Annotated in this window: 54 protein-coding genes, 1 tRNA gene and 1 pseudogene (1 of these 56 running past the window's edge); 20 read left to right on the top strand and 36 right to left on the bottom strand. The window is 69.6% G+C overall.

Translation table 11 applies throughout. The features are described 5' to 3' along the window. Both M1105_RS19205 and M1105_RS19200 read left to right on the top strand, forming a co-directional pair. Window positions 1-138 carry the final stretch of a hypothetical protein gene (locus M1105_RS19205; RefSeq protein ID WP_249581995.1) on the top strand. Its footprint begins 330 nt before the window's first position, so only the last 138 of its 468 coding nucleotides appear in the window; its start codon lies off the left edge, out of view; it ends in the stop codon at window positions 136-138. Further along, the gene (locus M1105_RS19200; RefSeq protein WP_249581994.1) at window positions 122-355 is read left to right on the top strand and encodes a hypothetical protein; all 234 of its coding nucleotides are present in this window, start codon (window positions 122-124) and stop codon (window positions 353-355) included. Before M1105_RS19205 ends, M1105_RS19200 begins: the two co-directional genes overlap by 17 nt. A 324-nt stretch (window positions 356-679) precedes the next feature. Here the strand turns inward: M1105_RS19200 and M1105_RS19195 are convergent, their stop codons facing one another. From M1105_RS19195 to M1105_RS19175, 5 genes are all read right to left on the bottom strand, one after another. Continuing rightward, on the bottom strand, window positions 680-2,737 hold the full coding sequence (locus M1105_RS19195; RefSeq protein ID WP_249581993.1) for an AAA family ATPase: 2,058 nt from the start codon (window positions 2,735-2,737) through the stop codon (window positions 680-682). A gap of 111 nt (window positions 2,738-2,848) precedes the next feature. Beyond that, a complete protein-coding gene (locus M1105_RS19190) occupies window positions 2,849-3,151 on the bottom strand; it encodes a hypothetical protein (RefSeq protein WP_249581992.1) in 303 nt (100 codons plus the stop codon). A 496-nt stretch (window positions 3,152-3,647) separates the two neighbouring features. Further along, window positions 3,648-3,851: a helix-turn-helix transcriptional regulator gene (locus M1105_RS19185; RefSeq protein ID WP_249581991.1), complete on the bottom strand. Its 204-nt coding sequence runs from the start codon at window positions 3,849-3,851 to the stop codon at window positions 3,648-3,650. Window positions 3,852-3,964: 113 nt separating this feature from the next. Beyond that, window positions 3,965-4,579 (bottom strand): hypothetical protein, encoded by a 615-nt coding sequence (locus tag M1105_RS19180; protein WP_249581990.1) that lies wholly within the window; start codon window positions 4,577-4,579, stop codon window positions 3,965-3,967. Further along, entirely contained in the window at window positions 4,576-5,727 is a 1,152-nt protein-coding gene (locus M1105_RS19175; RefSeq protein ID WP_249582015.1) for a tyrosine-type recombinase/integrase, read from the bottom strand. The genes M1105_RS19180 and M1105_RS19175 overlap by 4 nt, the downstream gene beginning before the upstream one ends. 303 nt (window positions 5,728-6,030) lie before the next feature. Here M1105_RS19175 and M1105_RS19170 point away from each other — a divergent pair, with 303 nt between their 5' ends. After that, complete coding sequence (locus tag M1105_RS19170) at window positions 6,031-6,990, top strand: radical SAM protein (RefSeq protein ID WP_249581989.1); 960 nt, start codon at window positions 6,031-6,033, stop codon at window positions 6,988-6,990. Between the two features lie 269 nt (window positions 6,991-7,259). On the opposite strand, the gene aroB is transcribed toward M1105_RS19170, so the two are convergent. Both aroB and M1105_RS19160 read right to left on the bottom strand, forming a co-directional pair. Then, window positions 7,260-8,375, bottom strand: coding sequence for a 3-dehydroquinate synthase (gene aroB / locus M1105_RS19165; protein ID WP_249581988.1), 1,116 nt, complete (start codon window positions 8,373-8,375; stop codon window positions 7,260-7,262). A 7-nt stretch (window positions 8,376-8,382) separates the two neighbouring features. Continuing rightward, window positions 8,383-8,988 (bottom strand): shikimate kinase, encoded by a 606-nt coding sequence (locus tag M1105_RS19160; RefSeq protein ID WP_249581987.1) that lies wholly within the window; start codon window positions 8,986-8,988, stop codon window positions 8,383-8,385. 213 nt (window positions 8,989-9,201) lie between these two features. Between M1105_RS19160 and M1105_RS19155 the strand changes: the two genes are divergently transcribed. Together M1105_RS19155 and M1105_RS19150 are read left to right on the top strand one after the other, a co-directional pair. Continuing rightward, window positions 9,202-9,342 carry a hypothetical protein gene (locus M1105_RS19155; protein WP_249581986.1) on the top strand — a complete coding sequence of 47 codons (141 nt, stop codon included), beginning with the start codon at window positions 9,202-9,204 and terminating at the stop codon, window positions 9,340-9,342. Continuing rightward, window positions 9,339-10,298, top strand: coding sequence for a site-specific tyrosine recombinase XerD (locus M1105_RS19150; protein ID WP_249581985.1), 960 nt, complete (start codon window positions 9,339-9,341; stop codon window positions 10,296-10,298). The genes M1105_RS19155 and M1105_RS19150 overlap by 4 nt, the downstream gene beginning before the upstream one ends. A gap of 7 nt (window positions 10,299-10,305) precedes the next feature. On the opposite strand, the gene M1105_RS20870 is transcribed toward M1105_RS19150, so the two are convergent. Further along, window positions 10,306-11,955, bottom strand: coding sequence for an NTP transferase domain-containing protein (locus M1105_RS20870; protein ID WP_319936808.1), 1,650 nt, complete (start codon window positions 11,953-11,955; stop codon window positions 10,306-10,308). Beyond that, window positions 11,952-12,983, bottom strand: a complete 1,032-nt coding sequence (locus M1105_RS19135; RefSeq protein WP_406600646.1) for an XdhC family protein — start codon at window positions 12,981-12,983, stop codon at window positions 11,952-11,954. The genes M1105_RS20870 and M1105_RS19135 overlap by 4 nt, the downstream gene beginning before the upstream one ends. Window positions 12,984-13,169: 186 nt before the next feature. Here M1105_RS19135 and M1105_RS19130 point away from each other — a divergent pair, with 186 nt between their 5' ends. Then, window positions 13,170-13,850, top strand: a complete 681-nt coding sequence (locus M1105_RS19130) for a cupin domain-containing protein (RefSeq protein WP_249581983.1) — start codon at window positions 13,170-13,172, stop codon at window positions 13,848-13,850. Window positions 13,851-13,876: 26 nt separating this feature from the next. On the opposite strand, the gene M1105_RS19125 is transcribed toward M1105_RS19130, so the two are convergent. The 4 genes from M1105_RS19125 to mgtE form a co-directional block, all read right to left on the bottom strand. After that, window positions 13,877-14,206 (bottom strand): hypothetical protein, encoded by a 330-nt coding sequence (locus tag M1105_RS19125; RefSeq protein WP_249581982.1) that lies wholly within the window; start codon window positions 14,204-14,206, stop codon window positions 13,877-13,879. Between the two features lie 191 nt (window positions 14,207-14,397). Then, window positions 14,398-15,639: a vWA domain-containing protein gene (locus M1105_RS19120; protein ID WP_249581981.1), complete on the bottom strand. Its 1,242-nt coding sequence runs from the start codon at window positions 15,637-15,639 to the stop codon at window positions 14,398-14,400. Window positions 15,640-15,729: 90 nt separating this feature from the next. Then, a complete protein-coding gene (locus M1105_RS19115) occupies window positions 15,730-16,644 on the bottom strand; it encodes an AAA family ATPase (RefSeq protein WP_249581980.1) in 915 nt (304 codons plus the stop codon). Between the two features lie 70 nt (window positions 16,645-16,714). Next, window positions 16,715-18,109, bottom strand: coding sequence for a magnesium transporter (mgtE, locus tag M1105_RS19110; RefSeq protein WP_249581979.1), 1,395 nt, complete (start codon window positions 18,107-18,109; stop codon window positions 16,715-16,717). Window positions 18,110-18,313: 204 nt separating this feature from the next. On the opposite strand from mgtE, the gene M1105_RS19105 reads away from it, so the two are divergent. Together M1105_RS19105 and M1105_RS19100 are read left to right on the top strand one after the other, a co-directional pair. Continuing rightward, window positions 18,314-19,735: a tetratricopeptide repeat protein gene (locus tag M1105_RS19105; RefSeq protein ID WP_249581978.1), complete on the top strand. Its 1,422-nt coding sequence runs from the start codon at window positions 18,314-18,316 to the stop codon at window positions 19,733-19,735. After that, window positions 19,732-20,124, top strand: a complete 393-nt coding sequence (locus M1105_RS19100; protein ID WP_249581977.1) for a hypothetical protein — start codon at window positions 19,732-19,734, stop codon at window positions 20,122-20,124. The genes M1105_RS19105 and M1105_RS19100 overlap by 4 nt, the downstream gene beginning before the upstream one ends. A 21-nt stretch (window positions 20,125-20,145) precedes the next feature. Here the strand turns inward: M1105_RS19100 and M1105_RS19095 are convergent, their stop codons facing one another. The 4 genes from M1105_RS19095 to lipB form a co-directional block, all read right to left on the bottom strand. Continuing rightward, complete coding sequence (locus M1105_RS19095) at window positions 20,146-20,715, bottom strand: DUF2244 domain-containing protein (protein ID WP_249581976.1); 570 nt, start codon at window positions 20,713-20,715, stop codon at window positions 20,146-20,148. A 7-nt stretch (window positions 20,716-20,722) separates the two neighbouring features. Then, on the bottom strand, window positions 20,723-22,360 hold the full coding sequence (gene ctaD, locus M1105_RS19090; RefSeq protein ID WP_249581975.1) for a cytochrome c oxidase subunit I: 1,638 nt from the start codon (window positions 22,358-22,360) through the stop codon (window positions 20,723-20,725). Between the two features lie 258 nt (window positions 22,361-22,618). Further along, complete coding sequence (locus M1105_RS19085; protein WP_249581974.1) at window positions 22,619-22,993, bottom strand: c-type cytochrome; 375 nt, start codon at window positions 22,991-22,993, stop codon at window positions 22,619-22,621. Between the two features lie 136 nt (window positions 22,994-23,129). Next, window positions 23,130-23,798 (bottom strand): lipoyl(octanoyl) transferase LipB, encoded by a 669-nt coding sequence (gene lipB, locus M1105_RS19080; RefSeq protein WP_249581973.1) that lies wholly within the window; start codon window positions 23,796-23,798, stop codon window positions 23,130-23,132. A 437-nt stretch (window positions 23,799-24,235) separates the two neighbouring features. Here lipB and M1105_RS19075 point away from each other — a divergent pair. Continuing rightward, window positions 24,236-24,320, top strand: a tRNA-Leu gene (locus tag M1105_RS19075). Between the two features lie 390 nt (window positions 24,321-24,710). Here M1105_RS19075 and M1105_RS19070 read toward each other — a convergent pair. The 5 genes from M1105_RS19070 to M1105_RS19050 all read right to left on the bottom strand — a co-directional run bounded on the left by M1105_RS19070 (window position 24,711) and on the right by M1105_RS19050 (window position 28,555). Next, window positions 24,711-24,977: a hypothetical protein gene (locus tag M1105_RS19070; RefSeq protein WP_249581972.1), complete on the bottom strand. Its 267-nt coding sequence runs from the start codon at window positions 24,975-24,977 to the stop codon at window positions 24,711-24,713. A gap of 102 nt (window positions 24,978-25,079) precedes the next feature. Beyond that, a complete protein-coding gene (locus M1105_RS19065; RefSeq protein WP_249581971.1) occupies window positions 25,080-25,712 on the bottom strand; it encodes an NAD(P)H-dependent flavin oxidoreductase in 633 nt (210 codons plus the stop codon). 271 nt (window positions 25,713-25,983) lie between these two features. Then, window positions 25,984-27,045, bottom strand: coding sequence for a tetratricopeptide repeat protein (locus M1105_RS19060; RefSeq protein WP_249581970.1), 1,062 nt, complete (start codon window positions 27,043-27,045; stop codon window positions 25,984-25,986). 6 nt (window positions 27,046-27,051) lie between these two features. Next, a complete protein-coding gene (locus M1105_RS19055) occupies window positions 27,052-27,738 on the bottom strand; it encodes an adenylate/guanylate cyclase domain-containing protein (protein ID WP_249581969.1) in 687 nt (228 codons plus the stop codon). Window positions 27,739-28,075: 337 nt separating this feature from the next. Then, the gene (locus tag M1105_RS19050; RefSeq protein WP_249581968.1) at window positions 28,076-28,555 is read right to left on the bottom strand and encodes a hypothetical protein; all 480 of its coding nucleotides are present in this window, start codon (window positions 28,553-28,555) and stop codon (window positions 28,076-28,078) included. A 180-nt stretch (window positions 28,556-28,735) separates the two neighbouring features. Between M1105_RS19050 and M1105_RS19045 the strand changes: the two are divergent. Continuing rightward, window positions 28,736-29,829, top strand: a pseudogene (locus tag M1105_RS19045) (IS3 family transposase). 260 nt (window positions 29,830-30,089) lie between these two features. On the opposite strand, the gene M1105_RS21020 reads toward M1105_RS19045, so the two are convergent. The 3 genes from M1105_RS21020 to M1105_RS20865 all read right to left on the bottom strand — a co-directional run bounded on the left by M1105_RS21020 (window position 30,090) and on the right by M1105_RS20865 (window position 33,986). Beyond that, window positions 30,090-30,413 (bottom strand): PhzF family phenazine biosynthesis protein, encoded by a 324-nt coding sequence (locus M1105_RS21020; RefSeq protein WP_406600645.1) that lies wholly within the window; start codon window positions 30,411-30,413, stop codon window positions 30,090-30,092. 27 nt (window positions 30,414-30,440) lie between these two features. Further along, window positions 30,441-31,064: a glutathione S-transferase family protein gene (locus M1105_RS19040; RefSeq protein WP_249581967.1), complete on the bottom strand. Its 624-nt coding sequence runs from the start codon at window positions 31,062-31,064 to the stop codon at window positions 30,441-30,443. A 435-nt stretch (window positions 31,065-31,499) separates the two neighbouring features. Next, complete coding sequence (locus tag M1105_RS20865) at window positions 31,500-33,986, bottom strand: methyl-accepting chemotaxis protein (RefSeq protein ID WP_249581966.1); 2,487 nt, start codon at window positions 33,984-33,986, stop codon at window positions 31,500-31,502. Between the two features lie 412 nt (window positions 33,987-34,398). Between M1105_RS20865 and M1105_RS19030 the strand changes: the two genes are divergently transcribed. Beyond that, complete coding sequence (locus tag M1105_RS19030) at window positions 34,399-35,727, top strand: P-loop NTPase family protein (protein ID WP_249581965.1); 1,329 nt, start codon at window positions 34,399-34,401, stop codon at window positions 35,725-35,727. Between the two features lie 74 nt (window positions 35,728-35,801). On the opposite strand, the gene M1105_RS19025 is transcribed toward M1105_RS19030, so the two are convergent. Beyond that, complete coding sequence (locus M1105_RS19025) at window positions 35,802-36,890, bottom strand: zinc ABC transporter substrate-binding protein (protein ID WP_249581964.1); 1,089 nt, start codon at window positions 36,888-36,890, stop codon at window positions 35,802-35,804. Between the two features lie 185 nt (window positions 36,891-37,075). On the opposite strand from M1105_RS19025, the gene M1105_RS19020 reads away from it, so the two are divergent. The 7 genes from M1105_RS19020 (at window position 37,076) to M1105_RS18990 (ending at window position 43,884) form a co-directional block, all read left to right on the top strand. Continuing rightward, window positions 37,076-37,591, top strand: a complete 516-nt coding sequence (locus M1105_RS19020) for a Fur family transcriptional regulator (RefSeq protein WP_249581963.1) — start codon at window positions 37,076-37,078, stop codon at window positions 37,589-37,591. Continuing rightward, window positions 37,588-38,433, top strand: coding sequence for an ATP-binding cassette domain-containing protein (locus tag M1105_RS19015; RefSeq protein WP_249581962.1), 846 nt, complete (start codon window positions 37,588-37,590; stop codon window positions 38,431-38,433). Before M1105_RS19020 ends, M1105_RS19015 begins: the two co-directional genes overlap by 4 nt. A gap of 2 nt (window positions 38,434-38,435) precedes the next feature. Beyond that, window positions 38,436-39,254, top strand: a complete 819-nt coding sequence (locus M1105_RS19010) for a metal ABC transporter permease (RefSeq protein ID WP_249582013.1) — start codon at window positions 38,436-38,438, stop codon at window positions 39,252-39,254. A 112-nt stretch (window positions 39,255-39,366) separates the two neighbouring features. After that, window positions 39,367-39,840 (top strand): Hsp20/alpha crystallin family protein, encoded by a 474-nt coding sequence (locus M1105_RS19005; protein WP_249581961.1) that lies wholly within the window; start codon window positions 39,367-39,369, stop codon window positions 39,838-39,840. A gap of 127 nt (window positions 39,841-39,967) precedes the next feature. Then, a complete protein-coding gene (locus M1105_RS19000) occupies window positions 39,968-40,414 on the top strand; it encodes a baeRF12 domain-containing protein (protein WP_249581960.1) in 447 nt (148 codons plus the stop codon). A 55-nt stretch (window positions 40,415-40,469) separates the two neighbouring features. Further along, window positions 40,470-42,965 carry a Lon protease family protein gene (locus M1105_RS18995; protein ID WP_249581959.1) on the top strand — a complete coding sequence of 832 codons (2,496 nt, stop codon included), beginning with the start codon at window positions 40,470-40,472 and terminating at the stop codon, window positions 42,963-42,965. Beyond that, on the top strand, window positions 42,949-43,884 hold the full coding sequence (locus M1105_RS18990; protein ID WP_249581958.1) for a hypothetical protein: 936 nt from the start codon (window positions 42,949-42,951) through the stop codon (window positions 43,882-43,884). Before M1105_RS18995 ends, M1105_RS18990 begins: the two co-directional genes overlap by 17 nt. Before the next feature lie 36 nt (window positions 43,885-43,920). Here M1105_RS18990 and ftsH read toward each other — a convergent pair whose 3' ends face one another. Next, complete coding sequence (gene ftsH, locus M1105_RS18985) at window positions 43,921-45,798, bottom strand: ATP-dependent zinc metalloprotease FtsH (RefSeq protein WP_249581957.1); 1,878 nt, start codon at window positions 45,796-45,798, stop codon at window positions 43,921-43,923. 187 nt (window positions 45,799-45,985) lie between these two features. On the opposite strand from ftsH, the gene M1105_RS18980 reads away from it, so the two are divergent. Beyond that, window positions 45,986-47,281 carry an aspartate aminotransferase family protein gene (locus M1105_RS18980; RefSeq protein WP_249581956.1) on the top strand — a complete coding sequence of 432 codons (1,296 nt, stop codon included), beginning with the start codon at window positions 45,986-45,988 and terminating at the stop codon, window positions 47,279-47,281. A gap of 144 nt (window positions 47,282-47,425) precedes the next feature. Beyond that, window positions 47,426-48,388 carry a hypothetical protein gene (locus tag M1105_RS18975; RefSeq protein ID WP_249581955.1) on the top strand — a complete coding sequence of 321 codons (963 nt, stop codon included), beginning with the start codon at window positions 47,426-47,428 and terminating at the stop codon, window positions 48,386-48,388. 48 nt (window positions 48,389-48,436) lie between these two features. On the opposite strand, the gene M1105_RS18970 is transcribed toward M1105_RS18975, so the two are convergent. The 9 genes from M1105_RS18970 to M1105_RS18930 all read right to left on the bottom strand — a co-directional run. After that, a complete protein-coding gene (locus M1105_RS18970) occupies window positions 48,437-49,693 on the bottom strand; it encodes a D-amino acid dehydrogenase (RefSeq protein ID WP_249581954.1) in 1,257 nt (418 codons plus the stop codon). 81 nt (window positions 49,694-49,774) lie between these two features. Continuing rightward, entirely contained in the window at window positions 49,775-50,113 is a 339-nt protein-coding gene (locus M1105_RS18965) for a RidA family protein (RefSeq protein WP_249581953.1), read from the bottom strand. A 111-nt stretch (window positions 50,114-50,224) separates the two neighbouring features. Further along, window positions 50,225-50,329: a DUF2474 domain-containing protein gene (locus tag M1105_RS18960; protein ID WP_249581952.1), complete on the bottom strand. Its 105-nt coding sequence runs from the start codon at window positions 50,327-50,329 to the stop codon at window positions 50,225-50,227. Further along, complete coding sequence (cydB, locus tag M1105_RS18955) at window positions 50,329-51,333, bottom strand: cytochrome d ubiquinol oxidase subunit II (protein ID WP_249581951.1); 1,005 nt, start codon at window positions 51,331-51,333, stop codon at window positions 50,329-50,331. Before cydB ends, M1105_RS18960 begins: the two co-directional genes overlap by 1 nt. 10 nt (window positions 51,334-51,343) lie before the next feature. Then, window positions 51,344-52,759: a cytochrome ubiquinol oxidase subunit I gene (locus tag M1105_RS18950; RefSeq protein WP_249581950.1), complete on the bottom strand. Its 1,416-nt coding sequence runs from the start codon at window positions 52,757-52,759 to the stop codon at window positions 51,344-51,346. A 130-nt stretch (window positions 52,760-52,889) separates the two neighbouring features. After that, complete coding sequence (locus tag M1105_RS18945) at window positions 52,890-53,486, bottom strand: rhodanese-like domain-containing protein (RefSeq protein ID WP_249581949.1); 597 nt, start codon at window positions 53,484-53,486, stop codon at window positions 52,890-52,892. Window positions 53,487-53,517: 31 nt separating this feature from the next. Further along, the gene (locus M1105_RS18940; RefSeq protein ID WP_249581948.1) at window positions 53,518-53,712 is read right to left on the bottom strand and encodes a YgaP family membrane protein; all 195 of its coding nucleotides are present in this window, start codon (window positions 53,710-53,712) and stop codon (window positions 53,518-53,520) included. 76 nt (window positions 53,713-53,788) lie between these two features. Beyond that, window positions 53,789-54,454: a Crp/Fnr family transcriptional regulator gene (locus M1105_RS18935; RefSeq protein WP_249581947.1), complete on the bottom strand. Its 666-nt coding sequence runs from the start codon at window positions 54,452-54,454 to the stop codon at window positions 53,789-53,791. Continuing rightward, window positions 54,451-55,475: SulP family inorganic anion transporter (locus M1105_RS18930; RefSeq protein WP_249581946.1), on the bottom strand; the 1,025-nt coding region annotated here is incomplete at its 5' end. The genes M1105_RS18930 and M1105_RS18935, both read right to left, overlap by 4 nt.

The following is a 55,475-nucleotide window of genomic DNA, read 5'->3' as shown; positions in this document are numbered from 1 at the left end:
GTCTCCGGCGGCGAGGTGTCGCCCGAGGAGGCGCAGGCAATCGCTGGCGTTATCGAAGCGGCGCGGCGGGTGATCGAGACGCAGGACCTCGCCCGGCGGATAGAGGCTCTTGAGCTCGGTAATGGCCTCCAGGCTTGACCAGCGCGTCCGACGCCTCGAGATGAGGCGGCGAGAGCCCGATCATGGCAAATACTGGAATGAACTCATCCCGCGCCTGACAATGGATGAACTCTTGGCACTCAATGCGCACTTTCGGGAGTCGGGCCCTGGATTGCTTCCGCCGAACCTGCTCGCGATGGTGATCGCCGCGGTCGAGCGCGAGAACCTCTTCCCGGGCGAGCAGCACTCCAAATAGACGGCGGTCCACTGTCGGCATTGCCCCGTCGTCTAATCTCTCCAAAGGCAGACTCATCGAGCGCGTGCTGCGTTTCTGCCGCACCAGCGCCCACGCCCTCGGACAGGGACACCGCGAGAATGCCCGCCTCGAAGGGACCGAGGACCAAGGCCGAAGGCCGCAGGTCAGAGGTCCCGTGACGTGAGACAGCCACCACCGCCGCGCGGTGCGCGGGGGATGGGGGTTCTCCAAGGGGGAAGGGGGACCGGGATTCCTCTCTATAGGGTCCCGGTCCCAAGTCCCGCGGGACCGGCCGGGATATATCCCGCCAGATCCCGGTCCCGCTCAGAACAGGACGGAGATCCGCGTGTCCTCGCGTCGGACCCGGCCTGCGCGGACGAGCTCCTCGATGACGCGACGGATCACCTTTCGCTGGTCCCCGGGCGTCCTGGCCTGAGATACCCCTCGATCCACCGCGAACTTGAGGAACTCGTCGATCTCAACCGCCCCGGCGCCGCGCGTTGTCGGCGAGCCGGCCTCCCCTTCAGCGCCCTTCCCCTGGTCGTTCACGAACTGCTCGAGGGCCTCGAGCACGGCCTGCTGCACTCGCGAGGGTTTCGCCCCTTTCGGGTCGTCGACCTTCGCGAGCTCATCGGCATCGAGCGGCGCGACGACGCATGTCGTGACGGCCTCGCCATCCCGGTCCAGGCCGAGCGGGACAGTTTGGAGGCGGAAGCAGAATGTCGCCCCATCCGCGCCGTTCCGCTGCTTGCTGGCGGTCGCGATGATGATGTCGTCGTCCCGCGCAACCTCGATCTCCGCATCGACGGCGGCCTTGAGCGAGGAGTGCCCGCGCGCGCCGCGCGAGGTATCCTTGCCAGTGTGGTGCACGAGGACGATAAGCCCGCCGATCGCCGCCTCGATGCGGCTCGCGCCGGCCAGCGCGCGCCCCATGCCATCCGGTGCGTTCTCGTCCTGCCCGCCCATGGCGCGGGCAAGGGTGTCGATCCATACTTGGGCGACCGGTTCATCGATCACTTTCTCGATGTCCCGGATCTCCGCGATCAGGGCGGCGACAGAGGCGGGATCACAGAGGTCAACACCCCCTTGCAGAACGACGAGAGGCGCGTCGCCGACACGAGCGCGGAGGGGCACGAGGCGATTCTGCATGCCGGCCGTCCCCTCGAAGGCGACATAGACGACGGCACCGCCTTTCACGCGTAGACCGTGCCACGGCACGCGGGCGGCAATGTGGGCGGCCATGTCGAGTGCAAGCCATGTCTTGCCCGCGCCCGGCGGGCCGTAGAGGGTCGCAATCCCGCGCCTTGGCAGCCAGCCCTTCACGGCGTCGAGGTTCTCGAGCACGGGCGCCGCATCCCGCAACCAAAGCCGGGGTCGCGGCGAGGCACCGCACGCCTCCGCCGTCTTCTCCCCTTTCGCTCTCGGTGCCTTCCTGAGCCGTTCTGCCAGGGCAAACGGTCCCTCGGCGATCAGGAGGTCGTTCGCGTCCTTGTGGGGCGATGGATTCAGCACCCGCCCCTGGCATGAGATCGCCGCGGCACTGGCGGCAACGACGCTATCGCTGTCGGCGATGAACACCGCCCCGGGGAATGCGTCCGCCGCCTGGCGCCACCGCTGGCCGCACATCGCGACAACGCGCAGGCTCGGGGCCCCTCCGTGCTCCTTGAGGGCGCACCAAACCGCGAGCGCGTCTTCCGGGCCCTCCGTGACGAGGTCGATCTTCGGGTCCGGGTCGCTCAGCTCGAAAAAGCCGGAACCGATCGGGCCAAGTGACTTCTTGCCGAGGCTCCGATCGCGGTCGGAGCCGTCCGCCAGGAGCGGCACGCGTTGAACCGCGACGGTTTCGCCGGCACGATCCGTCACGCGGAACACGCAGCAGGGCTTCCCGTCGAGAGCGGACGGATGGAATGCGACCCGGTCCGGGGGCACCCGCGTGTTGATCGCGCGGGCTTCCAGGTACGTCTGCGCGATCGTGCCGGGAATTTGCACGCAGCGTTCCCACAAGGCACGCGCACGTGCTTCCCGTTCACCCGTGCCACCCTGCGCGTCGCTCGCGGCACCAGTTGCCTCCGCGGCACTGTGTGGGCTTGGGCCAGTTCCGCGTCCGAGCGCCACCGGCTTTCCAGCTACGCCAAGGTGCTTCGCGAGGTCGTCGTGGGCGACCGGAAGGTAGCCTCCCTTGCCTTCCTCGTGATCGTACCACTGCCCGCGCTTCGCACCCGTCAGCGCGACGGATTTCGATCCGCGCGTGCCGAACCGCAAGTCTTCGGGCGTCGAGTGCTCGCGGTTGGGCTCACCGAACATCTCGACGGCGGCTGCGTAGATTTCCGCATGCCCCGCGGCCTGCCAGTAGTGCTGAGACTCCAAGTTGGGGAACCACATCAGCTGCCCTCGCCACGTCTCACAGCCACGGTCCGCAGGGGTGCCCCCTGGCCGCTCCACCCGAAGCACCGCGGGTCCGGGCCGAGGGGGCACTTTTGCCCACAGGCACGATCAGAAGAGTTCATCGCGCTCGCCGTCGCCGGACGCGGAGCTCGGCGTCGTGGACGGCCCACCGGGATCGCGATCGAAGCTTGCGAGGTCGGGCCATTCGTCGCGCGGCATGACCTCGAAGCTCAGGTCGACGGACGTGCCGCGACCGATCTTGACCAGCTGGACCCCGGTGATCCGAACCCGCACGGCCTTTCCCGCTGGGATGTCGCCGGCCGTGTTGGCGACGCCGGCGATGAAGGTCGTCACCGCGCGCGAGCTCGCGCGGAGCCGCCGCACCTTCGGCTCGGGGAACGCGTCGCTCATGAGGTCGAGGCTCACGCCGGGTGCATGATCGGGAGACGGAGCGGGCGTTTTCGCCCAGCCATCTCGGGTCGTGAGTGGAACCCAGTTCGCCCCCTGCTCATCGACACAGAGCCAACCTTGGACGGCATTAGCGATGTCGAGATCGAGGATTATCCCGGTCGGATCCAGTGATCTCTTGGTCCCGTCCGACATCGGGAGCGTAAATTGGCCGGTGTTGCCTTCGATTCGGAGATAAGGTGCTCCGCTGGGCTTCGTTGGAAAATGCATCTCAGTGCTCCTCGAGTTCGTACATGAGGTTGCGGGAGACCGTCCCGCGTCCGGCTGCGCCTTCGTCGATCCAGTGTTCTTAGGGGATGTCAGGGCGGGGACATGCCGCATACGGGGTCGCGACCGGATTGGTCACCGTCGGGCCTGCGGACTGGCACCGAAGGATCGGGCGCCATGGTCTCGGCTGATGCCGGCGCACGCTCGGCCGACGTCTCAGGGTCGTGGGTGCTCATCGGGATGCCTCCCGTCCGGCTTCCGACAGACGCGCCATGGCCTCGTCGACTTCGCTTTCGAGCCAGTAGTTTCGGCCGCCGTGGCTCTGGTTGAGCTTGATCGGTCTTGGAAGGAGGCCACGGTCGATGTCGGCGAAGATCGCGTTTCGCGATCGTCCTCCAAGTTTCCCGCGGAGATCATCGAGCGTGAGATAGCGCATGGCCGTCTCTCCTCTGGCTGTCGGGGAGACCGGCATGCGATCGCATGGCGCCGATCCCCAAGGTTTCCGATGGGGATAGGCTGCCAGGGAAGAGGCCTAACGATCCAATCCGACTAATCGGACTTTAGAGCGCTCATTTTCGTGATTGACTTTGTGCCGTGGTCATATCGACCGACTTTGAACCAGACCTTAGGCTGCTCGGGCGCTGCCCAGACCGCAAACATCTTCGAGACGAGTGCTCGGGCGTCTTGTGCCGGTCCCTCGAAGGACAGCGGGCGCTTCAAGAAGCGAAGGGCGCGCTCCTTGCGGAGTTCGTCACGATCAGCGTCTTCGAGATCATCGATCGGGAGGCGATAGTGGCGCGCCACGTCCAGTCTGAGCTCGTCCGCCCAGCCGCGGGCTGCGCGGGGCTTGCGGCCCTTACGCTCGGCTGTGTCCTGTGCACTCAGGCGAGCGATTTCAATCTCTGAGTGGAGCTTTGCAGCCAACCAAGTTGGGCCACGATCTTTGCTCCTCTTCCTAGGACGCCCACGCTTCTTTTTCGGCGGTAGCGCGCCTTCCAGCGTCATCGCCAACGCCTCCCGCTCTAGCTCTGAAAGTGGCTCGCCACTTCTCAGGCGCCCGATCAGCCGGGTCGGATCACCTTTGTCCGTCCCGCCTTTCCCTGCGGCCTCGAAAACCTCGACTGGCGTCCGCCAATCATTATCCGACGGTGCGAACCCGTTCATTCCATCCTCCGTGTCACGTGATCGGCCCATCGCTGCATCAGGGCCCGTCTGTGTTCGAGGTAATCGGTCCGGCGATAGGAGAGCTCAACCTTCCCCCCGGACACATGTGCCAGTGCCGTCTCGGCGATCTCGCGGGGTGTATCGGTGGCCTCGGCGCACCACGTCCGGAAAGACGACCGAAACCCATGCGGTCTTTCCTCCATCCCCCGACGCTTCATCAGCGCGGTCAGCGTCATGTCCGAGATCGGCTTCGCTCGCTGCCCCGGAAACAGGTACCCGTTTCGGGCCTGCTGCCGCGCCGCCTCGACGACCCGCAGCGCCTCGTCCGAGAGCGGAACCCGGTGTTCGATGCCGCCCTTCATCCTCTCTGCCGGGACGATCCAGAGATCCCCCGAGAGCTCCTCTTCCCGCATCAACCGGATCTCTCCCGATCGCGCCGCCGTCAGGATCAGGAGCCGCATCGCGAGCTGAGTCGCGCCGTCGCCGAGCGAGGCGTAGAATTCCGGCACTCTTGGCCAGGGAAGAGACGGGTAATGCCGGACCTCGTGACGAGGCTTGCCAAGCAGCGCCTTCGCCTTGGCGACCGCCTGAATGTCGACATCGAGGCCGAGAGCGGCGGCATGGCGTAGAACAACCCCCAGCCGCTCGATCGCCTTTTTCGCGACGGCAGGTTTTTCGTGCCAGATCGGCCCCAACACATCGCGAATGCCGTTCTGGTCGATCTCTGCAACGGGAAACTCGCCAAGCCGCGGAAGAACGTGGCATTCGAGCGGGCCCATCCAGCGGGCCGCCTTTCCCTCGTTCTTGAGGGAGGATTTGCGTGCAGCAAAGCAGTCGGAGGTCACTTCCGCGAGAGTGTGCGCGGCACCCTCGGCTTCACGACGCCGGCGCTGGCGCTCCCTGATCGGGTCGACACCGCTCCGCGCCTGCGCCCGGGCCGATCGTGCTGCTTCGCGCGCCTCCTTGAGTGAAACCTCGGAGAGGCTTCCCAGCCCCATTTCACGGCGTCGACCATGGATCGCGATTCTGACCACCCATTGCGCGCCGCCATCGGAGCGCTTCACAAGCCAGAGACCGGCCCCGTCATTGTACTTCCCGGGGGCCGCGGTCCGGGCCGCGCGGTCGGTGAGCTTGTTGATTGGACGCATTTCGTCCACCTTTCTATCCACCCCAATGTCTTGACTTGGGTTGGATGAGAATGGGGGCGGGTGCATGGCATTGCAAGAGGCAAACCACTGTCAAGCACATGTCTTGACATGTTTTTTTCCAATCAACCGTGATCAAAACCGTTCCACCTTGATAGATAGTTCGAAGCACGCTACCCGCTCCACCTCCCCTTCACGTCTGAAACATTTCGGCGCCCGATTTCAATCGGTTGTGAGCGCGAAGCCGTTTGACTTCATCGCCGCGCGCGGCCAACTGAGAGCCGTAGCGTCAGGCGAGGGACGACCATGAACGATCAGACCGCGGCAGCGCAGGCGGCACCGCTCGGCAAGTTCCGCGACCCGGAGTGGACCGCGAAGGGCGAGCGGCGCGCAAAGGTCGGCCTGCGTGCGCTCGAGACGCTCTGGTTCAACACCGGCACGCTCTGCAACATCGAGTGCCGCAACTGCTACATCCTCTCCTCGCCATCGAATGACGCGCTGGCCTACCTCACCCGCGCCGAGGTCGAGGGCTATCTCGCCGAGATCGCGCGCGACCGCCTGCCGGTGCGCGAGATCGGCTTCACCGGCGGCGAGCCCTTCATGAACCCCGAGATGATCGGCATGGCCGAGGCCGCGCTCGAGGCGGGCCACGAGGTGCTGATCCTGACGAACGCCATGCGACCGATGATGCGCGCGGGCATGCGCCGCGGGCTCGCCGACCTCGCCCGCCGCTTCGGCGCGCACCTGACGCTGCGCGTCTCGCTCGACCACTGGAGCGCCGAGCGCCATGACGAGGAGCGCGGGACCGGCAGCTTCGCCAAGACCGTCGAGGGGATGCGCTGGCTCAGGGACGCGGGCATCCGCATGGCGGTCGCCGGCCGAACCGTCTGGGGCGAGACCGAGGCCCACGCCCGCGCCGGCTATGCCCGCCTCTTCGCCGCCGAGGGCTTCGCCATCGACGCGGCCAGTCCATTGGCCTGCGTGCTGTTCCCCGAGATGGACGAAGGCGTCGAGGTGCCCGAGATCACCGAAAGCTGCTGGGGCATCCTGCACAAGCACCCCGACAGCGTGATGTGTTCGAACGCCCGAATGGTGGCGAAGCGCCGGGGCGCCGAAGCTCCCTCGGTGCTCGCCTGCACCCTGCTCGCCTACGACCCGCAGTTCGAGCTAGGCCGCACGCTGGCCGAGGCCGCCCGCCCGATCGCCCTCAACCACCCCCACTGCGCGAAGTTCTGCGTTCTGGGCGGGGCAAGCTGCTCGGGTTGAGGCCGGGCCGCACCGACCGGAACCGCCGCCGAACCCTGCGCTGCCCCGGGCTCGGCCCGGGGCCCCGATGAAGATGCGCGGCACCTGGCACGCCGAGGCCCAGCAAGGCCCCCGGCACTGCACGACATGGACCGCCGGAAGCGCAACCCCGCAGCGGCGGCGCGCATGCATCACGATAGACGAGAACGCCTGGGCAACGCCCCGGCTCGGCGCGCAGCGGCGAAGGCGCGGGCCTGCCCTCGATGGGCGGGCTCGTGCCGCCCCGACGCTCAGGCGGCGCGCGCGGCCAGCCCGTCCTCCAGCACCGCCCGTACCACGGCCATGTCGGCATCGCGCGTGACGAAGGCCTCGCCGATCCCGCGCACCAGGATGAAGGTCAGTCGCCCCTGCCGCACCTTCTTGTCCTGTCCCATCAGGTCGATCAGCCCCTCGGCGTCCGGCAGCGGGCCGGGAATGTCGGCGAGCCTGCGCCGCATCCCCATCGCTTCCAGATGCGCCGCCACCCGGCTCGGCGCCTCCTGCGGGCACAGCCCCATCCGGGCCGAGACATCGAAGGCCAGCGCCATCCCGATCGCCACCCCTTCGCCATGCAGCAGCCGGGCCGAATACCCCGTCGCGGCCTCCAGCGCGTGCCCGAAGGTGTGGCCGAGGTTCAGCAGTGCCCGGTCGCCGCGCTCGTGCTCGTCGTGCGCGACGATCTCGGCCTTCATCTCGCAGGACCGCCGCACCGCGTGGAGCCGCGCGAGCGCATCGCCGTCCCTCAGATCCGGCCCATGCGTCTCCAGCCACTCGAAGAAGGCCGCATCGCCCAGAAGCCCGTATTTCACCACCTCGGCATAGCCCGCCAGCAGCTCGCGCGGTGGCAGGGTTCCCAGCACGTCGATATCCGCCAGCACCAGCCGGGGCTGATGGAAGGCACCGATCAGGTTCTTGCCATGCGCCGAATTCACCCCTGTCTTGCCGCCGACCGAGCTGTCGACCTGCGCGAGCAGCGTCGTCGGCACCTGCACGAAGCCCACGCCGCGGCGCAGGATCGCGGCCGCGAAACCCGCGAGGTCGCCGATCACGCCGCCCCCCAGCGCGACCACAAGGTCGTCGCGCTCGACCCTCAGCTCCAGCAGACGCTCGACCACCAGCGTGACATTCGCCATCGACTTCGTGGCCTCGCCCGGCGGCAGGATGATCGCCTCGCTGGCCACCCCCTCGGCCGCCAGCGCCGCGCGCAGCGGCTCCAGATGCAGCCCCGCCACCGTCTCGTCGGTCACGATCGCCACGAAGGGCCGCGCGAGGCGGGGCCCGATCAGCGCCCCCGCCCGTCCGATCAGGCCGGGGCCGATCAGGATGTCGTAGCTCCGCGCGCCCAGGCCCACCCGAACCGTTTCCATGCCCGTCTCACTTCTCCTGCGGCACGCCGGTCAGCGCGCCATGTGCCTCGAGCGCCGCGATGATGCGCGACGCCATGTCGTCATGGCTCAGCCCGGCCTCGCTCTCGACCGTGACCGCGGCCGTCTCGTAGACCGGGTAGCGCTCGCGGATCAGCCCCGCCAGGATCTCGCGCGGGTTGCCGCGATTCAGCAGCGGCCGGTGGGTGCGCCCTGCAGTCCGCGCGACCAGGAGGTCGAGGTCGGCCTTGAGCCACACGCTGATGCCCAGCTCCCCGATCAGCGCCCGCGTCTCGGCGTTCATGAAGGCGCCGCCGCCCGTCGCCAGCACCATCGGCGGCTCGTGCAGCAGGCGCGCGATCACGCGCCGCTCGCCGTCGCGGAAGTGGGGCTCGCCATAGCGCTCGAAGATCTCGGGGATGGTCATGGCGGCGGCGCGCTCAATCTCCGCGTCGGAATCTGCGAAGCGGACGCCCAGGCGCTCGGCCAGGCGCTGGCCGACCGAGCTCTTGCCCGCGCCCATCAACCCGATCAGGACCACCGAGCGCGCGAGGACGCGGCCGCCTGCCGGCGATGTCGCGGCACGTCGATCCACGCTCACTTTCGCTCCCTGCATCGTCCCTCCCGGCGCCTCCGGGCCGTTCCGGTGATTGCCCCGCACGGCCCCTCCGGGTTAGGGTCCGGGCGGAGCGCGCCGGCGCGGTTCGCGCGGGGTCAGGGTCTACACCAGCCCGCGAGGCGGCGAAAGTCCGCCGGCGCCGCGTCGTGCGAAAGGCGTGGGACACGCACGCCAGCGCGACACGGGAACCCGCGGCAGGGGGCGAGAGGCATGGGCAGGCTTCTGAAGTATCTATTCCGTCTGATCGTGCTGGCGGCGCTGGCGCTCGTGGGCTACGCGCTGTTCGCAGAGCTGGAGGCGCCACGCGAGCCCGTCACCGTGCCGCTGGAAAATCCGGCCGCGGGGCAATGAGCCGCGAGGCGGGCTGGCTCGACGCCTTCCTCGAGGCCATGGCAGCCGAGCGGGGCGCCGCGCGCAACACGCTCGCGGCCTATGCGCGCGACCTCGGCGACTTCGCCGCATGGCTCGGGGCGCGCGGGCAAGGCTTTGCCGGCGCCGGACGCGCCGAGATCGAGGCATACCTTGCCGCGCTCGACGATGCCGGCATGGCGCCGGCGACGCGGGCGCGCAGGCTCTCGGCGATCCGCCAGTTCATGCGCTTCGCCCTGAGCGAGGGCTGGCGCGAGGACGACCCGGCGGCCCGCATCTCGGGCCCTCGGCCAGCGCGCAAGCTTCCCGGCACGCTCGGCGTCGAGGAGGTCGAGCGCCTGATCGAGACGGCCCGGCGCGCCGCCATGCCCGATCCCGGCACAGCCGCCGGGGCCACTGGGCCGGGCGCGGCGCTTCGGCTCTACTGCCTGATCGAGCTCCTGTACGCCACCGGCCTCAGGGTCAGCGAGCTCGTTGGCCTTCCCGCGCAGGCCGCGCGCGGCAATCCGCGGATGCTGATGGTGCGCGGCAAGGGCGGGCGCGAGCGCATGGTGCCGCTGTCCGAGCCGGCGCGCGCCGCGCTGGCTGAGTGGCTGGCGGCGCGCGACGCGGCCGAGGCGTCCGCCCGGCGCGCCGGCGGGCGCCCCTCGCCCTTCCTGTTCCCGTCGGGCGGCAAGGACGGGCATCTGAGCCGCGTCGCCTTCTGGGCGGCGCTGAAGGGGCTGGCGGCACGGGCGGGGCTCGAACCCGATGGGATATCGCCCCACACCCTGCGCCATGCCTTCGCCACGCATCTGCTGGCGAACGGCGCCGACCTGCGGGTGATCCAGACGCTGCTGGGCCATGCCGATGTCTCGACGACCGAGATCTACACCCACGTGCTGGACGAGCGGCTGCGCCAACTCGTGCTGACCCACCATCCGCTGGCGAAGGACTGATCCGAGCTCAGCCGCCCGCCTGCCGCGCGCGCCATGCCGCCCAGTCCTGCGGCGTGTCGAGATCGGTCAGCGCCGAGCGGCCCGAGAGCGTCACGTCGACCACGAAATCCGGGTGCTCGGCCACGACCGCCCGGGCGCCGGTGTCGCCCTCGAGCGCGCGCAGCGGCTCGAAGAAGCGGCGGCCGAAGATGACCGGGTGGCCGGGAGTGCCGTCGGCGCCCAGTGCCCGCACGATGGCGCGGCCCTCGGCCGGGTCGAAGGCCGCGATCAGCCGGTCGATGTCCGAGGGGTCGAGATCAGGCATGTCGCCCAGCGCGATCAAGACCGCATCCGCCCCCGGCCCCAGCGCCGCCACGCCCGCGGCGATCGAGGTGCCCATGCCGTCCGCCGCGCGCGGGTTCTCGACCACGCGGACGCCAAGCCCCACGAGCGCCGCGCCTCGGGCGGCGTCGCCGGGCCGCAGCACGGCCAGAACCCCGTCGACCGCGCTGGCCTTCAGCGCGGCCGCGGCGCGGGCGAGCAGCGGTCGGCCGCCGGCCTCCTCGGTCAGCTTGTCGGCGCCACCCATGCGGCGAGACTGCCCGGCGGCGAGCAGGATGGCGGCGACGCGCGGGCGGCGGCCAGCGTCGTCCGCCGCGATTTCGGCCTCGCCGGTGCGAGGCTGCGGGCGCGAGGGGATCTCCTTGAGCAGGCCGCCCACCCCCATCGTCGCGATCTCGACCGCATCGGGGTCGAGCCCGCAGGCGACCCGTTCCAGAACCCAGTCGGCACCGTTGAGCTTGGGCGAGCGCGCGCAGCCCGGCAGGCCGATCACCGGGCGCCCGGACAGGTCACCGAGGAACAGCAGGTTCCCGGGATCGACCGGCATCCCGAAGCGGGTGAGCCGCCCGCCCGCCGCGACCAGCGCCGCCGGCCCCACATCGGCGCGGTCGGAGGTGGCCGAGCCAGTGAGGATCAGCACCATCGCACCGGGCGCCGCGGCAAGCGCCGCCGCAAGCGCGGCCTCGTCGTGATCGACCACCCTCTCGGCCGCCAGCGCGATGCCGAGCGCGCGGAGCCGGGCGCGCACCGCCTCGGCCCCTTTCTCGACCAGCGCTGGCTTCATCCCGGCGACGCGCGTCAGGATCAGCGTGGCGCTGGTGCGGGCAAGCCCGTGGAGGCGCAGCACCGGGTACTCGCGCGCGGCCAGGAGCGCCTCGATGCGCGCAACAGACGCCTCGGGCGCCGCGTAGGGAATGATCTTCACGGTCGCCACCATCTGCCGGGCCGCGACCCGTGCACGGTCGGGCAGCGTCGCCAGCGTCACCGCCTCGTCCACCGCGTTGATCGCCGCCACCGCCGCGGCGTCGATTTCGACCACCCCGGTCGCAGCGGCGTAGAGGTTGAGCCGCCCCGTGAAGGGGGCCGAGCGCGTGAGCCCCAGCGCGGCGGCGTCGGACGCCAGCGCCGCGCCGATGCGGGCCGCGGCCTCGTCCTCGGGCAGATCGCCGGGCTCCAGCCGCGCCGCGACGACGGACGCGACCCCGGCGGCACGAAGCCGCGCGATCTCGGCCTCGCCCAGTCGCGTCCCCTTCTTCAGCTTGCCGTCCGGCAGGCTCAGCGAATGGGCGAGGACCGCGCCATGCGCCTCGGCCAGCGGGAGCCGTCCGAACCTCATCCCTGCCCCCCGGCCGCACGGCGCGGCGCGGGCGTGGCGACCGGCCGTGTCGCCGGGCGGCGCAGGCGCTCGGTCATCTGGGCGAGGATGGCGATGGCGATCTCGGCCGGCGACTTCGAGCCGATGTCGAGACCGATGGGCGCCTCGATCCGGGCGATCTCGGCGTCCGTGAAGCCGGCCCCGCGCAGCCGCTCGACGCGCTTCGCGTGGGTGCGGGTCGAGCCGAGCGCGCCGATGTAGAAGACGTCCGACCGGATCGCGGCCCTCAGCGCCGGGTCGTCGATCTTGGGGTCGTGCGACAGCGTCACCACGGCGGTGCGAAGGTCGAGGCCGTGCGCCGCCAGCGCCTCGTCCGGCCAGTCGTGGCTGATCGCCTCGCCGGGGAATCGGCTTTCCGAGGCGAAGGCCTCGCGCGGGTCGATCACCGTCACGTCGTACCCCGCCACCCGCGCCATCAGCGTCAGCGGCTGCGCGATATGCGCGGCGCCCACGATCGCGAGCCTCAGCGGCGGGTTGTGGATGGCGACGAAGGTCTGCGGCGCGTCGTCGGAGAAGCCCGAGCGGTCGGCGTCGAAGCGGGCGGGGTCCTCGGCGTACTCGACCAGCCGCCGCGTCCACGCCCCGGTGTCGGTGGCCACGCCGACGGGCCGGCGCGCCGCGCGCGCGGCCACCAGATCGGCGAGCAGGGCCTCGGGCATGCCGTCGCCCCTGCCGAGCGGCTCGACCATCACCCGGATCGTGCCGCCGCAGGCCAGCCCCACCGCGAAGGCCTCGGCGTCCGACACGCCGAATTCGAGGATGCGAGGCCGGCCGTCCCCGATCGCCTCCAGCGCCTCGACCACCACGGCGCCCTCGACGCAGCCGCCGGAAACCGAGCCCATGATCTCGGACGCGCCCGAGATCGCAAGCTGCGCGCCCACCGGCCGGGGCGCCGAGCCCCAGGTCTGCACCACGGTCGCCAGCGCCGCCCCCCTGCCCGCGCGATGCCAGTCGAGCGCGATTTCCGGGATGCGGTCGTGATCGGTAATTGCCATCTCGTCCCTCCTGCCCGGTGCAACTCGATCCGGGCGCGGCTCGTCTCACAGGTGCGCCATGGCAGGCCCGAAGGCAAGAGGCGGCGGGGTCGCGGCGAGGGGCGCACGGATGCGTGATCTGGGCATCGGCGCCGGCACGCGATACCTATCTGACCCGGGAGCGAAGGAAAGGAGCCTGCCATGCGCATCAACGCCGATTTCGACCGCCGCGCTGCAGTCCACCCCGAGCGCACGCCTTGGAGCCCGTCGCCCTCCGCGGGGGTCGAGCGGCGGATGCTCGACCGGATCGGCGACGAGGTCGCCCGCGCCACCACCATCGTGCGCTTTGCCCCCGGCTCGGCCTTCGCCGCGCATACCCATGGCGGGGGCGAGGAGTTCCTGGTGCTCGAGGGCGTGTTCCAGGACGAGACCGGCGACTTCCCGGCGGGCACCTATGTCCGCAACCCGCCGACCTCGCGCCACACGCCCGCCTCGGCGCCCGGCTGCACGATCTTCGTCAAGCTTTGGCAGATGGCGCCGGATGACCGCACCGAACTGCGCGTCCCGCCCGAGCAGCAGCGCTTCGAGGCAGCCCCCGACCGGCCCGGGGTCGAGGTGGCGCCGCTCTACCGCGACGCGCGCGAGACGGTGCGGCTCGAGCGCTGGGCGCCGGGGGCACGAGTCGGAGCGGACATGCCGGGCGGGGCCGAGATCCTCGTGCTCGACGGCAGCTTCCGCGAGGGGGGCGAGACCTTCGGGCCGCATGGCTGGCTTCGCCTGCCGCGGGGCGCGCGGCTCGACGCCGTGGCAGGGCCCGAGGGCGCCAGGGTCTGGGTCAAGGGCGGTCACCTCGCCGTCGAGCCGGCAGCGCCCGCCGCCTGACCGCGCCGGCGCCCGACACGGCCCCGTCAGGCGCTGACGAGGGCGCGGGTGGCCGCCTCGCTCATCGGCTCGCGCAGCCGGTGGCGGCCGCGGGCGAAATGCGCGGTCAGCCGGAAGTCGATGAACACGATGACCAGGTTGAACCCGTGCAGCCAGAACAGCGGGTCCATCGCGCCGGTCGCGGCCAGCTCGCTCAGCTTGGCCGCCATCCCGACAAGCAGCCCGGCGCAGAGCACGGTCATGACGGCGGGGCGGATCGGCATCGCATGTCCGCGGCGGACCACCCTGACGATCGACCAGTACCAGACGAGGGATACGGCAGCGAGAGCCGTGATTTCGATGATGTAAAGCAGCATGGCGCCACCCGCTCCGGGCGGCGAACCGCCCCTTGTTGACCTCTCTCGGGCGGCTCTGCGGCCGCTCCGAACCATGGTTAATGGTGGGACGCCATGGTGGGCGAATTTGGGCGTAACCGGGACGGCGGCGCCACGGATCTTTACGTTCTGCGCCGTTCCGGGACGGCTCTCCCCTGCACGCGCCGGGCCGCTCAGCGCATGGTTGCGAGGAGCCGCGCCTTCTCGCCCTGGTCGTCCGGGCGGGTCAGCGCATCGGCCAGGGCACGCAGGCTCTCGATCGAGTGAGTCGCGCGGAAGCTGTCGACATGGGGCAGGATCGCGCGCACGCCAGCGGCCCGCGCCTCGAAGCCGTCCCAGCGCAGCAGCGGATTGAGCCAGATCAGCTTGCGGCACGACAGCGCCAGCCGCTCGGCCGCGCGGCCCAGCCGCTCGGGGTCGTCGCGCTCCAGCCCGTCGGTGATGAGCAGCACCACCGCCCCCTGCCCCAGCACCCGGCGCGACCAGTCGCGGTTGAACGCCTCGAGGCAGGCGCCGATACGCGTGCCGCCCTCCCAGTCGCTCACCTCGCGGCCGGCACGTTTCAACGCCTCGTCCGCGTCGCGCTCGGCCAGATGGCGGGTGATGTTCGTCAGCCGCGTGCCGAAAGTGAAGGCATGCACCTTCGACCAGCCCGCCCCCCGCGCATTCGCGGCGGCGTGCAGGAAGTGCAGCAGCATCCGGCTGTAGCCCGCCATGCTGCCCGAGATGTCGCACAGGCACACCAGCGCGGGCCAGCGCTCGCGCCGCTCGCGCCGGGCGAACTCGCGCACCTGGCCGCCGCGCCGCATGGCCTTGCGCATGGTGGCGCGCCAGTCCGGCAGGCGGCCATGCGATGCCGGCCGCGCGCGGCGCGAGGCGATGGGGCGCACCGGCAGGGCGAGGCGGGCGATGACGTGGCGCGCCTCGGCCATCTCGGCGGCGGTCATCTGCTCGAAGTCGCGCGTGGCCAGGCGCTCCTCGCTCGACATGGTGAGGCGGGCGTCGATCTCGATCTCCTCGCCTTCCTCGCCGGCGGGTGGCGGCGGCGGCCGGGTCGCGCCGCTGGTCAGCGCCTCGGCGGCGCGGCTCTCGCCCGCCTGCTTCTCGCGCTCCTCGGGCGCCACCTTGATCTCGGGCAGCAGCAGGCCCATCGCCTTCTCGAGGATCTGCGGATCGCGCCAAAACATGTGGAAGCACTGGTCGAACACGGCGCGCTGCTCGGGGCGGCTGAGGAAGCAGGCGGCCAGCGTGTGGTAGAAGTCGGCACGGTGGTCGATGCCCCCCACCGCGACCGCCTTGACCGCATCGACGACCCGGCCGGGCCCGACCGGAAGGCCCGCCGCGCGCAATGTCCGCGCGAAGTAGAGGATGTTCCGGGCGAGGCGACCTTCCTCGGGGATGCGGATCTCAGGCATGGCTAAACACGGCGCGCGTGGCGCCGAGGCGCACGGCGCGGCGAGGCCCCGGATCAGGCCCGGGTCCGGGAGGAACGACGCCCGACCGTCTCACGCCGCCCCCGCGACGCCGGCCTTCACCTGGTCCAGCAACCGCTTGGCCTCGGACCCCTGGAAGCGCGCGATGTCGTCCTGATACTTGAGCAGCGCCCCCAGCGTGTCCGAGATGGTCTGCGGGTCGAGCGCCATCGCGTCGAGCGCGACGAGGCATCTCGCCCAGTCGATGGTCTCGGCGACGCCCGGGCGCTTGAACAGGTCCTCGGTGCGCAGGCGCTGCACGAAGGCCACCACCTCGCGCGACAGCTGCTCGGGCACCTCGGGCGCGCGGGCGTGGAGTATCTCGAGCTCGAGCGCGGCGGACGGATAATCGACCCAGTGGTAGAGGCAGCGGCGCTTCAGCGCGTCATGCACCTCGCGCGTGCGGTTCGAGGTCACCACCACGACGGGCGGCTCGGGCGCCTTGACGGTGCCGTATTCCGGGATCGTCACCTGGTAGTCCGACAGCGCCTCGAGCAGGAAGGCCTCGAACGGCTCGTCGGTCCGGTCGATCTCGTCGATCAGCAGGACCGGGGCCCCGCCGACCTGCGGGCTCATGGCCTCGAGCAGCGGGCGGCGCACCAGGAAGCGGTCCGAGAACAGGTCCGAGGCGATGGCCTCCCGGTCGCGGTCGCCCGCGGCCTCGGCCAGCCGGATCTCGATCATCTGCGCAGGGTAGTTCCACTCGTAGACCGCCGAGGCGGCGTCGAGCCCCTCGTAGCATTGCAGCCGGATCAGCCGCCGCCCAAGCGCCGCGGCCAGCGCCTTGGCGATCTCGGTCTTGCCCACCCCCGCTTCGCCCTCGAGGAACAGCGGGCGATTGAGCCGCAGCGACAGGAACACCACCGTCGCCAGCGCCCGGCCGCAGACATAGCCGGTGCTGCCCAGAAGCCCGATGGTCTCGTCGATGCTGCGCGGTATCGCGGTCATGCGCTCACTCCCCTGCGGCTCTGGCTGCCAATGGACGGGCTGGGCCCGCCCGCGTCAAGCGCGCCCGGCGTCACAGCAGGACCGCGGCGGCGAGGCCGAGAAAGGCGAAGAAGCCCACCACATCGGTCACCGTGGTCACGAACGTGCCCGAGGCAAGCGCCGGGTCGGCACCCACACGGTCGAGCGCGATCGGGATCAGGATGCCCGCGAGGCCCGCGACCAGCAGGTTCACCACCATCGCGGCGCCGATCACCGCGCCAAGCAGCGGGTCGCCGAACCAAAGCCACGCCACCACACCCATGATGACCGCGAAGCCCACCCCGTTGATGAAGCCCACGATGGTCTCGCGCGTCACCACGCGCATCGCGTTGGTGGCGGTAAGGTCGCGGGTGGCCAGCGCGCGCACGGCGACGGTCAGCGTCTGCGTGCCCGCATTGCCGCCCATCGAGGCCACGATCGGCATCAGCACGGCAAGTGCTACGAGCTGCTGGATCGTGCCCTCGAAGATCGCGATCACCAGCGAGGCAAGGATCGCGGTCAGAAGGTTGACGCCAAGCCAGGGAAACCGCTGGCGGGTGATCTCCCACACCCGGTCGGAAATCTCCTCGTCGCCGACGCCGCCGAGGCGCTTGAGATCCTCCTCGGCCTCGTCGTCCAGCGCCTCGACGGCATCGTCGATGGTGATGACGCCGACCAGCCGCCCGTCGTCGTCCACCACCGGCGCCGAGACGAGGTGATACTGCTTGAAGGCGTAGGCCACGTCCTCCTGCGCATCCTCGACATGCAGCGTGCGGAAGTCCTCGTCCATCAGCGCATCCAGCGTCACCGGCCGGCGCGTGCCGATGATCTTGGAAAGAGGGATCGTGCCCATCGGCTTCATCGCGGGATCGACCACCACGATGTCATAGAACTGCTCTGGCAACTCGCCGGCCGAGGCGCGCAGGAAGTCGATCATCTGGCCCACGGTCCAGAACGGCGGCGCCTTGACGAAGTCGGTCTGCATCAGGCGCCCGGCCGAGTATTCCGGGTAGGTCAGCGAGCGCGCGACGGCGACACGGTCGGCCGGCTCGAGCGCCTCCAGCACCTGGCGCTGCTGGTCGGCGTCGAGGTCCTCCAGCAGGTAGACGACATCGTCCGTCTCGAACTCGCGCGCGGCCTCGGCGATCTGCTCGGGCTTGAGCCATTCGAGGATGTCGTCGCGCACGCCCTCCTCGACCTCGACCAGCACCTCCTGATCGATGTCGGACCATGCCATCTCGAGGAAGCGGCGCCGCGTCTCGCCGTCGATCTGCTCGAGCAGGTCGGCGAGGTCCGCGACGTGGAGATCCTCGATCAGCGCGAGCACGGCGGGCCGGTCGCCCTGGTGCACGGCCTCGACGACCGCGGCCACCATCTCGCGGTCGAGCTCGAAGGCGTCGTCGTCGTCGGCCTCGGGCTCGGGGGCGGCCGGCTGCGTCTCGGTCATGGCTGGCCCTCCGACGAATCCGCGCGGCTGCGCCCCGAACGGCGCCGCGGAAACCGGCTGCGCCGGCGCCTGTTTAGGCGGATTCGGGCCCGATCGCAAAGACTGGCGGGAAGATTTTCGGCTGGCAGGCGGGCGGATGCGCCGCCATGATCCGCTGCGGCGCGGCAACCGCCGGAAGGGATGCGGCAGAGGCGGGACGGGGCGATGGCGGAGGCAGGCATCGGAAGCGGGGCGCACCCCCGGGGACGCGCGACGGGCTCGCTGGCGGCGTCTCTCGCGGCCATCCACGACCGCGCGCTCTCGCATCACCGGGCGGGCGAGCTGCGCGAGGCCGCCGGGCTCTATCGCAGGCTCCTCGCCGCGGCACCTGGCAACGCGCAGGTCTGGACGAACTACGGCGCGCTCTTGCGCCGACAGGGGCGGCTCGGTCCCGCCATCGCTGCGCATCGCCGGGCGCTGGCACTCGATCCGGGGATGGAGGGCGCGCGGGTGAACCTCGCCAACGCGCTGGCCGATGACGGCCGGTATGCCGAGGCCGAGGCGTTGCGCCGCGCCCTTATGGCCGAGGCACCGCGCAACCCCGAGCGCCTTCGCGACCTCGCCGCCGCGCTGCGCGGGCTGGGGCGCCACGAGGAGGCCATCGCCCTGATCGACGCGGCCGAGGCCGGGACTTCGGCCGACGACCGCTGCCGCCTGCAACGCGGGCTCGCACGCCTGATGCTGGGCCGCTGGCGCGAGGGCTTCGCGGACTTCGAGTGCCGCTACGCCGATGGCGAGGTCAGCCTGCCGGACGACGCCCCCTGGCCGCGCTGGCAGGGCGAGCCGGTTGCGGGCAAGCGGCTGCTGGTGCTGCCCGAGCAGGGCTTCGGCGACGCCATCGTCATGTGCCGCTTCCTGCCCGGCCTGGTGGCCATGGGCGCCGAGGTCACGATGGTCGTGAAGCCGCCGCTGCGGCGGCTGCTGGCGGGCCTGCCGGGCATCCGCATGGCCGACGCCGCGCGCAAGAGCGAGGCTTACGACTTCTACACGCCGAACATGAGCCTGCCGCACCTCGTCGGCATGGCGGACGGCATCCCGCCCCCTCCGCCCCTGGCCATCCCCGCCGACAGCCGCGCCCGGGCGGCGGCGCTTGCCGCGCCCTTCCTCGGGCACTTCCGCGTCGGCGTGGTCTGGACCGGCAGCCAGACCTTCCGGGCCAATCACCGCCGCTCGACCATGCCCGAGAGCTTCCTCGGCCTCGCGCAGGTGCCGGGCGTCCAGCTCTTCAGCCTCTACAAGGGGCCCGCGCACGGGGATTTCATCGACTCAGGCATGGCCGGACTGATCGTGGACGCCTGCGGCGCGGATCGCGACTTCGCCGACACGGCGGCTGTGATCGAGGCGATGGACCTGATGATCACCACCGACACCGCCGTCGTCCATGTCGCGGCATCGCTGGGCAAGCCGGTCTGGAACCTGCTGAGCCACGAGGGCTTCTGGCTCTACGGCCGGGGCGAGGCGACGCCGTGGTATCCCTCGATGCGGCTGTGGCGGCAGGAGCGGCCGGGCGACTGGGACGGCGTGTTCGCCCGGGTCGAGGCGGCGCTGCGAGGGCATCCCGGCCTCGCAGACCGGAGGGGCGGATGAGCGCGCGCATCGCCATCGAGGTGCCGGCGGGCGAGCTGATCGACCGGCTGACGATCCTCGAGATCAAGGCCGCGCGGATCACCGACCCCGCCAGGCGCGCCAATGTCGAGGCCGAGCGCACCGCGCTCGAGGAAGTCCGGCGCCGCGCGCTGCCGCCTCATCCCGACCTCGCGCGCCTGACGGCCGCGCTGCGAGAAGTGAACGAGGCGCTGTGGGACATCGAGGACCGCATCCGCGCCTGCGAGGCGGCGGGCGATTTCGGCCCCGATTTCGTCGCGCTGGCCCGCGCGGTCTATCGCACCAACGACCGGCGCGCGGAACTCAAGCGCGAGATCAGCCTCGCGCTCGGCTCGCGGTTGATTGAGGAGAAGAGCTACCGGCCCTACTGACGCGCGCGCGGCCCGTCGTGCCTATCGCGGCGCGACGGCGCCCTGCGCGAGCGCTGCGCGGATCGCGCTCTCGATTTCCTCCGCTAGGCGCACGCGCTCGTCGGGGCTGAGGAAGGCGCCAAGCTCGATCTCGCGCCCACCGCCCTTCACGGTAAGGTATCTCTCGACCTTCGCGTCCTCATGCAGCGTGAGACGCACGAAATAGGGATCGGCCCGCCAGCGCAACACCCGGCCCGAGGGCTCGCGGCGCTCGACCCGCATCTCGTCGGGCCAGAGCGTCAGTTCCTCGGTCAGCCGCCCGTCGGCGTCGTTGCGCCGGAACGAGAGCCACAGCGCCCCGAAGGCCACCAGCTCGAACGGCAGGAGACCCCAGAACACCGGCGTGCCCAGCGCCGGGATCATCGGCACGGCAAGGCCCAGCGCCACCAGCCCCATCACCACCCGCCGCCCGCGCGGGTCCAGCGAGCGGTTGGGCCACAGGAGCACGTGATAGCGGGGCGCATCGGCGCGGGCGGCCCAGGCCTCGGCCTGCCCGGATGCGCGATCGGCCGGGGGTGTCCCCCCGGCCGAGCTGGCGTTCTCGACGGTCATGTCCGCCTCAGTGCGCGTGCTTCTCCCACATCTCGCGGGTCGGCAGCGTCTCGAAGGTGTGGGCCGGCGGCGGGTTCGGCAGCGTCCATTCCAGCGTGCCGAGCTCGTCGTTCCAGTAGTTCGGGTTCGTCACCTTCGCACCCTTGGTCAGCGTGTACCACAGGATGTAGAGGAACAGCAGCAGCGAGGCGCCCGATATGAACGCGCCGATCGACGAGATGTAGTTCCAGTAGGCGAACGCCTCAGGGTAGTCGATGTAGCGGCGCGGCATGCCCTGGCGGCCCAGGAAGTGCTGCGGGAAGAAGGTGATGTTCGCACCGATGAACATCATCCAGAAATGCACCTTGCCCAGCGTCTCGGGGTACTGGCGGCCCGACATCTTGCCGATCCAGTAGTAGATGCCCATGAAGATGCCGAACACGGCGCCGAGGCTCATCACGTAGTGGAAATGCGCCACGACATAGTAGGTGTCGTGATACGCGCGGTCGATGCCGGCCTGGCTCAGCACGATGCCGGTGACGCCGCCCACGGTGAACAGGAACAGGAAGCCGAAGGCCCAGAGCATCGGCACACGCATCTCGATCGAGCCGCCCCACATGGTCGCGATCCACGAGAAGATCTTGATGCCCGTGGGCACCGCGATGAACATCGTGGCGATCATGAAGTAGGCCTGCGCGTTCTTCGACATGCCCACCGTGTACATGTGGTGCGCCCAGACGACGAAGCCCAGCAGCGCGATGCCCGCCATGGCGAAGACCATGCCCGAATAGCCGAAGATCGGCTTCTTCGAGAAGGTCGAGATCACGTGGCTGACGATGCCGAAGGCGGGCACCACGATGATGTAGACCTCCGGGTGGCCGAAGAACCACAGGATATGCTGATACAGCACCGGGTCGCCGCCGCCCGCGGGGTCGAAGAAGGTCGTCCCGAAGTTGCGGTCGGTCAGCAGCATGGTGATGGCACCCGCCAGCACCGGCAGCGCCAGCAGGATCATGAAGGCGGTGATGAAGATCGACCAGGCGAACAGCGGCACCTTCATCAGCGTCATGCCGGGGGCGCGCATGTTGAGGAAGGTCGTGATGATGTTGATCGCGCCAAGGATCGACGAGGCGCCCGAGAGGTGCACCGCGAAGATCGCGAAGTCCATCGACATGCCGGATTCGGTCGTCGAGAGCGGCGCATAGAGCACCCAGCCCACGCCCGTGCCCAGCTGTCCGTTGCCGCCGGGCACGAACAGCGACAGGACGCCCAGCGAGGCGCCCGCCACGAACAGCCAGTAGCTGAGGTTGTTCATCCGCGGGAAGGCCATGTCCGGCGCGCCAATGTGCAGCGGCATGAAGTAGTTGCCGAAGCCGCCGAACAGCGCCGGGATGACCACGAAGAACATCATCAGCACGCCATGCGCGGTGATCATGACATTCCAGAGATGGCCGTTCGGCGAGCCGTCCTCCAGGAGCATGTACTGCACGCCCGGCTCCATCAGCTCGAGGCGCATGTACATGGTGAAGGCGACCGAGATGATCCCGATCACACCGGCAGTGAAGAGGTAGAGGATGCCGATGTCCTTGTGGTTGGTCGAGCAGAACCACCGGGTGAAGAACCCGGGGTGCTCGTGGTCATGGGCATGGACTGCCGCGTCGGCCATGCTGTGCTCCTGTTCGCAGATCCCAGCGCCGGTCTGTGGCCGGCTGTTATCACATGTGACTCGCGGGTTTAGCGCGCACCGTCGTATCCGGCAACCATTCAGCGGCAGCGTGGCGCGCGATCCGGCGGGCCTTTCTGTCGCAGGAGGGAGAATATCCTGCCAGGCGGAAATGGCCCCGCGAAAGCGCAAGGGGCGCGCACCGGCTCCGGCGCGCGCCCCCGGGCTACCGTCCGCACGCCTGTGCGGCGGCGCGCGGCGTCAGTTGGCCGCGATATAGGCGATCACGTCGGCGATCTCCTCGGGCTTCTTGAGCCCCGCGAAGGCCATCTTGGTGCCGGGGACCACGCCCTTGGGATCGGCGAGATACTGGGTCAGCGCCGCCTCGTCCCAGACCTTGCCGCCCTCGGCGAAGGCCTTCATCGCATCGGAATACTTGAAGCCGTCGATCGAGGCGACCGGGCGGCCGACCAGGCCGTGCAGGCTGGGGCCCACGCCATTCTTGCCTTCCTCGAGCTTGTGGCAGGCCTTGCACTTGTTGAAGACCTTCTTGCCGGCCTCGGCATCGCCCGCATGGGCGACCCCCGCGAGGCCGAGCGCCGCGATCACCGCGGCAATGGTGGCTGACTTCTTCATGGATCGCGCTCCCCTGTCGATGCCTTTTGCTGACCGGCGCCCCGACGGCCCCCGCCGCCGGGCGTCGCCCTAGAGCTAGCAGGCGGATGCGGGAACGCAAGCCCCGCCGGGGACGACGGCGGTCACGCGCGCTCACTCACCCGTGCGCTGCCCCGCAGAGCCGCATCGCCGGCTCGAAGGACCGGCGCAGGGCGAGGTCGACATCGTTCATCGTGACGGGAAGGCCCAGATCGACGAGACTGGTCACGCCGTGACCGCGGATGCCGCACGGCACGATCCCGCCGAAATGCGACAGGTCGGGCTCGACGTTGATGGCTATGCCGTGGAAGCTGACCCAGCGGCGCAGGCGCACCCCGATCGCCGCAATCTTGTCCTCGGCCGGCTCGCCGTCCGGACCGGGCGGGCGCTCGGGCCGCACCACCCAGACGCCGACGCGGCCGGCCCGGCGCTCGCCCTGCACCTGGAACTCGGCCAGCGTCAGGATCACCCATTCCTCGAGCGCGCGCACGAAGGCGCGCACGTCGCGCCCGCGGCGGTTGAGGTCGAGCATGGCGTAGACCACCCGCTGGCCGGGGCCGTGATAGGTGTACTCGCCGCCGCGCCGGGTCTGGTAGACCGGAAAGCGGTCGGGCTCGATCAGGTCCGCGCTCCGCGCCGACGTGCCAGCAGTGTAGAGCGGCGGATGCTCGAGGAGCCAGACACACTCCCCGGCCCGCCCCGCGGCGATGGCATCGGCGCGCGATTCCATGAACTCCACGGCCTCGGGATAGGGCACGAGGCCTTCGCTGATGCGCCACTCGACCATGGTTCCGCGCCTTCCCTGCCCGCTCCGGGCGCGACCGGGGGCCGGGCCACGCGGGTGCATGCCTAAGCGGTGATTTACGGGTGCCGCGCGCGGCCGGCAAGGCCCGCCATCGGCGCGAGCGCGGCGCATCGGGCAGCACGTGACAGGCCCGGATATGGGGCGTGTGGCCGGCAGGCGCTCTTGGCGCGGCGGGCGCCGCCGCCCGCGGCGCCTGAGGGGCGGCGAGGCGTGCGGGGCGCAAGCGCCGGCAACGGCGCCACCCGCGCCGGAGAACGCGCCATACCGTGGAACCCCTTGCCCCGCCCCCGCCCACAGCGTGGATGGGGAGCCGCCCGCGTCCATGTCGGCGGCCCGTCGCCCGCCGGCCGGAAATTTCATCGGATGAGGGCTTCACAAGGAGCGAAATCTTCGCTATCTCCCCCGCCACCGATGCCCGCGCGGTCGTGGCGGAATTGGTAGACGCGCAGCGTTGAGGTCGCTGTGGGGCAACCCGTGGAAGTTCGAGTCTTCTCGACCGCACCAAAATATTCCCCAACCAATTGACTTGGTTGGGGAATTTTTTTGCAACCCCCTCAGCCGACCGGTTAGCCCACCCGTCGAAGCCCGAGCGCATCGACGCACTCCTCGATGTCGCGTCGTCGCCAGACGGTCTTGCCCTCCCACTTGATTGGCTGAGGTATCTGGTTCTTCTGCCTGCAACTTTACCCGGTGCATGAGGGGCGTCAGCGTTTCATGTTCCGCGCACATCTCCGGGCGCCAGCATATGTCTCGTCATCGGCCATTCCTTCGGACTCGAATGTGCTCTGTGTAACCCGATTAAAGTTGGTGCTGGGAAACGTCGCCGTTGGGCCGAAGCGACGCAGTGTCAATGGCCCGTCGGGGCCGATAGCGACGTTGTTCAGGTTGGGATTTTCAGAGACTGGCCGTGCGCGAGAAGAGCGCGGAGGCCTGTTTCACCATCTCGTTGAGGATCAGCGCGACCGGTTCCCGCTTGTTTGTCAATCCGACGCTCTGTCCGGCGTATAGGGCCATTGCACCGACGTTACCGGTCATTCCCTCGAGGGGTTCCTGCAGATCGTAGCGCGGGATAGGGCGCCCCGTTTTGTCGCGGGCGACGACCTCGGCCTCGTTGGGCCGCCGCCCTGGCGCGGGTCGTCCGGCGGCGATCCAGGCCTCCACGGTCTCGTTCCTCAGACAACGATGCGGCGCAGCCGGCCAACCACCATCGAAGACCGCTGACAGGATCGTATCCGTCTCACGAGCCGTGAGGATTTTGTTTCTTTAGGCTGGGTGAATATTGCATTCCCTCGCCAGAAGAAGCCTGGTTCCCACCCAGGCCGCTTCCGCCCCAAGCGCCAGAACGGCAGCCAATCCGCGCCCATCCGCGATGCCGCCGGCCGCAATCACATGCGTATCAGGCACCGCATCGACCACGGTCGGGACGAGGACCAGGGTGCTGACCTCGCCACACACATGGCCACCTGCTTCGACACCCTGTGCGACCACGGCGTTGACCCCGAGGTCGACCACGCGCCGCGCCTCCTCGGCAGAACCCACGGTATGGATGGCCATGGCACCCGCGCTGTGGATCCGCTCGATCACGGGAGCTGGGTCTCCCCAGAAGGTGGAGACCACCGGGACGCCTTCCTCCAGTGCCGCATCCAGATTCGCATGGCCCTGCTCCACCGTCAGTGACAGGATAAAATTCACCCCGAACGGCCGATCGGTTCGGGACCGCACCTCGGCGATGGCCTTGCGCAGTTCCTCACTGCTGAGCCAGGTCGCCTGGATCACGCCGAGCCCGCCAACGTTTGAGACCGCGGCCACGAACTCAGGCGACGCCGAAATCGGAGCTGCAATGACCGGAATCGTGATGCCGAGCGCATGACAGAGCGGCGTCATCAGCTTTGACATGATCCTTCTCCGACGTTGAAACCGCATCAGGACTTGGCCCGCCGCGAACTTGTCCGGCTCCACCGACAGAACTAAGACGATGTTGGCAGAGGCTCACACGGTTGTCCGCTGCCGTAAGCAGTCGTTTTCCGCTCCGATCGCGCGTTTCCTGATTGAGTTGGTGACCTGCGCCCGTCCCTCGACCATGGGCTCGTCATTCCGGGCCGGTGCGCACCCGCGCCGGCAGAAACCGGTTCCCTGAAGTGCAGGAAGCTTGTTCCGTCGTTGGCGTTCAGGAGACACCGCCGCCACCCGACATGGGCTGCAGACCGGCCTTGGCGAGACATCTGCGCAGACGATCGAGATCCGCTGGTTGTTTGTATGGGGTCGCCTCGGCAGTGGTGCAGCTCTCTACCGTCGCCGACGGTTCGCTCTGCCTTATGCGCTCCACCACCGATCGCGCCTCTTCGATGAGATCAAGAGCAGCAGAGCTCGCCGCGAGATAGATCATCTTGGTCCGCCCCTCGAAGCGCGGGATTCCCTCGAGCGTGGTGATCGCATCTGCGTATCGTTCGCAGTCAAAGAAGATTCCTCCGAGTTGGCAGGCGTACCAGTCGGGATGGTGCGGATTGAGGTGGATTGCCCTCAGTGCCTGTTCAACAGCTTCGTGCGCTCTCCCCGCATTGCTCAGGCAGTACGCATAATCGGTCAGGATGTCCGCGTCGTTGGGATTCAGAGCCAGGGCGCGCTCGCACTCGACCAGCGCCAAGGCGTGTTGGCCCCTGAAAAGACGATAGCCGGCCAGCGCCCAGTGCCCCCACGCTTCATCGTCATCGGCCGCGACCGAGGCTTCCGCGAACGAGAGCGCCGTCTGCCACGACTCCTCGTCAGATGCCCTCCATCCGTGACTGATTTCAATCATGTAAGCCCAGGAGAGCTTGGCGAGCGCCTTCGCGTAAGCGGGCTGGATGCGGATGGCTTCCTCGAAATGCATCCGCGCCTGCGCCAGGCCCTCTTGCGTGAAGCTGTCGAAGCTGTGAATGCCGCACAAGAAGCTGTCAAAGGCCGCGAAACTTGGTTCGGCCACCCTCTTCCGACGGTTCTGCCAAGCCTTCTGCAAGCGGCCGCCATAAGCCGTGGCCACCGTCGACACGATGGTTTCTGTGAGTTCGTCCTGGACCGCGAAAATATCCTCGACATGACGGTCGTAGCGGTCGGCCCAGAGCTGCCGGCCGGTCTCGCCCCCAAGGAGCTGGGCAGTAACGCGCACTCTCGCTCCATAGCGCTGCACACTTCCGGCAAGGATATAGTGCGCACCGATCTCGCGGCTGATTTGAGGGACGCTGACCGCCATTCCCCTTTATGCAAAGGACGAGTTTCGGGAGATCACCGATAGATCCCGGAACCGCGCCAAGTCCGTGATGATATGCTCCGTGATCCCCGCGCAGAAATAGTCTTCGGCTGGGTCCCCGCTCATGTTGTCGAAGCACAAGACCGCAATCGCCGGTCGATGGTCTGAAGTGGGGTGTGCCGGCGCGGACCGGGACGCGCCTACCTGGACGTGATAGCACCGGACCGGCGTCCCGATATTCTTGAGTGGAACGTCGCCGAGATCCTCGGTGGCAATGTCGATCTTGCCTTTCACCTCCTCGAAAACCTTTCCGGATATGCAAATCCCGCCAGGCTCAGCGATGGACTCGAGCCGGGCTGCGATATTGACGCCATCGCCGTAGATGTCGTCACCCTCGACGAGCACGTCACAGAGGTTGATGCCAATCCTCAGCTTGAATTTTCCTGCCGACTCCTTGGCGAGAGCCGTCTGGATCGCGACTGCACTCGCCACGGCATCGAGCACCGATCCGAATTCGACGAGAACGCCGTCACCCATGATTTTCACGATGCGTCCACCATGCTGCGCGATCGTGGGGTCAAAGACTGTGGCGCGATGTTCTTTCAAGTCCGCAAGCGTCGTCTCCTCGTCCTCGGCCATCAAGGTCGAGTAACCGACAATGTCAGCAGAGAGAATCGCGGCGAGTCGTCGTGCCAAGGGCGATCTCCGTTTCGCCTGAAATTACCATCGCGAACACCATTCTCCACGCATAAGGTGCGGTCCGCTCATCTCGGCATTTGGAACGAACGTAGATTGAGCGCCGCCATGGCGGATGCTCGCTCGGAGGTCGGAACGCTCGTTCTCGACGTGCCAATTGGAGCTGAACTCAGGGCCGGGAGCGACGCAGAAACCACCGCCGGAGCGGGCGGAAAGTCGCAGTTCGCTGCGCCTGGCACGAACGGCGGTTCCGCAGACGAAGCGATCCTGGGTCGTTGCGCAATATCGCACAGATTGCTGATTTGACGATCTTGCGCATCGAAGAGCTTTGCCGGGCTTATTTGGGAAGCTCGACCTCGCCTTCCCATTCGGTGGTTTTTCGCCCGTCGACTACCGGGCCGGACATGAAACTGCCGCTACCTGTCATGCCAACATATTTTCCGGTACCTCGCACAACCATCCAGGTCCCGCGACGCTGATACTTTTCGACCTTCTGGGCATCGAACTGGTTCCCCGGGGCCAGTTCGAACGCGACAGTCCAGCGGTTTGGCGCTTCCCCGAAGATACAGATGCCGTCGCCTAGGATTTCCTCAGGCGTCCAGAAACCCGCACCGTGGCACTCGACAGGCCCGCTCGGCAGTGAGCCAGCGTGAGGCACAAATGCTCCGACGCTGTCGTACATGTAATACCCGGAGTACTCACCGGTCTCCCATGTTCTCTGATCGGTGTCGTAAGTGTTGGTGCCCGAGATCATTTCGCCAGCGAGCGCAGACGCTGTCAAAGAGACACCTGCGGCGGCGATCAGGAGGGGTTTCATGTGGTGTGCCCCATGGTCAAATTCTCCCGTCCGACTCTAGAGTTGATACGACCGTCGACCAAGGAGTTTCGAACGCGCGCTGCGCCATCGTGCTTGGCTTGCGAAGCAAGCCTCGTGACCTGCGCCCCTGAAGCGTCCTCGATTTGAGGTTAGCCTGTTCTCCGGACGAGGAGACAGACGATGAAGGGAAGCCGTTTCAGCGAAGCGCAGATCATTGGGATTCTGAAGGAGCACCAGGCGGGCGTGAGCCTGTCCGATCTGTGCCGCAAGCACGGGATCAGCGACGCGACCTTCTAAAACTGGATGAGAAAGTACGGCGGTTCGGAAGTCGCCGACGCAAAGCGTCTGAAGGCGCTGGAGGCCGAGAACGCGAAGCTCAAGAAGACGCTGGCCGAGCAGATGATGGATGTGGCGACGCTGAAAGAGACGCTCGGAAAGAACTTCTCAAGCCCGGTTCGAGGAGGAAGGCCGTGGACTGGGCCATGGAAACCAAAGGCTACAATCAGCGGCGAGCCTGTACGTTGGCCGGGATCGATCCGCGCGTCTATCGGCGTAGGGCGAAACGCCCGGCGGACACGGAACTGCGGGCCAGGCTGCAGGAACTGGCATTCGAGCGACGGGGGTTTGGCTATCGGCAACTGCACATTCTGCTCAAGCGGGAAGGCTGGGAGGTGAACTGGAAGTAGCTCTACCGGCTCTACCGCGAAGAACGGTTAACCGTCCGTAATAGGGGCGGACGCAAGCGCGCGATCGGAACCAGAGCACCGATGGCGATCCCCCAGGGGCCGAACCAGCGGTGGTCGCTCGACCTCGTCTCGGATGCGCTGTCGGACGGCAGACGCTTCCGCATCCTCTGCGTGATCGACGACTTCAGCCGGGAATGCCTGGCAGCGATTGTGGATACCTCGATCTCAGGCGTCCGCGTGTCGCGGGAGCTGGACCGGATCGCCGAGATGCGGGGCTACCCCTGCATGGTGGTCAGCGACAACGGGACCGGACTGACGTCGAATGCCATGCTCAAGTGGCAGCAGGACCGACAGGTTGAATGGCACTCCATCGCGCCGGCTAAGCAGATGCAGAACGGCTTCGTCGAAAGCTTCAACGGCCGCCTGAGGGACGAATGCCTGAACGAGCATCCCTTCCCGACCATGCGCCATGCCCGCTATTTGATTGCGGCATGGCGCGACGACTACAACCATCACCGCCCGCATTCGAGCCTCGACCGGCTCACCCCGCGGGAGTATCACCAACGTTCAGAAAAGTACCAACCCTGAACAGAGCGAACCGATAAACGCGGACTGCAAGGGGAACAGGTCGCGCGCTACGTTGCGCCAGTGGGATCGCGCTTGCAGGAACAGTAGATAACGGGCCGGAGTTCATCGCCGAGGCCGTGAGGAGCTGGATAGCCGCGATCGGCGCCAGAGCCGCCTTCACATTGACGTATTGCCGTAGACGTCCGTCGCTTCGGCGCCAAGGTCGTGGCTGAGCCCGCCTGGCGGCTCAATCGGCGCCGAAGACCAGACCGGAAAATCCGTCACCTTTCCCGTCTCGGCACGCCGAACCGCAGAGGACCACTCAGTGAGTGAAATACGACGTCGCGCCGCTGCGGCTCGAGACGTCCCACGACAACGGCCGCACTTGCGAGAGTTGCGTGTCCGCACCGCGGCACTTCGACTTTTGGAGTGAACCAACGCAGCCGATCGTCGGCATCCTTGGGAACAAGATATGCCGTCTCGGCAAGATTGTGCTCGGCCGCTATCGCCTGCATCGCATCGTCCGGAGGGAACATCTCGAACAACATGACGGCCGCCGGGTCGCCTGCGAACAACCGTGTCGTAAACGAGTCCAGCTGGAAAATCCGAGACCGCGTGAACGACCCCTCCCCTTAGTCGGTCCCATCCCCCAGGTGCGTATGTGCGGCCGGCCTCTGCGACAGCCGATCGAAGTAGGCGCGCACGGATGGAAGTTCCGGCCTCTCGATCGGCGTCTGGAACCAACGATTGACAGAAAGGCCGATGACGATGTCCGCAAGAGTGAAAGGCTTGCCGCAGACATGAAGGCGGCCGTCGGCGAGGCGCCGCTCCAGCAGACGCATCATGCGTGCCCACTCGACGAGTGAGGCGGCGACTTGTTCCGCCGTACCAGCGATCTGGTTCTTGCGGACGATCGCCTGAAACGCCACGCGCCATGACCCATTGAGCTCGGTTGCTTGCCAGTCCATCATTTCCTCGACCTGCGCCCGCGCGAGCGGCTCGACGGGGAGCAAGTCAGTGCGATCATGTTTTCCGGCGAGATAGCGAGCGATGGTGTTCGATTCGGTGATGATCGAGGGGCCGTCGATAAGCACCGGCACCAGCGCTTTCGGATTGAGCGACAGAAACTCTGGCGCGGACGTCGGTCGCGTACCGGCACCCCATTCCTCGTGCTCATAAGGCACGCCGATCTCGTCGCAGGTCCACAGCACCTTGCGCACGTTGATCGACTGGCGTTTGCCGAGAACCTGCAACATGAGATGACCTACTTCTGCCAGAACGGCTTCACACTCTCGCGCGCGATCATCTAAGTATTGAGGCCGACATCGCGCAGTTGCACAGCATCCATTTGCGACAGCTCATGGCAAATGCGCAGCCGATGCAGCCACAAGAAAGGCAGGCCCATTGCCTGCCACTCCATTCGCAGTGCGCGAGCGCGACTATCCCAATCGACATAGCGATGGAGGAGCTCTTGCACGTGTCGATCCATTCAACCGTAGCAGTGTTCTGCTGGATCTATTGATCCAGTACATACCTCCGCGCAATCGAAACATTGACTTCGGTGCAATACTACCGACAGGCGACTATACCGCGCTCGCCGATGCCATCGCTGCAGATATCGCGGCCGGCCGCCTCAAGCCGGGTGGTGGCACCCGCGCACCCCGCAACGTACCTCTCGCCGCGCCCGGCCCTCAGGCGGCGGCGTCCTCGCCATGACGCGGGTGACCGGCCTGCGACCTCGGATCGCGGGCGGGATGTGCCGGGGCGCCAGTCGCCGCCGCGCCGGTCGTCGCCACGCCCGCCGGCTCGGGATCACCCGGCCCTTCGGCACGGCCCGTTTGCATGGCATCGGGCAGGCCCGACACGCCGCGGGCAGAGCCGTCGGTGCCTCGATCGCCCTCCACGGCCCCCTGCCGTTCGGCGGCGCTCATCGTGCGCTTGAGCGTATCGGCTTCGGTGGCCAGCCCGGCCGCGGTCTCGGCGGCCTCGGCGGCGAGGACGGCATTCTTCTGGATCACGCGGTCAAGCTCGCGCACGGCATCGGAAATCTGCTCGGCGCCGACGCTCTGCTCGCCCATGGCGTGCGAGATCTCGCTGATCAGGGTGGCCGTGCGCCGGATGCTGGGTGGCAACCCCTCGAGCACCCGGCTCGCCTCGGCCGAGATGCGGCTCGTCTCGCGCGAGAGCGTGCGGATCTCGACCGCCGCATCCCTCGACCGCTCGGCCAGCTTGCGGACCTCGGCGGCGACCACGGCGAAGCCGCGCCCCTGGTCGCCCGCGCGCGCCGCCTCGACCGCGGCGTTGAGCGCGAGGAGATCGGTTTGCCGCGCGATCTCCTCGATCACCGCGACCTTCTCGGTGATGCTCCGCATCGAGGCGATGGCCTCGTTGACGACGCCATGGCAGCGCTCGGCCTCGCCGGCTGCCTGGGCCGCGATCCGCTCAGTCTGCCCGGCATTGTCGGCAGTCTGGCGGATCGAGGCGCTCATCTCCTCGACCGTCGCCGACGCCTGCTGGGCCGAGCTGGCCTGCCGGTTCGCCCCGTCGCTGATCGCGTCGGCCGTCACGTTGAGCCGGGCGCTGCCATCCGCCACGGCGCCGGCGCTCCGCTGCGCCCCCTCGAGGATGCCCCCGAGGCGCTCCTCGAGCGCGCGCATCTCGAGCACGTTCCCACGGAAAACGCCGAGGGCCGTCCCGATCCGTCCGATCTCGTCGCGCCGCGCCCCGAAGCCGGAGATCGGCGAGAGGTCACCGCGCGCGAGCGCTTCGGTCACCCGGCTCAGCGTGTCGAGGGGGGCGACGATCCTGCGCCGCGTGAGGATCGCCGAGCCGAGCGCCACGACGAGCACGACCCCCGCGAGGCCCAGCATGGCAAGGAAAGCCTGCCGAATCGCCCGATCGACGACATCGCCCGCCGAATTCATCTCCTCCAGCGCCCGGCCGATCAGCTTCTTGCCCTCGGCGGTGAGGGCCGCGCCGACGGCCACGGCATCGCCCGAGAGTGTGCGCGCGCGCGTCGCGGCTGTGAGCCGGGCGCGGCGCACCCCGACGAGGCCGCCGCTGGCGTCGGCCTCAGCCAGCAGCCGGGCGCCAAGCCCTTCCGGAAGCCCGCCACCGGCCTCGATCACCGCGCGTAGCCGCTCGGCACTTGAGGCGACCTCTCGGCCCACCGCATCGAGCTGCCGCGCATCGTCCGCAGATACGACCATGAAGAGCGACGCCACGTACGCATTCGTGGCGGCATCGAGCACCAGCCCGTCCCGCATCTGCGCCACCGGCCCGGCGATCAGTCCGTCGATTGCCGCTGCATTGCGCTCCCCAGCCGATCGGGCGGCGTCCAGCGCGCGCGTCCGGACAAGTTCGAGCCGGCCGGCCAGAAGTTCGTCGAGCTGCCGCCGAAGGTCGATCATCATCTCGGTCCGCGTATGATCGGCAAGGGCAGCCGCTTCGCCCTCGCCCGACGCAACCTGGCGCAGTTCCGCGGCCAGTTGCAGGAGTCCCGCCGCGTCGCCCGGGTCGAGCCGCGCATAGGCCGCACCCGCCCCGTCGAACGCCGCGAGCGCACCCGAGGACACTTCGAGCAGCGCGGCCTCCAGCGGCGGGTCGTAGGCGAGGGCCCGGGCCACCTCGGCGCCGGCGAAGAGGTTTGCCTCGGCCCGCATCGTCCGCAGGGCGTCGAGGACAGCAAGATCCTCGCCCATCAGCGCCCCGATCACGTCGCCGGTCGCCGCCTTCGCCGCATCGCCGCCCGCCAGCAGCGCCGCATAGGCGTCGTCGACGAGCGGACCGATATGGGCGCGCGCGCCGGACAGGGCTTCTGCCAGTGCCACGAGCCGCCTCGCCTCCTCGTCGGCGCGGTCCATCGCGCGGGCGCGCGCGGCAGCGAGACCGGAGCCGCGCTCGGCCATCTGGGGCAGGAACGCGCGCATCGACGCCGCACCGGCCGGCGGGAGGCCGGAGATCGTCTCCTTCAGCCGCGTCATTCGCAGATCGAACTCTGCCTTCGCGCCCTCGAGCGCCGCGGGGGCCGACGCCGCGTCGATGGCGTAGATTGCCTCGACGGCGGACTGCACTTCGCTCATCAGGGTCGCGGCGGCCGAGACCTGCGGGATGGTGTTCTCGCGCAGGCCGCGAAACTCGGCGCGCACGAGGTCGAAGGCGAGGAGAGCCACGGCCACGCTGACCCTCGCCAACCCCGCAAGTCCCAGGACGATGAGCGCGAGGCTGCGCCCGACGCTTCGCTGCCGCCGGGACGTAGCACCGTGCGCCCGCCCGAACCGGATTCGACGCATCCGACACCTCCGCTCGCTTGCCGCGCGGGTCGCCGCCCCGCCCTCGAATGACCATCTCGCCGGGGCCGGGCCGGGCACCGGCAGTTGCGCCGGGCCCGGGCGCGGCCGACCGGTGCGAACAGGGAACGCGAAGAACCTGAAGATTGTGTTGCCCCCGGCGGGAGGTCGCCCGGGAGCCGAATCCAGCGCCCTGCGCCGCCGAAATCCTGCGCGACACGGCGGCGCGGCGCGCTAATTCTTGCCCGGCGTGCCGATTTCGTGCACCATCCACGATGGGAGAGCGTGGGGTATTCTCAAGATGAACGTTTCAACACACAGCAGGAACATGTCCGGCGATGTGGTTTCCACCGGGCCAAAGCCGCCTTCTTCGATCGCCGCGACGGGTCTGGATGACGTTTTCCTGATCGACCTCCTGACCAAGACGGTCGAAAGCATGGGCCTCGACCGCCCTTCCGAGATGGCGCATGCGCTTAAGCTGCCGCGCTGGATCGTCGACGAGCTGCTCGAGATGGCGGTCGAGATGAAGCTCTTCTACGCGGTCGGCCAGCTCGGCGCGAACCTGAACGCCGAGATGCGCTATGCAATCACCGACCGCGGCCGCGAGCGCGCGCGCGAGGCGTTCGAGAAGAACCAGTGGATCGGCCCGGCGCCTGTGCCGCTGGAGCAGTTCGTCGAGCAGGCAAAGAACCAGTCCATCAAGGGCGAGACCCTGACCCGCGAGATGCTGGAGCGCGCCTTCGACGACCTGACCTTGTCCGAGAGCGTGATGCAGCAGCTTGGCCCGGCAGCCAATTCGGGCCAGTCGATCATGCTGTTCGGCCCGCCCGGCAACGGCAAGTCGACCATCGCCGAGCATTTCTGCCATGCCTATCACCATGGCGTCTTCATTCCGCACGCCCTGGAAGTCGACAACCAGATCATCACGCTCTACGACCCGACCGTGCACATCGCGATCGACACCGACGAGCATGGCGACGGCGTCCTGCGGCGCAGCCATTCGGGGCACGACCAGCGTTATGTCCTGTGCCGCCGCCCGGCGGTCATTACCGGCGGCGAGTTGTCACTCGAGAAACTCGACCTCGCCTACAGCCCCGAGGCGCGGATCTACGAGGCGCCCTACCAGCTCAAGGCCTGCGGCGGCGTCTTCGTGGTGGACGACTTCGGCCGCCAGCGCCACAAGCCGCAGGAGCTGGTCAACCGCCTGATCGTGCCGCTGGAGAACCGGGTCGACTACCTTTCGCTCAAGACCGGGCGCAAGTTCGAGGTGCCCTTCGACACGCTGGTCATCTTCTCGACGAACATCGACCCCGAAAGCCTGCTCGACACGGCCGGCCTGCGGCGCATCCGGTTCAAGATCCCGATCATGCCGCCGGACCGCAACCAGTTCGTGCGCATCTTCGCCCGCACCGCGCAGCGCAACGGGATGGACCTCAACGAGGAGACGCTGGCCTTCGTCCTGTTCGAGCTCTACGCCAAGACGCCGAACGCGACCTTCCACGCCTTCCACCCGCGCTTCCTGGTCGAGCAGAGCCTGGCGATCTGCGCCTATGAAGGCGTCGCGCCGCAGTTGAAGCCCGAATTTCTGCGCCGCGCCTGGGCGCACATGGTCACCCAGACCGCGACCTGAGCCATGGCCCCGGGCCTGAAGCAGAACGGCGCGCCGCAGGGCGCGCCGTTTCCACTCGAGGGGCCGCGTCGCGATCAGTCGCCGGCCGCGAGGCAGTCCTCGAGCGCCGCCACGAGGTTTCCGATGAGCGCGGGATATAGGCCCGGCCCGATCTCGAGCTCGGCGCCCAGCGGATCGAGCGTGCCGCGCCGGGCGCCGGTGCCCTCGATCACCGTTGCGACGACGCGCGGCTCGAACTGCGGCTCCGAGAACACGCAGACGGCGCCGAGTTGGGCCACGACCTCGCGGATCTCGGCCACGCGCGCGGCGCTGGGCCGGGCCGCATCGCTCAGCGCGATCGCGCCCGCAGCCGGGATCCCGAAGCGCGCCTCGAAATACTGGTAGGCGTCGTGGAAGACGATGAAGCGCCGGTCGCGCAGCGGCGCGAGGCGCGCGCCGATTTCCGACATCAGCGCGTCGAGCTCGGCCTGCCCCGCCGCGGCATTGGCGCGGTAGGCGGCTGCGTTCGCGGGATCGGCGCCGGCCAGCGTCTCGGCAATGGCGCCGAGCCAGAGGCGGGCGTTCGCCGGGTCGAGCCACATATGCTCGTCGACAGCTCCGGCTTCGGCATGCCCCGGCTCGTCACGGCCATCGGCGTGGTCATGCGCGTGGTCGTCGCCATCGGTCTCCTCGTCATGCGCATGGTCCGCAGCGTCGGCGTGGCGCTCGGCACTACCCGCCGAGTCGTGGCTCTCGTCCCCATGAGCATGCTCGTGCCCCTCGAACCGGCCGCCGGTTCGGACCGGAAGCCGCACGGCGCCGGGCACGTCCGCGAGCGCGAGCACGGTCGCATCGGACGCCAGAGCCGCGGCCGCCTCGCCGAACCAGGGCGCAAGCCCCGGCCCGACCCAGAAGACCACCACCGCGTCGTCGAGCGCACCGGCCTCGGACGGCCGCATCGCGTAGCCATGCGGCGAGGCCCCCGGCGGGACCACGAGGTCGGGCGCGCCGATCCCCTGCATCACCCGCGCGACCAGCGAGTGGACGGGAGCGATGTCGGTGGCGACGCGCGGCGCGGCCGCGCCCTGCGCCGCCGCCGGTCCGGCGCCGAGGGCGGCGACCAGGGCGATGGCCGCGGGCAGCATTCCCCCGAACGCGGCGCGGCCCGGCATCAGGGTCGCCACCCTTCCGCTCCGTCCGCCTCTCACCGAAAACCCGTCGGAAGATCCTGCCCGGCCCATCCTCGCCTCCTTCGCCTGCGTCCCGCCTGAAAACCCGAAAGCCCCTTGCCGGGGTCGCGGGCAAGGCTTATAGCGGCTGTGATGATATAACAATCGAAAAGTTATCTTGTAACAGAGACCCCGAGCCGATGGCACGATCCGACACCAGCAAGGGATGCGGCGAGGGCGCGATCGCCTTCGCCCCGCACGATCACGCGCGCTGCCGGCGTGCCGCGATCGAGGACGCGCGCGCCCGCTGTGCCGCGGCCGGGCTGCGGCTCACCCCTGTGCGCGAGCGCGTGCTGGAGATCCTGCTCGAAAGCCACGCCGCACTCGGCGCCTATGACGTGCTACGGCGGCTGACGGACGAAGGCGCCGTGCCGCAGCCACCGATCGCGTATCGCGCGCTCGACTTCCTCGTGGCCCACGGCTTCGCGCACCGCATCGAGAAGCTCAACGCCTATGTTGCCTGCACCGCCTCGGCCGAGACGCACGATCCGGTCTTCATGATCTGCCGCGACTGCAAGGCGGTGGCCGAGCTTCCCTCGGCGCCGGTCGCGCGCGACCTCGAGCGCGAGGCCGAGCGGATCGGCTTCGACATCGGCCGCACCGTCGTCGAGGCCGAGGGCCTCTGCCCCGGCTGCCGCGCGGAGAGCGCGTCATGAGCCCCGAAGGTCTCGCCATCGCCGTCCCGCATGCCAAGCCACTGATCGAGGTTCGCGGCCTAACCGTCGCGCCTGGCGGCAAGCGGATCCTATGGGATGTCGATCTCGCAATCCGGCCGGACGAGATCGTGACGCTGGTCGGTCCGAACGGGTCGGGCAAGACCACTCTGTTGCGCGCCATCGTCGGCGCGATCCGGCCGGACGGCGGCGAGATCCGGCGCAGCCCTTCCCTGCGCATCGGCTATGTGCCGCAACGGCTTGCCATCGACCGGACCATGCCGATCACGGTGGATCGCTTCCTCGCCCTCGGCGGCGCGACCGACGCCGCGGCACTGCGCGAGGCGCTCGAGCGGGTCGGCATCGCAGGGCTCGGCGGGCAGCAGATGGCGACGCTTTCGGGCGGGCAGTTCCAGCGCGCGGTGCTCGCGCGCGCACTGCTGCGGAGACCGACGATGCTCGTGCTCGACGAGGCGACGCAGGGTCTGGACCAGCCCGGCGTCGCCGCCTTCTACCGGCTGATCGAGGAGGTCCGCCGCGCGCTCGGCTGTGCCGTGGTGATGGCGAGCCACGACCTCCACGTGGTCATGAGCGCCTCGGACCGGGTGATCTGCCTCAACGGGCATGTCTGCTGCGAGGGCACGCCGACCGTCGTCTCGGCCCGCCCCGAATACCGCGCGCTGTTCGGCCTCGGCACCGAGGGCACGCTGGCACTCTACCGCCACGTCCACGACCATCGCCACGACGTCGGCGGGACCGACGGCGCGCCCTGCGGCGAGGACCATCACCACCATCACGCGCCGGCCGATGCCGACCGCAGCGCCGGAAAGGAGCATGAGGCGTGAGCCTGCTCGACGATTTCATGATCCGCGCGGCGCTCGCGGGCATCGGCGTGGCCCTCGCGGCCGGACCGCTCGGCTGCTTCGTGGTCTGGCGGCGCATGGCCTATTTCGGCGACGCGACCGCGCATGCCTCGCTGCTGGGCGTGGCACTCGCGCTGGCAAGTGACCTGCCGGTGCTCCTCGGCGTGCTGGGGGCGGCGCTCGCCACCGCGCTGGTGCTGTCGGCTCGCTGGGGCGGAACCTATGCCGCGGATACGTTGCTCGGGGTCGTCGCGCATGCCTCGCTGGCCTTGGGCCTCGTCGCGGTGTCATTCCTGCACGGCGTGCGGATCGACCTGATGGGTTACCTGTTCGGCGACATCCTGGCGGTGACGCGGGCCGATCTTGCGGTGATCTGGGCGGGCGCGCTCGCGGTCGCGGCGCTGCTGGTGCTGCGCTGGCGCGGGCTCATGACTGCGACGCTCAGCCCCGACCTCGCCTTCGCCGAGGGCCGCGACCCCGAGCGCGAGCGGCTGGTCCTCACGGTCGCGCTCGCGCTTCTGGTCGCAGTGGCGATCAAGGTGGTGGGCGCCCTCCTCATCACCGCGATGCTGATCGTGCCGGCCGCCGCCGCGCGCGGCTTCGCGCGGACGCCCGAAGGGATGGCGGCCCTCGCCGCGCTGATCGGCGCGGGGGCAGTGATTGCGGGCGTGGCCGCGTCCTTCCGGCTCGACACGCCCGCAGGACCCAGCATCGTGGTCGCCGCCGTCGCCGTGTTCCTCGCCGCCGCGCTGGCCGGCCCGCGCCTGGCAGAGCGGCGCGCCGAGAACGGCCGGGTGGTTTGACGCGCGTCAAGGCGCCGAAGACGATTTCCCGTAATGGTTGCGACACCCTCACCGCTTGCAGGCGGCGAGGGCACGAACGTCATTGAATTTTCCTGCGCAGGAGGATCCAAGGATGGACACCGATCGCACCACGCCTCGCCCACCCGTGCCGAGCGCGAACCCCTTCACCAGCCTGCAGCGCGAGATCGAGCGCGTGTTCGAGGATTTCTCGCACGGCTGGCCGTTCCGGGCGGCGCCGGGCAGCGGCAGCCTCAGCCCCCGCGTCGACATGAAGGAAACCGACGGCAAGATCGAGATCACCGCCGAGCTTCCCGGGCTCGAGGAGGGTGACATCGACGTCTCGGTCACCGGCCGGACGGTCCGCATCACCGGCGAGAAGAAGACCGAGGTCAAGCGCGAGGAGGGCGACTATCACCTGATGGAGCGCAGCTACGGGCGCTTCGCGCGCACCCTCGCGCTGCCCTTCGCCCCGGAGGCCGACAAGGTCGAGGCCGAGTTCCGCAACGGCGTGCTCAGGCTCGACATTCCCAAGCCCGCCGGGCTGACGGCCGAGACAAGGAAGATCGCCATCAGGCAGGGGCGCTGAGCGCCGGCGCGTTCGGGCCGGCGGGTTGACACGGGTCAAGGCCGCCGGCCCGATCCGGCGCTAGACAGGATGCGCGGCGCGGCCCGCTGCAAGGCCGCGCGGCAAGGCCGATCACAGGAGACACAGGATGCGCCTTCCGAAGAACGCCGGGGTCATCGTCGCCGACGGCGAAAAGTATCTCGTGCTGCGAAACCACGGCGAGGGGCTGCGCATCGACCTGCGGGTCGAGGAAGCCCGGGCCGAGCCGAACCCCTCGCACACCGCCGACATGGGCACCGACCGACCGGGCCGCTTCCCCCGCCCTGGCGGCGCGGCGCGCGAGACGGTCGAGGAGACCGACTGGAAGCGCCTCGCCAAGGAGGAGTTCGCGACCTCGCTGGCCGGGCACATCAACGCGGCGGTGCGGGACGGAACCTTCGAGTCGCTCGTCGTCGTGGCCGATGCCCGCACGCTGGGCGTGCTGCGCACCAGGCTCGACGCCGCGGCGCAGGCCGCAGTGATCCGGGAAATCGAGGGCGACTACACCAGGCACCCCGTCGCCGACATCAGGACGATGCTGGAGCGGGCGACGTGAGCGCACGGCGCCGGTCCGCGGCGCTTCGGCTGCGCCCGCGGGGACGGGCGGGCGCATGAGTGCGCCCGACGCGCCCGAACCCCTGCCGCCCGAGGCGCTCTGCCCGGCGCTCGATCCGTCCTCGTTGCCGCCGCAAGCCGCGGCGGCCCCCGATGCAGGGACCGCCGGGGCGGGGTCGGCAGCGGCTGGCCTGCCGGGGCAGGAACGCGCTGCGCGGGCGCTCGACTTCGCGACCCGAGTGCGCCAAAAGGGCTTCAATGCCTTCGTGCATGGCCCCGAGGGCTCGGGCCGTCGGACCTCGGCGGTGCAGGTGGCCGAGCGGGCGGCCCGCGCGCGTCCCGCGCCGGACGACTGGATCTATGTCCACAATTTCGAGACCGACTGGAAGCCGCGCGCCCTGAGCCTGCCCGCCGGCCGGGCCATCCCGTTCCGCGACGCGGTCGCGGGCCTTGTCGAGCAGCTTCGCACGGCGATCCCGGCGCTGTTCAAGACCGACGCCTACCGCGAGCGCCGCCGCCAGATCGACGAGCGCTTCCAGGAGCGCCAGAACACGGGCTTCGAGGCCATCGAGGCCCGCGCCCATGACGAGGGGATCGGCATCCTCCGCACGCCCATGGGTTTCGCCTTCGCCCCGATGCGCGACGGCGAGGTGGTCAAGCCCGACGCCTTCCAGAAACTGCCGGCCGAGGAGCGCAAGCGCATCCAGGACCGGATCGGCGAGTTGCAGACCGAGCTCGCCGCCCTGATGCGCAAGATGCCCGAGGAGGAGGAGAAGCGCCGCAACGAGATCCGCGCGCTCAACGCCGAGATGGCCCAGACGGTGGTCGATGCGGCCATCGCGGGCGTGCGCCCCGAATTTGCCGATGTCCCTGCCGCCGCGCAGCGGCTCGACGAGATGCGGGGCGACCTGATCGACAATGTCGAGCTGTTCGTGCTCGAGCTCAACACGGGCGAGGAGAGCCCCTTCCCCGAGGCGTCGATGCCGGTTGCCGAGGACCCGCGCTTTCGGCGCTATCTGGTCAACGTGGTGATCGCCAATGGCGGGGGCGGGCATGCACCCGGCGCGCCCGTCGTCTACGAGGACCACCCCACCCTTGCGCGCCTGATCGGGCGGGTCGATCACACCGCCCGCATGGGCGCGCTGGAGACAGATTTCAGCATGATCCGCGCCGGTGCGCTGCACCGGGCAAATGGCGGGTTCCTGGTGGTCGATGCGCTCAGGCTGCTGCGCGAGCCGCTGTCGTGGGACGCCCTCAAGCGGGCGCTGCGCTCGGGCCGGATCGCCATCACCTCGGCCGCCGAGGAACTCAGCCTGCTCAGCACCGTCTCGCTCGAGCCCGAGCCGATCCCGCTGGACGTCAAGATCCTGATGATCGGCGAGCCGCTGATCTACCACCTGCTTTCGGCGCTCGACCCGGAATTCGGCGAGCTCTTCAAGGTCGAGGCCGATTTCGACGACCGCATGCCGCGCGACGAGGCGACCATCGCCGAATATGCGCGGCTGATCGGCGCCACCGCCGCGCGCGAGGGGCTGCGCCCGCTCGACCCCGGCGCGGTCGCGGCGGCGATCGGCGAGGCCACCCGGATGACCGGCGATGCCGAGCGCCTCTCCCTCAAGCTGGGCCAGCTCGCCGACCTGCTGGCCGAGGCCGATCACTGGGCCGCCGATGCCGGGCGCGAGCGGGTCGCCGCCGAGGACATCGCCCGCGCCATCGCCGAGCGCGAGTTCCGTGCCGACGGGCTGCGCCAGCGCTGGCACGAGGGGATCGGCCGCGGCACGGTGATGATCGACACCGAAGGCGCGCGCGTGGGCCAGATCAACGGCCTCACTGTGATCGCGGCCGGTCATGCCGCGGCCTTCGGCGCGCCCTCGCGGATCACGGCGCGGGTCCGCATGGGCTCGGGTCATGTCATCGACATCGAGCGCGAGACCAAGCTGGGCGGCCCGATCCACTCGAAGGGCGTGCTGATCCTGTCCTCCTACCTCGCCGCGACCTTCGCGACCGAGGCGCCGATGTCGCTGTGGGCGTCGCTGGTGTTCGAGCAGTCCTATGGCGGGGTCGAGGGCGACAGCGCCTCGTCGGCCGAACTCTACGCGCTCCTCTCGGCCCTGTCGGGGCTGGCGTTGCGGCAGGATCTCGCGGTCACGGGCTCGGTGAACCAGCTCGGCCAGGTGCAGGCGATCGGCGGCGTGAACGAGAAGATCGAGGGGTTCTTCGACATCTGCGCGGCGCGCGGCCTGACCGGCGATCAGGGGGTGCTGATCCCCTCGACCAACGTCAAGCACCTGGTGCTGCGCCCGCGCGTGGTCGAGGCCGCGGCGGCCGGGCGCTTCCACATCTATCCCGTTGCCACGATCGACGAGGGGATCGCGCTGCTGACCGGCCACGACGCCGGGACGCGCGGACCCGACGGGCGCTTCCCCGAAGGCTCGGTCAATGCGCGCGTCGAGGCGACGCTTGCCGGCTTCGCCCGCGCCCGCAAGGCCTTCGGCGCGAAGGACGAGGACGGGGAGACCGGGGCGGAGAGGCGCGATGACGACGAAGCCTGACGCCGCCCCCTCCTCCCCCCCACAGGGCACGGGTGGCACCGACGAGGGCATCCGCTTCGCGCGCGTCCTGGTGGCCCTGACGGGCGGCGAGGCCAGCCACGCGATGATCGAGGCCGCGTGTCTGGCTGCCCGCGCGACGAACGCGGCGCTCGCCGCGCTCTATGTCCGCGAGCAGCGGCTTGCCGACCTCGCCGCCCTGCCCTTCGCGACGGTGCTCGCCCCCGGCCACGGGGTGGCCGAGGCGCTGACGCTCGACGCGGTCGAGCGGGCCTGGCTGCGCGCCGAGGCCGCCTGCCGCGCCGCGCTCCATTCCGCCCACCCGGCCGGGACGGTCGCGTTCCAGAGCGTGTCGGGCCGGATCGAGACGGCGGTCGTGGGGCACGCCGGGCCGGGCGACCTGCTGGTCCTCGGCCCCGGCGGCGGGCTGCAGGCCGCGCCGTCCGGGGCTCTGGTGAAGGCCGCGGCCAGGGCGGCGGGCGCCGTTCTCGTGGTCCCGGCGATCGTGACGAACCGTACCGGCCCGGTCGTTGCTATCGATGATGGCGACACGGCCGGCGCGGGCACGATCCGCATGGCGTCGCGCCTCGCTCGGGCATCCGGGCGGCCGCTCGCCCTGCTCGCGCTGGCCGCGCCCGGAATGCACGGGGCGCTGGCGGCGCGCGCCGCCTCGCTGGCCGGCGGCCCCTTCGCGCTCCACACCTGGCCGGCCGGGGAGGCCGCGGGCGTGGCCGACGCGCTGCGCTACCTGACGCCGAGCATGGTGGTGGCGGATCTGTCGGGCGCACCCTTTGCCGAACCCGGCGTGCTGGGCGCCGCCCTGCGTCGGGCGACCGCGCCGCTTCTGCTCATGTCGGGTCATGCCGCCCAGCGCATCGCGTCGCAGGCAGGCGCCGGTGGCGGGCCCGCGGCGACGGGCTAGCATCGGGATCGGCGGGCCGGGAGACCCTGACGGCGCTCAGTCGCGCCGCCCCTCGATCACCCCGAGCGTTCTTCCGGGGCCCGGTTTCAGGCATGCCTCGATCTGCGCGCGCTCGAGCACCTCCTCCTGCTCCAGCCGGGCGACGAGGCGCGCGACCGCCTCGCGGTTTTCCTCGAGCGCCTTCCTCGCACGCCCGCCGGCCTCGGCGATCAGCGCGGCCACCGCCTCGTCCACCCGCGCCGCGGTCCGGTCAGCGAAGGTGCGGGGCTGGGCGATCTCGCGGCCCAGAAAGGGGTGTTCCTCGGACTGGCTCAGGTCGACGGGGCCGATATCCTTGCCCATGCCCCAGCGCGCCACCATGGCGCGCGCCATGGCGGTGGCGCGGCGGATGTCGTCCTCGGCCCCCGAACTGACCGAGCCGAGGAACACCTGCTCGGCGGCGCGCCCGGCCAGCATGATCGCGAGCTGCGCCCGCAGATAGTTTTCCGGCAGAGTGTGGCGCTCCTCCTCGGGCAGCAGATGCGTCCCGCCGAGGCTGCGCCCTCGCGGAATGATCGTGACCTTCAGCAGCGGGTCGGCATCCGGCAGGTAGAAGGCGGCGGCCGCGTGGCCCGATTCGTGGACGGCGATGCGGTGGCGCTCCTCCGGCCGCATCGCCAGCGTCCGCACCGTGCCCATCATCACCCGGTCGCGCGCCTGGTCGAGATGGCTGCGTGAGACCTCGCGCGCACCCTCGCGCGCCGCCGCGATCGCCGCCTCGTTGATCAGGTTGCGCAAATCGGCGCCCGAGAAGCCCGGCGTCCCCGCGGCGATTTCGTCGAGCGCCACGTCGGCGCCCATCCGGACCTTCTTGGCATGGACCTCGAGGATCGCGCGCCGTGCCGCCCGGTCGGGCAGCGACAATGTCACATGCCGGTCGAAGCGGCCCGGCCGCAGCAGCGCCGGGTCGAGCACGTCGGGCCGGTTGGTGGCGGCCAGCACCACCACCGCCTCGCGCCCGGTGAAGCCGTCGAGCTCCGCCAGGATCTGGTTCAGCGTCTGCTCGCGCTCGTCATGCCCGCCGCCCAGCCCGGTGCCGCGCACCCGCCCGATCGAGTCGAGCTCGTCGATGAAGACGATCGCCGGCGCCGCCTTGCGCGCGGCCTCGAACATGCGCCGTACGCGCGACGCGCCGACGCCGACATAGAGCTCGATGAAGGCCGAGCCCGACGTCGAGAAGAACGGCACCCCCGCCTCGCCGGCCAGCGCCCGCGCCAGAAGCGTCTTGCCGGTGCCGGGCGGCCCCATCAGCAGCACCCCGCTTGGGGCCCGCGCCCCGAGGCGGGCGAAGCGTTCGGGCTCACGCAGGAAATCGACGAGCTCCGCCACCTCGCGCTTGGCCTCGTCCTGCCCGGCCACGTCGGCGAAGGTCACGTCGGGCCGCTCGCCGCTGACTCTCCAAACCTTCGAGCCCAGGATGTCGCCGCCCGCCCCCGGGATGCCGCCCATCCGGCGCATCATCAGGAAGTAGACTCCAAGGATCAGGAGCCACGGCAGGAACCACATCAGCCCCGAGGTCTCGCGCGGGGCCGTGTTCCAGATGGTGACGTTCTTCTGGTCGAGCAGCGGCAACAGCGCGGGATCGCCGATCTCGGGCGCATTGGCCCGCAGCCGGGTCTCCTGCCCGCCCGGCAGGTCGCCCAGCCGCGGCGTCGCGGTGATCTGCGTGCCGTCGATCTCGACCTCGGCGATCACGCCGTCCGAGATGCGGGCCTTGAGCTCGGAATAGGACACCGTCTCGATCGCCGGGCCCGCGCCGTCGCCCACGACCGCCCGTATCAGAGCGAGCGCGACGAGAAACATCAGCGCGTAGAGCCACAGCGGCGGCAGCGGCACGTCGTCGCCGTTTCCTTGCTGGCGATCCTTTGGCGCCATCGCGTCCTCCCGCCCAGGCGCTCGTGTCGCACCCACCCTAGCACGATAACGGGCGCCCCGCCCTACCCGCCTTGATGCGCATCAAGGAGCGCGCGCCCGTCGAAACTTTCGCTTGCCGCGCGCGCGCCGATCGCCCGAGGATGTCGCAAACCCCTCCCATGCCCAGCCGCGCGCCGCGAGATCAGACATGACATCCGCCCCCGACCGTTCCGACCGCGAGCAGGACCTGCTTGCCCGTGCCGCCCGCGTCTTGCCCGCCGCGGGCTTCGGCAACTTCCCGCCCGACATCGTGATCGCGCGGGGCGAGCGCGGCCGCGTGTGGGACGAGAGCGGGCGCGAGTATGTCGACTTCCTGATCGGCTCGGGCCCGATGCTGGTGGGCCATGGCCACCCGGAGGTGGTGGAAGCCGTCGAGGCCCAGCTTGCACGCGGCTTCACCTTCTTCGCGCTGAACGCCGCCGGTATCGAGCTGGCCGAGGCGATCTGCGCGGCCGTTCCCTGCGCCGAGCAGCTCCGCTATGTCTCGACCGGCTCCGAGGCAGACATGTATGCGATGCGCCTCGCCCGCGCGCATACCGGGCGCGAGCGGATCATGAAGTTCGAGGGCGGCTACCACGGCATGTCGGGCGAGGCGCTGATGAGCCTCGCGCCGCAGCACCTCGCCAATTTCCCCGAGGCCGTGCCCGATTCCGCCGGCATCCCCGACGCCGTGCGTCGCTCGATGGTCATCGCCCCCTTCAACGACATCGAGGCGATGCGCGCGACCATCGCGGACCATGCCCACGAGCTTGCCGCGGTGATCGTCGAGCCCCTGCAGCGCCTGATCCCGCCCGAGCCCGGCTTCCTTCAGGCGCTGCGCGAGGAGACCGCGCGCCACGGCATCGTGCTGATCTTCGACGAGGTGGTGACCGGCTTCCGGCTGGCCTATGGCGGCGCGCAGCAGGCCTATGGCGTGACCCCTGATCTGTGCACGCTGGGCAAGGTGATCGGCGGGGGCTTCCCGCTCGCCGCCATCGCCGGGCGGCGCGAGATCATGGCGCATTTCGACCGCGAGGCGGTGGGGTCCGGGAAGTTCACGTTCCAGATCGGCACGCTCTCGGGCAACCCGGTCGCCTCGGTCGCCGGGCTCGCGACGCTGGCGATCCTGCGGCGCGAGGGATCCTACGAGCGCATCCGCGCCACCGGGTGGGCGATCATGGACGCGATCCGGCGCGAGTTCGCCCGCGTGGGCATCCCCGTTCAGGTGGTGGGCGACCCCGCGCTGTTCGACGCGGTCTTCACCGACCGCCCGGTGCGCGACTATCGCGACGTCCTGCGCGGCGACCTGCGCCGGCTGCGGCTTTTCAACGCCACGCTGCGCCGCCACGGCATCCTCAAGCCCGAGTCGAAGTTCTATGTCTCGCTGGCGCATGACAAGGCTGACCTCGCGCAGACCGTCGGGGCCATCGCGGCCGCAGCCGACGCCGTGGCAGAGGCTGGCTGAGGTCCCCCGTCCGCAGGTAGACCAATGGCGGCGCACGCCTAGGTGCATGATCGACGCGGCCCGCGACGGGGATCGGCTGGTCGTGCGTGAAAGATGCGACGGGCAAGGCGGCTTGCCCATCCTGCCTCGTGGAGGGCGAGCGACATGCACAGACGCGGCTTCATGCGGCTCCTTGCCGGGAGCGCCATCCTGTCGGGCGCCGGACTGGCGGCCTGCGCGCCGGTCTATGACGACGATTACTACTATCCGCGCCGTCGGGCCTATGTCTACAATGAACCATTCTACGAATATTATTATTATCCATCCGTGAACGTGTATTTCCATGTCTACAGTGGATATTACTATTACTGGGACAGGTCGCGGTGGTATCGCGTCCGCAGCCTGCCTCGGCACATCTACCTTCGCCCGGTCGACCGGCACGTGATCTATGTCCGCGACCAGCGGCCCTACGACCGCAACGACGATCACCGCCGCCGCTACCGCGCGGACAGCGACGACTGGCGCCGGCGCCCGGAACGCGACCTGAGGCGCGAGACCGAGGAGGAGCGCCGCCGCCTGCGCGAGCGGCAGGAGGAGATCCGCCGCCGCGTCGACAGCGAACAGCGCGGGGACCGCGACCGCCGCGAGCGCGAGGAACAGCGCAGCCGCGAGCGCGAGCGCGAGGACGAACGCACACGCCGCCGCGAGCGCGAGCAGGAGGTCGAGCGCCAGCGCCAGCTCTCGCGCGAGCGCGAGCAGGAACGGGACCGCGAGCGCCGAGCGGACCGCGAGCGCGCCGACGACCGGCGGCGCGAAGCTGAGCGCGACCGCCAGCAGCGGGTCGAGCGCCAGCGCGAGGCCGAACGCGGGCGCGGACGCGACCGGCAGCCCGACAGCTCCGGCCGGCCGGACCGCAACCGGCAGCCCGACACATCTGGCCGGACGGACCGCGAGCGCCAGAACGACGCGCAGCGCGAGCGTGGCCGCGCCGAGGAGGCCCGACGGGACACATCGCAAGGCGCAGGCAGGCCCGAAGATGGGGGACGCGGCCCCCGCACCGACGATCGCGGCAACCGCTCGGCCGAGATCCTCGAACAGATGCGGCGCCAGCAGCAGGGGCGCCAGTGACCCGGCGCCCGGCTGGCCGTCCGGGCGCCCCTCCGCCGCGATGCCCCGCTACTGGCCGTAGCGCGCGGCGGTGAGCCCGTCGAGATCGATCTCGGGCGTGCGGCCCAGCACCACGTCGGCCACCGCGCGGCCCGATCCGGCCGCCATCGTCCAGCCCAGCGTCCCGTGCCCGGTGTTGAGAAACAGGTTGGGATAGCGGGTGGGGCCGATTACCGGCGTGCCGTCCGGCGTCATCGGCCGCAGTCCGGTCCAGCCCTCGGCCCGCGCGACGTCGCCGCCCCTGGGGAACAGGTCGCTCACCACGTAACGCACCGTGTCGGTGGCATGGGCGCCCAGCTTGCGGTTGTAGCCGATGATCTCGGCCTGCCCGGCCACGCGGATGCGGTCGCCCAGCCGCGTGATCGCGACCTTGTGGGTCTCGTCCATGATGGTCGATTGCGGCGCCGCGGTGGCGTCGGTCACCGGCAGCGTGATCGAGTAGCCCTTGATCGGGTAGATCGGCAGGCGGATCCCCGCCGTCCTGAGCAGGATCGGCGCATAGGGCCCGAGGCAGCAGACATAGGTGTCCGCCGTCTCGCGCCCCTGGTCGGTCACCACGCCCGCGATGCGCCCGCCCTCGATCGCGAGTTCCCTGATCGTGACGCCATAGCGGAAGGTCACGCCCCGCCCGGCCGCCTTCTCCGCCAGCGCCAGCGTGAACATCCGGCAGTCGCCGGTGCGGTCGGCGGTCAGCCGCAGGCCACCCACGAACTTGCCCGCGACATGGGCAAGCCCCGGCTCGGCCGCGATGCAGCCGTCGCGGTCCAGCACCTCGAAGGGCGAGCCGAACTCGGCCAGCACCTCCTGGTCGGCCTTCGACGCCTTGACCTGCTTCTCGGTGCGGAAGAGCTGCAGCGTCCCCTGCTCGCGCATGTCGAAGTCCAGCGGCACCTCGGCCAGCAGGTCCGGCAGCGCATCGCGGCTGTAGTTCGAGATCCGCACCATCCGGCCCTTGTTCAGCCGGTAGGACGCCGCGTTGCAGTTCAGCAGCATCCGCGCGCCCCAGGCCCACATGGCGGGGCTGATCAGCGGCCAGATGAACAGCGGCCGGTGGCGCATAAACAGCCACCTGAGCGCCTTCTTCGGCACGCCGGGCGCCGCCCAGGGCGAGGTCATGCCGTAGCTGAGCTCGCCCGCATTGGCGAAGCTCGTCTCCATCCCAGGCCCCGGCTGGCGGTCGAGCACCAGCACCTCGACCCCCGCGCGGGCGAGATACCAGGCGGTGGTGACGCCGATCACGCCGGCACCGAGCACGATGGCCTTCATGGTAAACCCTCCAAGCTCCGGGACCGGCGGCCCCGGCTCAGGATGCAGGCCCCGCGCGCGCGGCGAAAGGGGAAAGCGCGGTCAGGCGGCGGCGGTGACGATGACCTCGACGCGGTACTTGGGCGCCGCGAGCTTCGCCTCGCCGCAAGCGCGCGCCGGGGCATGGCCCTCAGGCACCCAGGCGTCCCAGACCGAGTTCATCTCGTCGTAATCGGCGATGTCGGCGAGCCAGACGATCGCCTGCAGGATCTTGTCGCGGCCCGAGCCCGCCTCGGCCAGCAGGCGGTCGATCTCGGCCAGGCAGTCGCGGGTCTGGTCGGCCACGGTCTCGCCCTCGCCCACCTGCCCGGCGAGATAGACGATCCCGCCATGCTTGACGATCTGGCTCATGCGCTTGCCGGTGTGGTGGCGTTCGATCATGGCGGTGCTCCCCTGATGATGGTTGGCGCGTGGCGCGCCCGGGTCGGCGGTGTGCCGAGACATGGCCGCGAATACACCAGCCCCGCACCCCGCGTCCAGCGCGCGCCGGGATCAGTCCAGCACCAGCCTGATCGCCAGCCCCACCGCCGCAACCGCTGCGACCCCCAGCGCCCAGAGCAGGACGAACCAGCCCAGGCGCCCAAGAGCGCCGCGCATCAGTGATAGCCCTCGCCTGGATCGACCTTGCCGCGGAACACCCAATAGGCATGGGCAGTGTAGCCCAGGATCATCGGGATCAGCACCAGCGCGCCGACGAGCAGGAACGCAAGGCTCGCATCCGGTGCGGCCGCCGCCCAGATGCTCAGGCCGGGCGGCACGATGTTGGGATAGAAGCTGATCCCGAGCCCGATGAACGACAGCACGAAAAGCCCCAGCGACGCGAAGAACGGCTGCCGATCGGCCTGCCCCCTCAGCCCCGCGAACAGAAGCCACGCGCAGCCCAGCACCAGCGCCGGCACGATCACCGAGAAGATCGCCGTCGGCCAGGCGAACCAGCGAGCCGCGTATTGCGGCTCGAGGAAGGGCGTGACGAGGCTCACGACGCCGATCAGCCCCACGGTCCCCGCGCCCGCCCGCCAGGCATGCCGCCGCGCGGCGCGCTGGACGGGCCCCGAGGTCTTCATCACCAGCCAGGTCGCGCCCAGCAGCGCATAGCCCACGACAAGCGCGACGCCCGTCAGCACCGAGAACGGCGTCAGCCAGTCCCACCAGCCGCCGGCATAGGCACGGCCCTCGACGTCGATGCCCTGCACCAGCGCGCCAAGCGCGATCCCCTGCGAGAACGCCGCGACCAGCGAGCCAAACGCGAAGCCCCATTCCCACAGCACGCGCGTGCGCCGCGCGCGGTGGATGAACTCGAATGCGACGCCGCGGAAGATCAGCCCCATAAGCATCGCAATGATCGGCGCGTAGAGCGCGGGCATCACGATCGCATAGGCCAGCGGGAACACCGCGAGCAGCCCCCCGCCGCCCAGCACCAGCCAGGTCTCGTTGCCGTCCCAGACCGGGGCGATCGTGTTCATCGCAAGCTCGCGGTCCGCCTCGGCCCTGAAGGTCGGCGAGAGGATCCCGACCCCGAGATCGAAGCCGTCGAGGATCACGTAGGCCAGCACCGCGAAGGCGATCAGCCCGGCCCAGATGAAGGGTAGATCGAGTTCCATCACTCCCTCCTCAGCCCGCCGCGCCGCGACCGCGCCGTCCGACCGACAGCGCCGGCGTGATCCCCGCGCTGCGGGTGGGTCCGAGGATCGAAATGTCATCGCCGCCGCCGGGCGACCTGCCCATCAGGCGCAGCACGTAGGCGGTCCCTGCCCCGAACACCACGAAATAGACCGCAATGAACACCAGCAGCGAGGTTCCGACCGCTGGTGCGCCCAGCGGCGAGACGCTGTCGGCGGTCCGCAACAGGCCGTGGACGGTCCAGGGCTGGCGGCCGACCTCGGTGGTGATCCAGCCGCACAGCACCGCGAGGAACCCGCTTGGCCCCATCGCCACCGCGGCGCGATGGAGCGAGCGCGAGGCGTCGAGCCGCCCGCGGCACCGCGCCCAGGCCGACCAGAGGCCCAGCGCCACCATGGCGAAGCCCACCGCCACCATGATGCGGAAGGTCCAGAAGATCAATTCCGCGGGCGGGCGATCCCCGGGCGGAAAATCCCTCAGCCCCGGCAGCGGCGAGGTCAGGTCATGCGTGAGGATCAGCGAGGAAAGATAGGGAATCTCGAGCGTATGGCGGATCGACGCCGCCTCGTCGTCCGGAATCCCGAACAGGATCAACGGCGCGGCGCCTTCCGGGTGCCCATCGTAGTGCCCCTCGATCGCGGCGACCTTGGCAGGCTGGTATTCAAGCGTGTTGAGCCCGTGCAGGTCGCCCGCAACGATCTGCACGGGCGCCACGATCAGCGCCATCCACATCGCCATCGAGAACATGATCCACGCCCCCCGGTTCGTCCGGTCGCGCAGCAGGTGCCATGCGCCCACCGCGCCCACGACGAAGGCGGTGGTGAGATAGGCGGCCAGCACCATGTGGGTCAGACGATAGGGGAACGAAGGGTTGAACACCGCCGCCCACCAGTTGTCGGGCACGAACTGCCCGGCCTCGTTGATCGCGTAGCCGGCGGGCGTCTGCATCCACGAGTTCACGCTGAGGATCCAGAAGGCCGAGAACAGCGTTCCGATGGCCACCATCAGCGTGGCGAAGAAGTGCAGCCCCCGCCCGACCTTGTCGCGGCCGAACAGCATCACGCCGAGGAACCCCGCCTCGAGGAAGAAGGCGGACAGCACCTCGTATCCCATCAGCGGGCCGATCACTGGCCCCGCCTTGTCCGAGAACACCGACCAGTTCGTGCCGAACTGGTAGGACATCACGATGCCCGACACGACCCCCATGCCGAACACCACGGCGAAGATCGTCTTCCAGTACTCGAAGACGCGCAGATAGGCGTCGTCGCCGCTGCGCAGCCACAGGCCCTCGAGCACCGCGAGATAGCTCGCGAGCCCGATGGTGAAGGCCGGGAAGATGATGTGCGCCGAAACCGTGAACGCGAACTGGAAGCGGGCGAGCTCGAGGGCGTCGAACCCGAGGAACATGGCGTTACCTCCCGCGCATCGCCTCCGGCCAGCGGCGCTCGGCCCGGACCCTCACGGGGCCGGGCACGTGGTGGCAGCGTGCCGCATTGCCTGCCGTCGGGCAACCCGCCAGGCCGCAGGCACGGGCGCCTCAGTTCGCGGCGGGGGGCTGCCAGGCCGCCGATGCGTCCAGCTTGTAGGACCAGGGCAGGCCCGCGTTGCGCCAGCCATTGACGCTGCGCTGCCCGGTCGGCTTGTCCATGTCGCCCTCGAAGCCTTCCACGAGGTTCCAGACATTGGTGAACCCCTCCGCCGCCAGCAACTTGGCCGCATCGGCCGCGCGCCCGCCCGAGCGGCACATCACGAACACCGGATCGGCCTTGCCGCGGCCTTCGCGGGCCATCAACCGCTCGACTTCGGCCACGAAGCTCGCGTTATCCTTCATCGCGTAGCTGCCCTTCTTCGCGTCGAAGTCGTGGGTCGCGATCTTCACCGGAATATTGGCGTCCATCCCCTGCGGGTGGCCCACGAAGGCCACCTCGATGGGGTCGCGCACATCGACGAACACGATCGCGGGATCGGCCGTCAGCGCCGCGTGCGCGTCCCTGGGCGTGAGGTAGAGGCCCAGCGGCGTTGCCTTTTCCTTGTCGAGCGTCGCGGCATCGACGCTCGAGCGGATCTCGGCCGCCCCGGCCGCAGCAGTCAGCCCGAGCGCCAGCGCGCCCGCGGTCAGCATGGCCTTCAGCATGTCGGTCTCCTTTCCCGTTTCCCCGCGCCCCTCAGCATTCCTTGCAGGTGCGGATGCCGAAGATCGCATAGGCCGGGCAGAACCTGAGGAACGCGGTGGCCAGCGGCACGACGCCGATCCAGCCCCCGACGCCGATCTGGCCGCCCAGCGCAAGGCCGATCAGCAGAAGGCCGAGCACGATCCGCAGGATGCGGTCGGTGGTGCCGACATTGGCGGTGAACTTCATGGCGATTCTCCCTCTCGCGGTGTCATGCGCGCAAGTCTCGCGCGATCGCGCCGCGCGGTCAGTGACGTCGTCACCGTCAGCGCGCGGCGGCGAAGGATTTCAGCGCGCCGGCGTCCTCGACCCGGATCTCGCCGCGCGTCAGGCTCACCCAGCCGCGGCGCTCGAACTCCTTGAGGATGCGCGAGACCACCTCGCGCGCGGTGCCAAGCTCGGACGCGATGGCCTGATGGGTCGCTGCGATCACACCCTCCGGCCCTGCCCGCTCGGCCAGCCAGCCGGCAAGGCGCAGGTCCACGCGGTGCAGCAGCAGCTCGTCGATCACGTCGACGAGCTCGATGATCCGCTGCGAGAACACGCTGAGGGCAAGGTCGCGGAAGGCCGGTTCATGCTCCACGAGATCGCGGAAGGCGCGTGCGGGCAGCGCGATGGCCTCGACATCGCCCTCGGCATAGCCATAGGCCTCGTAGGGCGCGCCGGACAGCAGGCACGAGGTGGTCATCACGCAGCTCTCGCCCGGCGCGACACGGTAGAGCACGACCGACCGCCCGCTTGGCCCCATGTGCTCGACCCGCACGGCGCCGGCGAGCGGGATCAGGAAGCTCTCCGACCGGTCGCCCGGCCCGAACAACCGGTAGCCGTCGCCCACGCGCACGCGGCTTGCGCGCGCGGCGATTGCCGCGCGCAAGCCGGCAGGCAGGTCAGGCGCGGCACGGGCAAGCGCCTGCTCGAGTGTCTCCGTCATGCCAGCCGCCTCGCCGTGTCGACCCGGGTCGCGTGCAGCGTGCGCTCGGCAAGCTCGGGTGACAAGGCGTGGAAGGCGTCGTACTGCGTCAGGAACACCCGGCCCGACAGCACCTCGAGGAAATGCGAGCGGCGCAGCCGGTCCATCACCGGCCCCTTGACCTCGGACAGATGCAGCGCGACGCCTGCATCCCTCAGCCGCAGGTTGATCGCCTCGAGGCCCTCGAGCGCCGAGCTGTCGATGAAGTTCACCGCCGGGCACATCAGCACGACATGGCGGATCGCAGGATCGGCGGCAACGGCGTCGTAGATGCGGTCCTCGAGGAAGCGCGCGTTCGGGAAGTAGAGGCTCTCGTCCACCCTCAGCGAGAACACCTCGGGCGCGGTGACCACCTCGTGGCGGGTCACGTTGCGGAAATGCTCGGTCCCCGGCACCTGCCCCACCACCGCGGAATGGGGATGCGAGGTGCGCCACAGATGCAGCACCACCGACAGCACGACCCCCGCGACCACCCCCGCCTCGACGCCGGACACCAGCGTCACGGCGATGGTCGCGGCCTGCGCGAGGCCGTCGCCCTTCGAATAGGTCCAGGTCCGCCTCAGCGCGCCGAGGTCCACGAGGCTGAGGACCGCCACGACGATGGTGGCCGCAAGCGTCGCGTTCGGCAGGAAATAGAGCAGCGGCGTCAGCGTCAGCGTCGCCACCCCGATGGCGATGGCGGTGAAGATCCCCGCGGCCGGCGTCTCGGCGCCCGCGTCGAAATTGACCACCGAGCGCGCGAAGCCCCCTGTCACCGGATATCCGCCGGTAAAGGCCGCGCCAAGGTTGGCGGCGCCAAGGCCCACCAGCTCCTGATCCGGCACGATCCGCTGGCGCCGCTTGGCCGCCAGCGTCTGCGCGACCGACACCGACTCGACGAAGCCGATCACCGAGATCAGCAGCGCCTGAGCAGCCCAACTTGATTGGTCCACGGTGATTGTTAGTTCATGGTCGGCCTTCGGTCCATCCGGACGATGCTTTC

Source organism: Thermohalobaculum sediminis, assembly GCF_023487995.1.
Classification (GTDB): domain Bacteria; phylum Pseudomonadota; class Alphaproteobacteria; order Rhodobacterales; family Rhodobacteraceae; genus Thermohalobaculum; species Thermohalobaculum sediminis.
This window is presented reverse-complemented; position numbering and strand designations above follow the sequence as displayed.

Excerpts from the sequence above, each read along its gene's own strand:
- M1105_RS19200 (WP_249581994.1), top strand. The coding sequence starts at position 122 with ATGGCCTCCAGGCTTGACCAGCGCGTCCGACGCCTCGAGATGAGGCGG.
- M1105_RS19195 (WP_249581993.1), bottom strand. The coding sequence starts at position 2,737 with ATGTGGTTCCCCAACTTGGAGTCTCAGCACTACTGGCAGGCCGCGGGG.
- M1105_RS19190 (WP_249581992.1), bottom strand. The coding sequence starts at position 3,151 with ATGAGCGACGCGTTCCCCGAGCCGAAGGTGCGGCGGCTCCGCGCGAGC.
- M1105_RS19185 (WP_249581991.1), bottom strand. The coding sequence starts at position 3,851 with ATGCGCTATCTCACGCTCGATGATCTCCGCGGGAAACTTGGAGGACGA.
- M1105_RS19180 (WP_249581990.1), bottom strand. The coding sequence starts at position 4,579 with ATGAACGGGTTCGCACCGTCGGATAATGATTGGCGGACGCCAGTCGAG.
- M1105_RS19175 (WP_249582015.1), bottom strand. The coding sequence starts at position 5,727 with ATGCGTCCAATCAACAAGCTCACCGACCGCGCGGCCCGGACCGCGGCC.
- M1105_RS19170 (WP_249581989.1), top strand. The coding sequence starts at position 6,031 with ATGAACGATCAGACCGCGGCAGCGCAGGCGGCACCGCTCGGCAAGTTC.
- aroB (WP_249581988.1), bottom strand. The coding sequence starts at position 8,375 with ATGGAAACGGTTCGGGTGGGCCTGGGCGCGCGGAGCTACGACATCCTG.
- M1105_RS19160 (WP_249581987.1), bottom strand. The coding sequence starts at position 8,988 with ATGCAGGGAGCGAAAGTGAGCGTGGATCGACGTGCCGCGACATCGCCG.
- M1105_RS19155 (WP_249581986.1), top strand. The coding sequence starts at position 9,202 with ATGGGCAGGCTTCTGAAGTATCTATTCCGTCTGATCGTGCTGGCGGCG.
- M1105_RS19150 (WP_249581985.1), top strand. The coding sequence starts at position 9,339 with ATGAGCCGCGAGGCGGGCTGGCTCGACGCCTTCCTCGAGGCCATGGCA.
- M1105_RS20870 (WP_319936808.1), bottom strand. The coding sequence starts at position 11,955 with ATGAGGTTCGGACGGCTCCCGCTGGCCGAGGCGCATGGCGCGGTCCTC.
- M1105_RS19130 (WP_249581983.1), top strand. The coding sequence starts at position 13,170 with ATGCGCATCAACGCCGATTTCGACCGCCGCGCTGCAGTCCACCCCGAG.
- M1105_RS19125 (WP_249581982.1), bottom strand. The coding sequence starts at position 14,206 with ATGCTGCTTTACATCATCGAAATCACGGCTCTCGCTGCCGTATCCCTC.
- M1105_RS19120 (WP_249581981.1), bottom strand. The coding sequence starts at position 15,639 with ATGCCTGAGATCCGCATCCCCGAGGAAGGTCGCCTCGCCCGGAACATC.
- M1105_RS19115 (WP_249581980.1), bottom strand. The coding sequence starts at position 16,644 with ATGACCGCGATACCGCGCAGCATCGACGAGACCATCGGGCTTCTGGGC.
- mgtE (WP_249581979.1), bottom strand. The coding sequence starts at position 18,109 with ATGACCGAGACGCAGCCGGCCGCCCCCGAGCCCGAGGCCGACGACGAC.
- M1105_RS19105 (WP_249581978.1), top strand. The coding sequence starts at position 18,314 with ATGGCGGAGGCAGGCATCGGAAGCGGGGCGCACCCCCGGGGACGCGCG.
- M1105_RS19100 (WP_249581977.1), top strand. The coding sequence starts at position 19,732 with ATGAGCGCGCGCATCGCCATCGAGGTGCCGGCGGGCGAGCTGATCGAC.
- M1105_RS19095 (WP_249581976.1), bottom strand. The coding sequence starts at position 20,715 with ATGACCGTCGAGAACGCCAGCTCGGCCGGGGGGACACCCCCGGCCGAT.
- ctaD (WP_249581975.1), bottom strand. The coding sequence starts at position 22,360 with ATGGCCGACGCGGCAGTCCATGCCCATGACCACGAGCACCCCGGGTTC.
- M1105_RS19085 (WP_249581974.1), bottom strand. The coding sequence starts at position 22,993 with ATGAAGAAGTCAGCCACCATTGCCGCGGTGATCGCGGCGCTCGGCCTC.
- lipB (WP_249581973.1), bottom strand. The coding sequence starts at position 23,798 with ATGGTCGAGTGGCGCATCAGCGAAGGCCTCGTGCCCTATCCCGAGGCC.
- M1105_RS19065 (WP_249581971.1), bottom strand. The coding sequence starts at position 25,712 with ATGTCAAAGCTGATGACGCCGCTCTGTCATGCGCTCGGCATCACGATT.
- M1105_RS19060 (WP_249581970.1), bottom strand. The coding sequence starts at position 27,045 with ATGGCGGTCAGCGTCCCTCAAATCAGCCGCGAGATCGGTGCGCACTAT.
- M1105_RS19050 (WP_249581968.1), bottom strand. The coding sequence starts at position 28,555 with ATGAAACCCCTCCTGATCGCCGCCGCAGGTGTCTCTTTGACAGCGTCT.
- M1105_RS19040 (WP_249581967.1), bottom strand. The coding sequence starts at position 31,064 with ATGTTGCAGGTTCTCGGCAAACGCCAGTCGATCAACGTGCGCAAGGTG.
- M1105_RS19030 (WP_249581965.1), top strand. The coding sequence starts at position 34,399 with ATGAACGTTTCAACACACAGCAGGAACATGTCCGGCGATGTGGTTTCC.
- M1105_RS19020 (WP_249581963.1), top strand. The coding sequence starts at position 37,076 with ATGGCACGATCCGACACCAGCAAGGGATGCGGCGAGGGCGCGATCGCC.
- M1105_RS19015 (WP_249581962.1), top strand. The coding sequence starts at position 37,588 with ATGAGCCCCGAAGGTCTCGCCATCGCCGTCCCGCATGCCAAGCCACTG.
- M1105_RS19005 (WP_249581961.1), top strand. The coding sequence starts at position 39,367 with ATGGACACCGATCGCACCACGCCTCGCCCACCCGTGCCGAGCGCGAAC.
- M1105_RS19000 (WP_249581960.1), top strand. The coding sequence starts at position 39,968 with ATGCGCCTTCCGAAGAACGCCGGGGTCATCGTCGCCGACGGCGAAAAG.
- M1105_RS18995 (WP_249581959.1), top strand. The coding sequence starts at position 40,470 with ATGAGTGCGCCCGACGCGCCCGAACCCCTGCCGCCCGAGGCGCTCTGC.
- M1105_RS18990 (WP_249581958.1), top strand. The coding sequence starts at position 42,949 with ATGACGACGAAGCCTGACGCCGCCCCCTCCTCCCCCCCACAGGGCACG.
- ftsH (WP_249581957.1), bottom strand. The coding sequence starts at position 45,798 with ATGGCGCCAAAGGATCGCCAGCAAGGAAACGGCGACGACGTGCCGCTG.
- M1105_RS18980 (WP_249581956.1), top strand. The coding sequence starts at position 45,986 with ATGACATCCGCCCCCGACCGTTCCGACCGCGAGCAGGACCTGCTTGCC.
- M1105_RS18975 (WP_249581955.1), top strand. The coding sequence starts at position 47,426 with ATGCACAGACGCGGCTTCATGCGGCTCCTTGCCGGGAGCGCCATCCTG.
- M1105_RS18970 (WP_249581954.1), bottom strand. The coding sequence starts at position 49,693 with ATGAAGGCCATCGTGCTCGGTGCCGGCGTGATCGGCGTCACCACCGCC.
- M1105_RS18965 (WP_249581953.1), bottom strand. The coding sequence starts at position 50,113 with ATGATCGAACGCCACCACACCGGCAAGCGCATGAGCCAGATCGTCAAG.
- M1105_RS18960 (WP_249581952.1), bottom strand. The coding sequence starts at position 50,329 with ATGCGCGGCGCTCTTGGGCGCCTGGGCTGGTTCGTCCTGCTCTGGGCG.
- cydB (WP_249581951.1), bottom strand. The coding sequence starts at position 51,333 with ATGGAACTCGATCTACCCTTCATCTGGGCCGGGCTGATCGCCTTCGCG.
- M1105_RS18950 (WP_249581950.1), bottom strand. The coding sequence starts at position 52,759 with ATGTTCCTCGGGTTCGACGCCCTCGAGCTCGCCCGCTTCCAGTTCGCG.
- M1105_RS18945 (WP_249581949.1), bottom strand. The coding sequence starts at position 53,486 with ATGCTGAAGGCCATGCTGACCGCGGGCGCGCTGGCGCTCGGGCTGACT.
- M1105_RS18940 (WP_249581948.1), bottom strand. The coding sequence starts at position 53,712 with ATGAAGTTCACCGCCAATGTCGGCACCACCGACCGCATCCTGCGGATC.
- M1105_RS18935 (WP_249581947.1), bottom strand. The coding sequence starts at position 54,454 with ATGACGGAGACACTCGAGCAGGCGCTTGCCCGTGCCGCGCCTGACCTG.